Source organism: Bacillus cereus group sp. BfR-BA-01453 (assembly GCF_022662915.1).
Classification (GTDB): domain Bacteria; phylum Bacillota; class Bacilli; order Bacillales; family Bacillaceae_G; genus Bacillus_A; species Bacillus_A paranthracis.
Map to the genome: position 1 here is coordinate 115,343 of NZ_JAKUEN010000007.1, position 57,671 is coordinate 173,013.

A 57,671-nucleotide genomic window follows, 5' to 3' on the forward strand; every position below is an offset into this window, starting at 1 on the left:
CGCCTCCTGGAGCAAATAATGCTTTAAAGAAACTTTGACTCCAAATGACTACCATAACCGTTAACACGATAAATGGAGACCATGCTCTTACAACTTTTCCTATCGTTAATTTCGGCATCGATGCCGCTGTTGTTGCAGCTGCTTCTCTATTTGCTTGCCCTGATTGATAGATTTCTTTCGGTTGCCATACTTTTAAGAACAGCGCTAAACTAACTAAACTTACAAGTGCTGACGTAATATCCGGAAGTTCTGGCCCTAAGAATGTCGCTGTAATGAACTGCGTAATGGCAAACGAACTACCCGCTACAAGTAAAGCAGGCCATGTTTGTCTTACTCCTTTCAACCCGTCCATTAAAAATACGATAAAGAACGGAACAAATAATGATAAGAACGGTAATTGATGTCCAGCCATTTGTCCAATTTTATGTGGATCAATACCTGTTACTTGTCCAGCAACTGTAATCGGAATACCCATCGCTCCGAACGCTACTGGTGCTGTGTTTGCAATTAAACAAAGACCTGCTGCATATAAAGGATTTAGCCCAAGACCTGCAAGAAGCGCTGCCGTAATCGCTACTGGTGCACCGAATCCCGCTGCCCCTTCTAAAAATGCTCCGAATGAAAAACCGATTAAAATAACGAGTAAACGATGGTCATTCGTAATGGATAATACAGATGCACGAATGACATCGAATTGACCTGTCTTCACAGATATTTTATATAAAAATACCGACATAATGATAATCCAAGCAATTGGCCATAATCCGTATAAGAAACCATATCCGGTCGCTGCCATCGCCATCGTGAACGGCATCTTATAAGCGAATAACGCCACTAAAATTGTAAGTACAACTGTAATAAATCCTGCCACATACCCCTTCATGCGGAAAACTGCTAAAGCTAAGAAAAAAAAGATAATCGGAATAAGTGCGACCGCTGCCGAAATCCAAATGTTTCCGAACGGATCATAAACTTGTGTCCATGTGTTCACTGTTCTCTCCCCCTAAAAAATCCCCTTTTAAATAGAATAACCTCATCAATAGACTATCAGGTCATCATACCTTTCAGCCTAAAAATAAAAAAACGTTTAAGAAAACGTTTTCAACAACTTTCATTTATACTGTACCATAACAATTTCTATTTAAAAAGATTTTTTTGAAAATTTTATTATTTAACGAAAAAATCTTACAAAATCGTCATGTTCTTGTAATGTTCATCGATAGAAAGCTTGCCAAAACTATTGCATAATAATAGTATAACAACGGACATTATTTATGAGGTGATATATATGAACGGAAACAAAATATTAGCAGCTTTATCATACTTTAGTGTATTATTTGCCCCTATCTTATTCCCTATTATTGTGTGGATTGTGGGCGATGCGGAAACGAAACCACATGCAAAACGTGCTCTATGGACACACATTATCCCAACGATTGCTTCATTTATTGGGGCCATTGTTTTAGGAATTATGGGTATCGGATCTGAACAGCCGGATGTAACATTCGGAATTGGATCAATCATCGTTTTATGCATCTGTGGAATCATTAGCTTATACTACTTTATTTGGAACATTGTAAAAGGGATTAAAGTATTAAAAGCTTAATTTTAAACAAACGTTTGATTAAAAAAAGACACTTGCAATTGCAAGTGTCTTTTATCTTCTGCGTTTCTTCTTTTTTCTCATCATTTTCTTACGACGCGTATTCACTTTATCCGCTATAATGTGAAGCGTGCTTGCCACAACAATTCCCATTACGAACGTTACAATTTCAACCTCATGTTCCTTCGCCATTTCTATTAAATTCCCGTCAAGCGCGATTACATTTAATAGGAATAAAAACGGAGAAAACACAATTAACATGTATGCAATACGAATCACATCACCAAGTATAATTGTGTGTGTAAAGAAGGAGCGATGCGGCATCACCTTCTTATACGGATACCAAAATATACGCAGGAATCCCCATTTATTATACGCATTACTATACGTATCTAAATCCGGTGTTAAAAATGTAGTACCTACTAAAAAGCCAATTGCAAAAGTTAATAAAAAATCAAAATTTGTTAGTCCATACGAAAAGAGCATAAACAAAACAACCGGAAGGGATATTAAGTTTATTTTCGTATGCGTTCTTCCTGATGGCATAATGCACTTCCTCGCTTACGTTCGCCCTGTCACCATGTGACAGTTCTTACCTATTGATCTAATTTCTGATCGATAAAGGATGTGTCTATATCCGAACCAAACCATTCTGCCAACTTCACTCGCGCCTTATCTTTTACAGCATCATCGACGTATAGCGACGCTTGTAATAATGCAGCCATTAACGCCCCTAAATCATCCGTATAACCAATTCCAGCAACGAAATCTGGAATCGCATCAATCGGTGCAATAAAATAAGCAAGTGCTCCAATTACAATAATTTTCACTCGTTTTGGAACATCTGGTTTCTGCAAAACGTAAAACAACAGTAAACTTGCATAAATAACTGACTGCCCTGCCTGCTTTGCGACATGTTTTACTTTCTTCCAAAATGCTTCAACTGAAAATTTTTGCTCCATGTAAAGGCCTCCCTATTTTTTAAAAGAAATAAGCTACAATATGTTTTCAGTAAAAGTTCATCAAAATTACACATAATCTATCAATGAACTTTCATTGTAACAAACAAACTCAAAAAGAACAAGTGTTCGTTAATTTTTACATATTTCCCTTCATATAATAGGTTTCTAGATAACCACTTACCCATTGTCATTTCTTATTTCTCAACAAGAGATTTTTCACTTTCACTTAACATTCTGCTCTACCTTTGTTATATTTTCTAGTTGACGGACATATAAACGAATGTTAAAGTTTTCTCTGGTAGTGACAAATCTCATACAAAAAATGTAAAATGTTATAGTGTTTCTCAGAAATGAATTTTGTTGTATAATACAGAAATGACGTTATGCTTATGAGTAACACAAGAAACTAAAAGGGTATGCATAGTTATAGTCGTATATGGGTGAATATAGAACCTCTAATTATGGCCAAGAAAACTATGTATTTTTTATTTTAGCATTTTTCGCTCCAAAATCGACCAAGCCTGATAGAGAAAGGGTGGAAATGAATGAAAGAAACCTTGAAATCACAATTTCAAAATGTGCGTTTCACTGCATTCGTAGCTTTAGCCTTATGGTTGAAGACATATCTTATTACACGCACAAGCTTTGATTTAAAACTTGAATCTTTCATGCAAGAATTCATTTTATTCCTGAGCCCATTAGCAGCATCATTACTGCTTGTTGGTCTTGCATTATTTGCAAAAGGGAAAAAACGTAACTATATAGCACTTGGAATTAATTTTGTCTTAACAATCGTTCTTGTTGGTAACGTAATGTTCTACGGATTCTACAATGACTTCGTTACTTTACCAGTACTAGGACAAACATCTAACTTCGGAAGTTTAGGTTCTAGTGTAAAAGAATTGTTTAACTACAAAATTATCCTCGCATTTGCTGATATTATCGTATTCTTCATTTTATTGAAGAAGATGAAGAATTTTGCACCGACAGAACGTGTAGCACGCCCAATGCGTTCCCTATACTTCGTGTCAACAATTGCTATTTTCTTCGCAAACTTAGGATTGGCAGAAGCTGAGCGTCCAGAACTATTAACACGTTCATTCGACCGCGTTATGCTTGTTAAAAACTTAGGTTTATATGTACACCAAGTATATGATCTTGGCTTACAAGCAAAATCAAGTTCACAAAAAGCATTTGCTGACGGTAGTAAGTTACAGGAAACAGAGAACTACGTAAAAACAACGCAAAGCAAACCAGATCCAAATATGTTTGGTACTGCAAAAGGGAAGAACGTAATCGTTGTCTCTCTTGAGTCATTACAAACATTCTTAATTGGTGCAACAGTTAACGGACAAGAAGTTACACCATTCTTAAACCAATTTACGAAAGAAAGTTATTACTTTGATAACTTCTTCCATCAAACTGGGCAAGGAAAAACATCTGATGCTGAATTCTTAGTAGATACTTCCATGTATCCACTAGACCGTGGTGCTGTATTCTTCACACACGGTAACAACGAATACACAGCAACTCCAGAAATTTTACGTCAGCAAGGATACTACACTGCAGTATTCCACGCAAACAACGCAACATTCTGGAACCGTAACATTATGTATCCGGCACTTGGTTATGATCGTTACTACAACGAGCTTGACTATAAGATTACGCCAGAAACGAAATTAAACTGGGGATTAAAAGATATCGAGTACTTTGATCAATCTATCGATATGTTAAAACAAGTGAAGCAACCGTTCTATACTCGCTTCCTTACTTTAACAAACCATTACCCATTCACTTATGATGACAATACAAAATTAATTGATGAATACAATTCTGGCGATGGCGTATTTGACCGTTACATGGTAACAGCTCGCTACTTAGACGAAGCAATGAAACACTTTATTGAACGTCTAAAAGCAGAAGGTATTTACGACAACTCAGTTATCGTATTCTACGGTGACCACTACGGTATTTCTGAAAACCATAACCGTGCAATGGCACAGTTCTTAGGAAAAGAAGAAATTACTGCGTTTGACCATATGAACTTACAAAAAACACCGATGTTTATTCACGTTCCAGGTCAAAAAGAAGGTAAAACAATTTCAAAACCAACTGGTGAAATTGACATTAAACCAACTATTCTAAACTTACTTGGTGTAGATTCTACGAATGACGTTCGATTCGGTCATGACGTATTCTCACCTGATAATAAAGGATTCGTTGTTCTTCGTGATGGTAGCTTCGTTACAGATAAGTACATGTACACGAACAGTACATTCTACGACCGTGCTACTGGCGAAGTTGTACAACTACCAAAAGAAGAATCTCAACCACTTATTGATCGCGCCCAAAATGAATTGAGCATGTCTGACAAAATCATTGAGGGTGACTTACTTCGCTTCTCTGAAAGCAACAAGATCAAAACTGGTGAAGTAAAGACAGCTATTAAAGAAGAAAAGAAGAGCGCTGAGTAATCTCAGCCTCTTTTTTTATATTCCTCCATACAATTACTTATATTCATTAACTTTAACATTACATAACCTTTACCAAATATTCATATAAAATTAATGAAGTATCTCTATAATAAAATATGTAAACGAGGTTCTATATATTTCTTATCTCTCATCTGTAATAAGATCCCTTAAAGAAATATGTGAATCGTTTATTTCTACTTTCTTATAATTGTCTTTCAATATGTTTTGTTTCCATACACAAAACATTCAATAAGACGATGTCCCTATGAAAGATAGCTACCCTCCTTGTGCAGCATTCCATAAGAATGTTGCTTTTTTTTATTTAAAAGCAGGATTCTTATTTCTTATTTTCGAATTTGTATATACGAAATGCTGTAAATCACTACCACTTCTCTACCATTTACAAATACATATACGTCATATGTAAAGAATTACTCACATAAAAATTACTGTAGTGATTTTTATTCCAAATGAATGAAAACTTCACTTTACTTATGCACTTACGAAAGGATGGGACGAAAATTGGCATATGAAAGATTTGTACTTTGGAATGATGCAGTTATTGATACAACGAAACAAAAAACGTACATAGACCTTGAGGAAAGAGGCTTGCAGTTTGGGGATGGTGTCTACGAGGTTATTCGTCTATATAAAGGGAACTTTCACTTATTAGATCCGCATATCACAAGATTATATCGCTCCATGGAAGAAATAGAATTAACACTCCCTTTCTCAAAAGCGGAACTGATTACCCTACTTTATAAACTAATCGAAAATAATAATTTCCACGAAGATGGAACGATTTATTTGCAAGTATCTCGTGGTGTACAAGCTCGTACCCATACGTTCTCATATGACGTCCCTCCAACAATCTATGCCTATATTACAAAGAAAGAAAGACCAGCGTTATGGATTGAATATGGTGTACGTGCCATATCAGAACCGGATACGCGCTGGCTACGCTGTGATATTAAATCATTAAACTTATTACCGAATATATTAGCTACTACGAAAGCGGAACGAAAAGGTTGTAAAGAGGCCCTTTTCGTACGAAATGGTACTGTAACTGAGGGCAGCCACTCTAACTTCTTTCTCATTAAAAACGGAACTCTTTACACACATCCAGCTAATCACCTTATTTTAAATGGCATTATTCGTCAATATGTTCTTTCTTTAGCGAAAACCCTTCGTATTCCAGTACAAGAAGAGCTTTTCAGCGTTCGTGATGTTTATCAAGCGGATGAATGCTTTTTTACAGGAACGACAATTGAAATTTTGCCGATGACTCATCTTGATGGAACCGCAATCCGAGATGGTCAAGTTGGCCCTATCACGAAAATGCTGCAACGATCATTTTCTCAGAGTTTGTTACAATCCAATATGTCATCTTCTTAAACACGAATAATTTCTATCCTTTCTACATTCAATATATGTATTTAAATGGAAATCAAGGTATAGATTTATGCCTTGATTTTTTCTTGTAATCTTTTTGTCATATTCAGATTCCCGCATAAGTCTTGACAGTAATCGACATGCTCTTTAGAATTTTTAACAGTTGGTAAATATTTCTTCACTACATTACAGACAGAAAGGAATCGACAAATTATGAAAAAATACCTTGCCGGTCTTGCGGCAGTGTCTGTAGCAGGAGGAGCAGCACCTACACTTGATAGTGTTCAAGCTGCCCCTGAACAAAATACACAAAAAGCTGCTACAACTGTCCAAGCTTCTGCATCAAACAGCTCATCTTATACGGTAAACGCTAGCGTATTACATGTTCGTGCAGGATCAAGTACTTCTCACGACATCATCTCGCGCGTTTATAACGGTCAATCACTAAACGTGATTGGCGAAGAAAATGGTTGGTACAAAATTAACATGAATGGACAAACAGGCTTTGTTAGTGGCGAATTTGTATCAAAAAATGGTGCGAGCAATTCAAATGTAAGTACAACAGGTGGAAAAAATAAAGTTACTGCTGATGTATTACGTGTACGTACCGCTCCTAACACTTCTAGTTCTGTTTCAGGACGTGTATATGAAGGACAAACATTAAACGTAATTGGTCAAGAAAATGGTTGGATAAAAATCAATCATAATGGACAAGTTGGCTATGTAAGTGGCGAATTCGTATCTGGTGTTTCTTCTAATGCAGGTTCTTCAAACAACAATACGAATAATAACAACCAAGAATCTGTAAAACCAACAAGCGGAAACTATACAGTAAATGTATCTTCCCTTCGTGTTCGTACAGGTCCTAGCACTTCTCACACAACTGTAGGTTCTGTTACAAAAGGACAAGTCGTACAAGTTGTTGGTGAAGTTCAAGATTGGTTCAAAATCAATTATGCAGGCCAAACAGCTTACGTAAGTAAAGACTACGTAACAAAAGGCGGTTCTAGTGATAACGTTACACAAGGAAACAACCAAGATAACAAACAAGAACAAAATAATAATGTAACTGTTCAAACTGGCGGTACTTACGTTGTTAACGCAACATCTCTACGCGTACGTACAGGCCCTGCTACTTACCATAGCGTAATTGGTGGCGTATTAAATGGTACGACATTAAACGTAATTGGCTCTGAAGGTAGCTGGTTTAAAGTTAACTATCAAGGAAAAACAGGCTACGTTAGTAGCGAATTCATGAAATTCGTTAAAGGTGGCACTACTACTCCTGAGCAACCAAAACAACCTGAACAACCTAATCAAGGTGCAATTGGTGACTACTACATTAATGCTTCTGCCTTAAATGTACGTAGTGGTGAAGGTACAAATTATAGAATCATAGGCGCACTTCCACAAGGACAGAAGGTTCAAGTAATCTCTGAAAACTCTGGATGGAGCAAAATTAACTACAACGGCCAAACTGGTTATATCGGCACACGTTACCTTTCTAAAACACCAGTTGGTGGCGCAGTAGATAATAAACCTAACAACAACCAAAATAACAATCAAAACAACAACAATAATAATAACAATACAAGCAATAATAGCGGTGACAGTTCTTCCGTACTTGCATATGCAAAATCAATGCAAGGTGTACCTTACGTTTGGGGCGGAACTTCTGCTACTGGTGTTGACTGCAGTGGTTACATCTACCACGTATTTAAGAAATTTGGTCATAACATTAGCCGTCAAAGTGTTGCAGGATATTGGGGTAGCCTACCACAAACTTCAAATCCACAACCAGGTGACTTAATTTATTTCCAAAACACTTATAAATCAGGTCCTTCTCATATGGGTATTTACCTTGGGGGTGGATCATTTATCCAAGCTGGAGATAAAGGTGTAGCAATCGCTTCATTAAGCAACTCTTATTGGAGTAAGCACTTCTTAGGTTATACGAAAGCACCTTAAGTTATATTTTTAGAGCCTTCTAGATTACTAGAAGGCTCTTTTTAATGTGTATAACCTATTTCCTTAAAAAAATAATGTATCTATTTTCCTATTTCATACACTATATTCTACAATAATGATCCATAACGTTATCATAATGTATATTTTTACATAAAAAACATAACCTATTTCATGTCTAATCATTTCATATGTGTTTTTTTGAAGAATTTTCTTTTTATTTAAACTTTTCGTTAGACGTTTGACCTCTGATGTCCATTATGATAAGTTACTTAAGATGTTATATTTGCAGAAGTATAGACAACTGTTTTATACATTTTTTTACTATGAGGAAGGAGCATACACTGCATGAATCTTTTATGGGGAATTGGCGGCGTGATTGGAGTATTAGCAATCGCTTTCTTACTATCTTCCAACCGCAAAGCTATTAATTGGCGCACAATTTTAATCGCGCTAGCATTACAAATGTCATTTTCATTTATCGTATTACGCTGGGATGCCGGAAAAGCAGGTTTAAAACACGCTGCAGATGGCGTTCAAGGATTAATTAATTTTTCTTACGAGGGAATTAAGTTCGTTGCTGGGGATTTAGTCAACGCAAAAGGACCTTGGGGATTTGTATTCGTTATTCAAGCACTACTTCCAATCGTATTTATTAGTTCATTAGTAGCAATCTTATATCATTTCGGTATTATGCAGAAATTTGTTAGTATCATTGGTGGCGCATTAAGTAAACTTCTTGGAACTTCTAAAGCAGAAAGTTTAAACTCAGTAACAACTGTATTTTTAGGACAAACTGAAGCTCCAATCTTAATCAAACCTTACTTAGCACGTTTAACAAATAGTGAATTCTTCGCTATTATGGTAAGCGGTATGACAGCTGTTGCTGGATCAGTTCTTGTCGGCTATGCAGCAATGGGTATTCCGTTAGAACACTTATTAGCAGCAGCAATTATGGCAGCTCCATCAAGTCTATTAATTGCGAAACTAATTATGCCAGAAACAGAAAAAGTAGATAATAACGTTGAACTTTCTACAGAGCGTGAAGATGCAAACGTTATTGATGCAGCAGCACGTGGTGCATCAGAAGGTATGCAACTTGTTATTAACGTAGCAGCAATGTTAATGGCTTTCATCGCATTAATCGCTTTATTAAATGGCCTATTAGGATGGATTGGCTCTTGGTTCGATATTAAACTTAGCCTTGATTTAATCTTCGGTTACTTACTATCACCATTTGCAATTTTAATCGGGGTTTCTCCTGGTGAAGCCGTACAAGCAGCAAGCTTTATCGGTCAAAAACTTGCAATCAACGAATTCGTTGCATACGCAAACTTAGGACCACATATGGCAGAGTTCTCTGCAAAAACAAATCTAATTTTAACATTCGCAATCTGTGGATTCGCAAACTTCTCTTCTATCGCAATTCAATTAGGTGTAACAGGAACATTAGCTCCTACTCGTCGTAAACAAATTGCACAATTAGGGATTAAAGCAGTTATCGCTGGTACACTAGCTAACTTCTTAAACGCAGCAGTTGCAGGTATGATGTTCCTATAAAATAAAGCAAGTCCCCTCTTTCTAAAGAGGGGACTTTTTATTTTCTTAGTATATATTAAATACTTTATGCCGAAATATAAAAACATTATGATACAATAATTATCAAGTCTGTTTATTTTTTTCTTACAAAAGAGGGATACTACTTATTGTTGCTCTCTCAAAAAGAATATAGTCATCCGGTCTATTTCTTAATAATTGCGCATACTACAAGTATCCTTGTATGAATTATCTTTAAGGAGGAAAGTTTTGTGAAAGATAACTTCTATAAAGTCCTCTCTATGTGGATTTTACAAATTTTATTTTATTTTACAACTGTACATGTAACGCAATATGAGCATGCTCTCATTTTTACAATTATATATGTAATTGTTAATGTACTATTTCTATTTTTGCCTGATAAAACTGCATTTATTTTCTTCATATTAGGAACCATTATTTCGGTATTCTACCTATTCTACCAAGCATGGCTTTACTTATGGAGTACATCAGAACAATGGGAATACATTATTACTCACTTCCTAATGGCAGCAAATTTCTTCATTGTATATATCTCCACTCATCTATTAAAGAAGGTTATTCATGAAAATAAAGAATTAACCGAACGTGTGAGAACGTTAGAACAATACATCGGAGAATCGAAATTATTAACAAGACAAGAATTTGAGAGACGACAAGCATTATTAATCAATGCAATGAATCGTCGTAATGAAACAGGCGTTATGATTTATTTTGATTTCACTTCCTTTAGTAAATATACAAAGGAAAGTGTTATGGACCGTGTAGCTTCCTTATTAGTTGAAACGGTAAGAGCTGACTTTGACCTTGTTGCTGAGTATGATAACAACACATTAGTCATTTTATTACAAAATACAAATGAAGCGGGTGCCGATATTGTAATGAACCGTCTACAGCCTAAAATGGAAAAATGGCTTGCAGATGAGGCTATTCAAGACATCAAGATTAAACGAGAACAAATCGCTACAAAAGGACCGAAGTTATTATGATGACACTCGTTATACTTCTTTTATTCCTTCTATTTTGCGTACTCGTTTTTTGGATCAGCATCACATTTTCAATTAAGTATGTACTTATTTTTACAGCCTTTCTATTCTCTGGCTTACTCGTTTACTATTCTTTCTTAACACTCGCAGGTTTAGTTCACCGAAGTAGGAAACAAAAAGACCGTACGCTAGAACATTACCCAAGCGTCGATATTTTAATACCAGCTCACAATGAAGGCGTCGTGATTAAGGATACTTTAGAGGCGATGGCAAAGATTGAATATCCAGGCAAACTAACTGTTTATTTATTAAACGATAACTCGCAAGATGAGACACCTGAAATTGGTGACGATTTTGACAAAGCTTATGCTCATATTCGTCACATTCGTGTTCCACCTGGTGAACCAAAAGGAAAATCACGTGTATTAAACTATGGCCTTAGTATTTCAGATGGTGAATACTTCTGTGTTTATGATGCAGATAACCAGCCTGAACCACATGCACTGCGAATGCTTGTAGAACACGCTGAAACAACCGAGGATGCTGTTGGAGCTGTTGGGCATGTTCGTACTGTAAATGAAAAAAGAAACTGGCTAACACGAATGATTTCGTTAGAATTTCAAATCTTCCAGCTCCTTATGCAATCCGGACGCTGGTTACTATTCCAAACAGGTTCACTAACAGGAACAAACATGCTTCTTCGTCGCGCTGCATTAGAAGAGCTTGGCGGCTATGACCCTTATGCAATTGCTGAAGATGCTGAATTAACATTACGAATTACACAAAAAGGTTATCTCCTGCCAATCGTTCCAGAGTCAATTACATGGGAACAAGAACCTGAGCATTTAAAAATCCTTATTAAGCAGCGTACACGTTGGCTTCAAGGGAACTTGTACATTTTAGAAAAAATGTTTTCTTCATTAAGTTTCTTTAAAGGAAAACTGCTCGTCCATTCTTTACAACAAGTTTTAGTGTATGTTGTATTTTGGTTATTCTTAATCATTTCGAACGTTTGGTTTGTAATTGGGTTACTCGGGATATTCCAAATTCAATATAGCATTCCACTACTATTTATGTGGTATGTCGCATATGTTACATATGTTTCTCAATTATTTAGTGCCCAAAGTGTGGAACGAACCTTTACACCAACTAATATTTTTATTAGTGTTATCATGTACTTTACGTACGCACAGCTCTTTACGTACTTATTCATTCGTAGCTTAATTTTATACTTACGTGCAAAAAGCAAGAAACAAGTCATTGGCTGGGATAAAACTGTTCGATTCAAAAAAGATAAATAATAAAAATAAGCACAGAGCGCCGTATGCTCTGTGCTTATTTATTGCCGTATAAATTATATATCAGACAATACCCCTTAGCTGAAAGTAATTTCACGTCCATCCCCCAACGAACGATCGACCTTCATTTATATACGAAAAAGTGATTGCTATTTTTGTAGAACCAATTGCTTCTCTTGCTGCTCTTTGCGCGTTTCAGTCTTAGGTTCCGTGCTTTCTTGGACACTACGATGTGCCACACGTTTCAAACAAATATGCTTCCACTTTCTTTCGTAACGTTTCATTATTCTAGATGTCCCCCTTGAATGCGCTTTAAAACTATTTGAAATCGCTTACAGGAAATAATATAGCACATATATATAAACGTGACAACACATTTCCGACAATTTTTTGTCAAAAATACGAATAGAATTTGCAAAACATCGAACATTGTCGAAATATATCGATTTTCATTCATATAAAAGGCATACTACTAATATAGTAAAGTATTTTATTTCCCTTACTTGCAGTTCAAGTTCCTTCTATATAAAAAAAGAGCTGATACATAATCAACTCTTTTTCCTTCTATTATTTATGACGCTTCATACGCCCTTCTTTTTGTAACTCTTTAAATAATGCTGCCATCATAAAGAAAATAACGAAGACGAATGGGAATGCTGCAATGATAGCTGCCGTTTGTAAGGCTTCTAATCCACCTACATATAATAAGATAGAAGCTAGAGCAGCTAAAACGATACCCCAGATCATTTTAATGCGATTTGGTGGATTTAAACTACCATGTGTCGTTAACATCCCTAAAACGAATGTCGCTGAATCTGCAGATGTAATAAAGAATGTAGAAATAAGAAGAATAGCTAGAACAGATAACGCTGATCCAAAGCTTCCCATCTGATCAAACATGGCGAATAATCCTACTTCTGTTCCCATCTCTTTAATTTTTTCAAAGATATGTGCATCACCGAACAGTTCCATATGAATACCAGTCCCGCCGAAGACTGAGAACCAAAGAGCACCAATTATTGTCGGTACGAGTAACACACCGATAACAAATTCACGAATGGTACGCCCTCGTGAAACACGAGCAATAAATGTACCTACGAATGGTGACCATGCAATCCACCATGCCCAATAGAAAATTGTCCATGATTGAATCCATTGATTTCCGCCTTCATCTAATGGACTTAATCGGAAACTCATACTTGGCAATTCCTGAATATAAGAACCGATTGTCGAAGTGAAGTAATTCATAATAAAGTTTGTTGGACCTGCAAACAATACAATAATCATAAGTGCAAACGCAAAAATAATGTTTGTATTACTTAAATATTTAATTCCTTTATCAAGACCTGTTTGAGCAGATAACATAAATAACACTGTTACGATTGCAATAATGACTAACTGCGTCGTTAATGAGTTCGGGATAGATGTTAAATAACTAACACCACCGGCAATTTGTTTTGCGCCAAGACCTAATGATGTTGCCACACCAAACACAGTCGCGAAAACAGCTAACACATCAAATAAATGAGCAATACGTCCATGGTCCCCGCCTTTAAATAACGGCCCTACTGTCGCACTAATTGTACTTGCTTTTCCTTTTCTAAAAGTAAAGTAAGCAATACAAAGCGCTACAAATGCATATAGTCCCCACGGATGTAATCCCCAATGGAAAAATGAAAAACGCAGAGCAAGACGCGCACTTTCCTCAGTTGCACCTTCTCCAAACGGAGGCGCGTATAAATGGTTTAATGGTTCGGCAACGCCCCAGAAGACTAAGCCGATACCCATACCAGCACTAAATAACATAGCAAACCATGTCATATAACTATAATCAGGCTCGTCATCATCTTTACCTAAACGAATAGAACCGTATTTCGAAACAATTAAAAAGATAGACACACCTAAAATAATAGAAACAGAAATAATATAAAACCATCCAAACTTACTAACTAATGCAGTTTGAATTGCGGTTGTTACATTTCCTAAGCTACCTTTTCCGATAATAGATTCGGGAATAATCCCCCAAATTGTAAATGCAATACATAATGTTAATGAAACGATGAATGTTTTTGTCAGTTTCCTCATCAAATCCCCCTTCGTAGGTTTTACTTTTATAAATAACATTAATTCCGATATGTAAAATCGGATAGAAAACTATAATTTTGCGGTGATTTTTTTACTTTCACCTTCACCAACTAGAATTCTGATGGACAGCCTTACCTTCCGTATAATCTTTTCACTCTGCAAGAGCTATAAGATCGAAATACTGCTGTCAAATTGTGCGAGAAAAATGCGGATGGGAATGTATTTTCCCAAAAAAGGATGTGTTACAGATGTAAAAAAGGGCATTTTTCTTCCTTGCAACCCTTTCTCTTTGTAACAATTATGCGGTTTTTTTGCTAGTATATAGCACGTGTTTATAGTTTCACAAACGAAATGTTTATGTTTATATAACTATATTACCCATAAAACGGTAAAATACTCAAGGAATGTAATCGTTTAGTAAACATCATGTAACACTCCTGTAATATTTTTATTTACGCCGAAAACAATACGTTGTATTAAATATTTTGAATATAAGTAGAAACCTACTAATTATATAGAATGAAAAACGCTTTCCTATATTTTTTGTTATATTACAGCATGTTAACGACTTATTACGAATGGTTTGTAATTGTGTGTTTTCCCGAAATCCGAAAAAATCTGTTGCTATAATGAGGACACGAAAACAAACGCAATGGAGGCTATCATGAAAAAATTAATTGGAATAGCAACAGCAGCAGTTTTTGGTCTTGGGATTTTCACATCATCTGCTAATGCAGAAACTGTTGTAACAACAGACGTACTAAATGTACGCGAAAACCCTACTACTGAATCAAAAGTTGTCGGTAAATTACTAAACGGTAATAAAATAGATGTTCAAAATACAGAGAACGGATGGTCAAAAATCACTTTAGATGGTAAAGACGCATTCGTAAGTGCAGAGTTCACTAAAAGCATCTACTACGTAACAGCTAACGTATTAAACGTACGTGCTGAAGCGAACACAAACTCAGAAATTCTTGGAACGTTAAAGAAAGACGATATGATTGAAACAACGAACCAAGTACAAAATGAGTGGTTACAATTCGAATATAACGGGAAAACAGCTTATGTTCACGTTCCTTTCTTAACAGGTACAGCACCTGTTATCGAGAAACAAGAACAACCAGCTCCTGCTAAAACGCAAGCACCAGCTAAAGCACCTGCAGCACAAGCTGCTAAGCCTGCTGTAAAAGCTGCTGAAACTAGCACACCTTCTGGTGGTCGTGAGTTAACAGTTGTAGCTACAGCTTATACAGCTCATCCGAGCGAAAACGGTGGCACATATGGCGGCCGTGTATTAACTGCAATGGGTCATGACTTAACGGCGAACCCAAACATGAAAATGATCGCTGTTGACCCGAAAGTAATCCCATTAGGATCTAAAGTATGGGTAGAAGGTTACGGAGAAGCTATCGCTGGAGATACTGGCGGTGCAATTAAAGGTAACCGTATCGACATCCTACTTGGATCAGATAGCGCTGCTCAAAAATGGGGACGCAAAACTGTTAAAGTGAAAATTTTAAAATAACCAATGACTGCTAAGGCCAGTTCTCTTTGTTGAGAGCTGGCTTTTATTTTTTTATAATAGTTATAAGGAGGCTATACTCATGAATGTACAAGCAAAAGTAGACTGGATCGGTACACCAAAACCGTATATATATAAAGATGAAGTAACATATGACGCTACTTCTATTGATTTTTCACTCGCTGGCGACGACAATCGCTATAAATTAATTGTGCTCAAATCTGAAGAAAATACACATTACAAATTTGTCCAATATGGAATCAAACCCGGCTCACAAAAACCGTTCCCTATCGATATTCCATTTGAACAAAATATGTTACCAATGATTGAACAAATATTACGTGATCCATATGTACAAGCGATATTAAAAGAGACGCGCTCATAATTGTAAAAAAAATATCCACGGTTTGACACGAAATATTGAGTTAGCTACAAAATAAAAGAGGCTGTTCAAATATTGAACAACCTCTCTCATATTAACGAGTTGGACCAGATACTTCCTCTGACTTAAGCGTATTATTCGCTCCAAGAGAATGGTACAATATCTTTCCATTTCCATTCACAGTAACGATATGATCATTATTAAAGCTTTTGAACTTCACAGAGCCATCACCGTAACGAATATGATACTCTTCATATGTCGTTACTTTATATTTCGTAGCACTTTGACGCTCTACATTACGAATTTCCATTGTTAATAAATCTTCTGTAATTCCTTTTTTGTGTAAATACTGTATATAATCACGGTCTTCCTTGTACGATTTCCCGCTCTTATCATAATTATTTTCAATTAGGCTAAAATCATTTAATGAAATCGCACGCACATTATCATAAAGATGATTTCGTACAAAGTCGCCGACAGCCGAACTTGATGTTTCTTTCGGGAATTTTAAGTAATACGTGCTCTGGTCTCCGATTTTAACACTTTCAGATTTCATCACACCAAAATCAGTAGTTTTCTCTAAATGTACTTCTACTGTTTCATCTGTGGATACAGGACCAAGCTTATAACTTCCATAGCTTAATTTTCCACGTTTTTTTCCATTCACAAATACAGTTGCATCATTTTCATCAGAAGAAATGGTTACATACTTTCCTTCTAATGATAATGTCACATCCACTTTCGCCTCTTTTTCATCTGCCAAGTCCACTTCTTTTTCTGTTTCTAACTCAGTTAGTTCCGTCTTCGCTTTTGCCTTTACAACGTAAGAACCAGGGAAATATGGACCAACTTCTTTTGAAGTTTTATCACTCGATAACTCTGTCTCTTTCTTATCATTCACATATATTTCAGCGCTTTTCGCAGTTGTGCTTACATTCATATAATAAGATTTCATATTAAATTTATATTTCGGATATAAGAACCATTCTTTCCCGTCTTCTATAATTTGACCATCTTTAAATGATGCTTTATCACTTGCTAGTTTTTGATCTACTGTCTCTCTTTGTAAATAAGATAGCAGTTCTTTATTATAAGAAGGATTTTCTTTTAAATAACGGATATATCCTTTAATATCGTCAACTTTCACTTTCAAACTCGGATCATCTACTTTTACAAACTCATCAATTGCATTCGCATCTTTCTTTTGGAATGCTTCAATCATAGCATTGACCTGCTTTTCTTTTGAAAACTTACTTGCCCCAAATTTATACGCACCAAACAATATAGCAAAGATAACAACAAAGCCTATAAGTAACATTATATTTTTCTTACTTTTCACTGGCTTTATTTCTCGTTGTACTTCTGAACGAGAAGAAGCTGCCTGATCAGCAATTACATCTACCTTACTTCCACACTCGGAACAAAAGTTCAAATGATCCGCAACTTGTTTATTACATTTCCCACAAAACTTCAAATGGCTCTCCCCCTTATTTTTTTCCTAACTTCATACCTGCGAATGTTAATGCGTACGAAAGAAGAAAACTCCCTACCATTAAATACAGCGTGCTACTTTGAATAGAGAACAATGGTCCGGAAATCCCAGCAAATTCTTTCATAACTTCTTTACTCCCTGAGGCCTCAATATGAATTTTGGCCAACCCATTTACACAAAGCATCATCACAGTATACACCGCACTAAACACAGCAATAGTTACGTACATATTTTTCATTGGATATTGAGCCAATTTCATCCCCGCTCTAAATAGTAAAATGCATGGTAGTACAATTAATAACCCCCACCAGTGCATGTAGGAATTGAAATCATCAATTTCTTTTACTCGTTTAAGATTCGCTCCATTAGCGATTTCCAGATCTTTTAATGACGTACCATTTATTGATATTCCTGACGTATAAGATAGATGCAATGGGCCTTTTTCCATTGAGTATCTTCTCATTTCTCTATCCATATCTCCCCATTCAATTGCTGTTGGAGCAAAGTGAGCCATATTCCACATGTATGGTGTTGCTTCTAATGAAATGAATGTTTTATATGTTTTCTCTGGAAAATCAATTGGTCCCACTGACTTTGAACTGCTAAATAAAATTGTAATAAGTATAATACCAAATGTAATAAGCAATCCTTTTAATACAGTTACGACACTATAATAAATAGATGTTGCATATGGAATACTTCGACTTATAGAAGATAATAGACGGTGTGGCCCGGCTTGAATACACATACCAATAAAGGTAAATAATAAACCAAATACAATGCCATACAATAAACTACTAACATGTGAATAACCAATACTGATTGTCATCGTTTTATAGAATTGAGAAATTGTCGTAGAAGAACCTGCAATAAAGCTAACAATACACAAGAAAATTCCATATACGATACCGATAACACTCGATGTTAGTAACTTCTCACGCCAAATAGCAGAAGGGTTGCTTTTCTCTACAAAGAATCCAATTCCACCTAATATAAGTGCCGGAATTGCTAACAAGATGAACAATGGGAAATGAAGGATAAATGACATCGTATATGCCCCGCTCCCACTAACTTCAAGGCCTATTAAATGATACATTAAAATTAATGGTGCTATGCCAATGAAAGATTGATTAACAGTAGTCTCATTCAGCATACCGTCCATCTTTGTGAGCATCGTTCTCACTAGATCGTTAATCGCCGCATCGACAACTAAGCTACCAATCCAACCGGCTATAAACATACATATGATTGCAAGCCCACCACCAAGTAAACCTTTTTTCAAAGTGCTTCCAGAGGGACTTACATGCAATTGTAAACTTTCGTCTGGTAATCTCGTTTTCATTTCTTTTTTTATAATACCTAATAAGGAATCCCCGCATTTCTCACAATATGTAGCGGTCCCTTTACTTTCCACTCCACAAGTTCGGCAATACTTTGAGTCTTTCGGTGCTAACGTAACTTCACTTTCTACACTACCTGTACTTGATCCATCATGTGTACAATAATTCGCTACATCCGATTGTTCTAAACCACAAGTTTTACAATACATGTTCCTCACTCCTTACTTTGCTTCATACCACAAACTGGACAGAATGTAGCCTCTGTTGCAATTTGTTCACCACATGAAGTACATGATTCATTTTCATCATTTTTTGATTGAAGGAGTAACTCATTTTCTTTCCCACACTGTCCACAAAACTTATCATTTACTGATAATGGGCCGCCACAGCTACATTGCCCTTTCTGTCCTTGATTCTGTAAATTAGCTATTTGCTTACGCGTATTATAAATAGCTACATCCAGCTCTTGTACTGGTTCTATAATATTTTTTAACACATCTACTCGAACTTCATCATTGCGGAGTTGCATATAGGCCATTTGACCAAGTTCCAGCAAAATTTCCGTTTTCGCCTGTAGTTTCTCTTGCGTAATTTTCTTTAATTGCGCAACCTCTTGGGCTACTTGTAATTTCATCTTCCCTTGCTCTATTCCCTCTTGCAATTTGTTCATACCACTACCAAACTTCGATTGTAAATCTGACAAAACTTAATCCCTCCATAAATATATAGTAATATACGAAATTAACATTTTATATATTACCATGATTTTCAAGTAATGTAATCTAAATTTCATTTTTTCTGTTTTGAGCATTTTTTGTTTATAATGGTAAAGGAAAGAAATATGTGTACGGAGGAATATTATGCTGCAACACTCAATTACGAAAGATGAAATTATGATGATTGCGAATGAGTTCGTTCAAGGACTAGATCCACAGCAAACAGCTGATCAGGAACATGTCGCTACAGCTCGGCACCTATATCGTAGTGGTGTTGTCTACAACGTTGACTTTGATGGCTATACGCTATCAGGAACTGTAGATGCTGAAGGCAGCGTATATAGCGTCCATATCCCGATTCGTAACGTAGCTGAAAGCTATTGCGATTGCTTCGCACCAACGCAATGTGAGCATATGCTCGCTGTGTTACTATCGGCAGCGTCTAGTTTCGGGCAAGTAGGAGATGTATTAAATTTATTTAAAAATAATACGAAACCTTCTCTTCCTCCTATTCGAACTGCAAGACAAGTATTGCAATCATCAGCTTTTGAAGAAACGGATTATAAAAGTTGGCAATCATATTTTGATAACGAATATGAATCATTTAAAAAAGAACAAGCTCGGCTTACTTATAAACAAATGTATTTTCTTATGAGTATTTTTACGGACTTCTATACGAAACTTGAGCGGAAGGCTCCGCGTATCGTTGTGATACATGAATTGTTCAGGTTACATGCAGCGCTTTATTGCTTTCAAAAATTATTAGAAGAAATTCAGGACTTTGAAGCAAATAAAACGTATTCTTATCATCAGCCTGTTAACGTCGTTCGCCTATTTGTAGATAAGGTGGAATCCATCGTTCGGGACTTACAATCAGAATCGATTCCTTCAGAGTCTAAATCAATTCTGCAAGAAACAGCTCGTCTCGTTCACGAAGTATTTTTCTCCACCGATGCCTATACGCAAGAGAGGTTCTTTATTTATCGTCACATATGGAGTGAACTGTTACACAATAACGAGCAACTACAAGAAGAAGAAAAACGAATCGATACGAAAATGAATCCACTTTCCAAAGCATTAGCATCTTCTCATCTACTCTTTTTAAATGACGAAGATCGATTAGCGATGGACTTACTAAAGAAACAACCTGCTTCTGTTGTAAGTCTGTACTTCTATTGGTTAGAGGAATTATTAAATGCAATGAAATGGGATCGTGCGAAAAACTGGCTTTCCTTTACGTATAAACAAGTGAAGAAAACGATACATGAGCACGAAAATACAATTTTCATAAAAGATATCGTTCGCTTATTCGTCATCATGTATGAAACGTATGCAACTCATACAAATGAACAAGCTGGATTCGAAATGATTTTGCAAGAGCTATTACCATATAGTTTCGCAAACTATGAGCAATACGTACTCGCGAAAAAACAGTATCGAACATGGGCAGAACTTCAGCTCTTACACGGTTTTGAAGCAATTGAACTTTTGAAAGAGCCGCTGAAAGATATTGAAAAGGAAGCACCAGAAGCAGCCCTTCCTCTTTATCACCTTGCTGCTACCGAGGCCATTGAAGAGCGAAATCGTAAATCATATAGACGTGCAGTTCGTTACTTAAAAAAATTACGTACATTGTATAAACGAATAAAGCGCACCGATGAATTTGATGCGTTCATTATTCACATCGCAAACTTACATTCACGTCTGCGTGCACTACAAGAGGAATTACGGAAAGGAAAATTAATCGATGATCAATCAAACTGAAGTAACAATTAGGCTCCAGCACGTTAGTCACGGTTGGTTCCTTTGGGGAGAAGATGATAGCGGTACTCCATTATCCGTAACAAGTTGGAAACGAAATGCATTTACATGGCACTCCACTTCCTTCTACGGCACGTTTCTAAAAGAAGCAACCTTTGAAGGAAGACAAGGGGTTATGCTAACAAACGCACAAGCATTTGAATACATCGCGAATAAACCGATGAACTCCTTTGCCCGTATTCAAATGAACGGCCCTATTACAGCACTTACGGAAGATGCGAACGAATTGTGGGATGCCTTCACAAGCGGTAGCTTCGTACCTGATATGGAGCGCTGGCCTAAACAACCATCTTGGAAAGTTCAAAATACTCCAATCGAAGATGAAACATTGGCATCTCTTTTCTCGGCTGCAGTAAATGAAAGCATATTACAAGATAACCGTTCAAATGACGGATGGGAAGATGCAAAGAGACTTTATGAACATTACGACTTTACGAAAAGACAATTAGACGCAGCACTACATGAAGAAGATTGGCTTCGAAAAATTGGTTACATTGAAGATGACCTTCCCTTTACAATCGGACTACGACTACAAGAGCCGCAAGAAGAATTTGAAATGTGGAAGCTTGAAACAATTGTTACGCCAAAGCGCGGCGCACATCGCATATATGTATATGAAAGTATCGATTCTTTACCAAAACGATGGCACGATTATGAAGAACGTATTCTTGAAACACAAGAAGGATTCAGTAAGCTCGTACCGTGGTTAAAAGAAGGGGATACATTCCGAAGTGAACTCTTTGAAACAGAAGCGTGGAACTTCTTAACAGAAGCAAGTAACGAATTACTCGCCGCAGGTATTACAATCTTATTACCATCGTGGTGGCAAAATTTAAAAGCGACAAAACCAAAATTACGTGTACAACTGAAGCAAAATGCGACGCAAACACAATCTTTCTTCGGTATGAATACACTCGTTAATTTTGACTGGCGCATTTCAACGAACGGCATTGATTTATCAGAAAGCGAATTTTTCGAACTCGTTGAACAAAACAAACGATTATTCAATATAAATGGTCAATGGATGCGACTAGATCCAGCCTTTATTGAAGAAGTACGAAAGCTCATGAATCGTGCTGATAAGTATGGACTTGAAATGAAAGATGTCCTTCAGCAACATTTATCCAACACGGCTGAAACAGAAATTGTAGAAGAAGATAGTCCATTTAACGATATTGAAATTGAACTGGATGGATATTATGAAGAGCTATTCCAAAAACTATTGCACATTGGAGATATTCCGAAAGTAGATGTCCCTTCTTCACTAAACGCTACACTCCGCCCGTATCAACAACATGGCATTGAGTGGTTATTATATTTAAGAAAACTTGGATTCGGCGCATTGTTAGCTGACGACATGGGGCTTGGAAAGAGTATTCAAACGATTACGTACTTACTATATATAAAAGAAAACAATCTCCAAACAGGTCCTGCCTTAATCGTGGCACCGACATCTGTTCTTGGGAATTGGCAAAAAGAATTTGAGCGTTTCGCACCGAATTTACGCGTTCAGTTACATTATGGAAGTAATAGGGCGAAAGGCGAATCATTTAAAGACTTCCTTCAATCAGCAGATGTTGTATTAACGTCTTATGCATTAGCTCAACTTGATGAAGAAGAACTTAGTACATTATGCTGGGATGCTGTTATTTTGGATGAAGCACAAAATATTAAAAACCCACATACGAAACAGTCTAAAGCAGTGCGAAACTTACAAGCAAATCACAAAATCGCATTAACTGGGACACCGATGGAAAACCGCCTTGCCGAGCTTTGGTCTATTTTCGACTTCATTAATCATGGATATCTTGGCAGCTTAGGACAATTCCAGCGCCGCTTCGTCTCACCAATTGAAAAGGACCGTGACGAAGGAAAAATCCAACAAGTTCAACGTTTTATCTCACCGTTTTTACTGCGTCGTACGAAGAAAGATCAAACAGTCGCATTAAACTTACCAGATAAACAAGAACAGAAAGCTTACTGTCCGCTTACTGGTGAACAAGCTTCCTTATATGAACAACTTGTTCAAGATACGTTGCAAAATGTAGAAGGATTAAGCGGAATTGAGCGACGCGGATTTATATTACTCATGCTGAACAAACTTAAACAAATTTGTAATCACCCTGCTCTTTATTTAAAAGAAACAGAACCGAAAAACATTATCGAACGTTCCATGAAAACGAGCACGCTCATGGAACTCATTGAAAATATAAAAGATCAAAATGAAAGTTGTTTAATCTTCACGCAATACATCGGTATGGGGAACATGCTAAAAGATGTGTTAGAAAAACATTTCGGTCAGCGCGTCCTCTTCTTAAACGGTAGTGTACCAAAGAAAGAACGTGACAAAATGATCGAACAGTTCCAAAACGGAACGTATGACATCTTCATCTTATCGTTAAAAGCAGGTGGTACAGGGTTAAACTTAACAGCTGCCAACCATGTCATTCACTACGATCGTTGGTGGAATCCAGCGGTAGAAAACCAAGCAACAGACCGTGCATATCGTATTGGTCAAAAACGCTTCGTTCATGTTCATAAACTGATTACAACGGGGACACTCGAAGAAAAAATTGATGAAATGTTAGAAAGAAAACAGTCATTAAACAACGCCGTCATTACAAGTGATAGTTGGATGACAGAACTATCTACAGATGAACTAAAAGAATTACTTGGTGTATAAAGTGAAACTTTAATCAGTGGGGGTCTTACTGCCCATTAAAGCGGGATAAACAAAAGGAGCTAATCTTTTCGAGATTAGCTCCTTTTTCTATTCCAAAACCAATTACTTATTATAATACCTGTTAATCCGCCGCACGTATCTAGCAATGAATCTTGCCACATCGGTGTACGATCTCCCGTAAACCATTGATGAATTTCATCAAACGTTGCATATCCCGCAACGAAAAGGAGCGCGTATAGGAAACACCTTTTTCTCGAACAACCCGATCGATGAAATGCATAATACGTCAATGAACCGAGCATAAAGAACACCATAAAATGAGCACCTTTACGAAGGAAAAACTCAATAAATCCGCCTACACCTTTATTTGCAATACTAACAGGTGTACCACCGCCGTAATCGATAGATACCCATGAAAAATGCTCTTTCACAAACTCCACATTTACATATTGTTCAATATCCGAACGCATATCCTGCTTTTTATATGGTTGTGCCGAGGAATAGAAAATCAGCCCCATCCATAGTAAAACAGGAATCCAAAATAACCATTTACGATTCATTCTTCCGAAACCCCTCTCTTATTCTTTTAAGCGTACCAAAAAAAAGAATAAATTTCACGCCAAAACATGACATTTGCATCCTATTTATATAGTGAAAGGGGGTGATAAACATGGCAGTCGAAACAATCGTAATGGATTTAACTTTACGTCTCGTCTTAAACAATGGATTAGATAAGAATGGAAAAACAGTTTTTAAGAACAAACAATTTAAGCGCGTAAAAACAAACGCAAACTTAGACCAAGTACAAAACGTAGCACGTGCTCTTGCTTCTTTACAAGCATCACCACTTCACGCTGTACAACTTGTTAGCACATCAGATCTTTCTACCCTTTAAGGTGGCAATGTAATCAGTGGGGATGTCCCCACTGATTACAAAATAAATAAAAAGGAGGAAACAACGTATGCAAGTACTAGAATTAATTTTCGCGAAAGAAGATGGAAAAACAGTTGTCTTTTCTATCGAGAAGCCGATCACACCTATTGATGCACAAGTCGTAAATCAAGTAATGGATACGATTCTTGCCTCATCTGTATTTTCATCAATTAATGAAAATACCCGAAAAAAAGGAGCTCGTCTCGTAGAAAGGACTGTATCTGAAGTTCCCATTACCTTATAGACAAAAAGACGAATCTGCATCATTTTGCAGATTCGTCTTTTTTCTTCGGCATTTCAATTGGAATAAAGATTTTTGAAAAACCGACGCATACATATTTATAGTGTTCTCCGCCGATATCAAATTCCGTCTTATATGTTGAGAAGAATATATAATCATCTCGCTTCGTATAATGATCGATTAACAATCCAACTTGCGGCTCAACATATTTTTTCGCCAACTTCTTACCAGCCGATGCTAAATCACCAAGGAGCCCCTCTTCATTTTCCTTTTGAACTTCGTCTAGCTTCTTACTTACATCATTACGTTTCATAAACTGCTTCGCTGCCCAATCCGTATATTCACCTTTACTCGGATTACTATTTGCTAAATATACTAGAAGAACAACAACTAGAGCCATAATAATATACCTTTTCTTCATACTATCTCACCGCCTACTCTTTTCTATTTTCATATATATGTACAAGCGATGCAAATTAGAAAGACTATCATCTATTGATTGTAAACGAATAGCTAAAATTTACAATATGAAATAAAAGATTAACAATTAATTTACTTAATTCGTATATAATTATATTGAGAATTATTATCATTTATAAAGGGGGAATTAAATTTATGAATGAAGAAAATGCTATTATTATTTCTAATTCAACAATGATGTTAGAACCTTGCAAGCACCCTTCTTATTACACAAAAGTGATCGACAGTAGTGGGAACCATCTTTACTCCTGTCAAACCGCTCTCCAGCTCATAAAAAAATCTTGTTTAACCAATGTTCACTCTACTTATCAAGGCAGACGGAAAGCAGTTCAAACAAACTTTCATTTCAAACAAAATGTCCCGATTCCAATTAATCATCGAGAATATATTTGTGCTTTCCCAACAGAGTCTCCTTCTTCTCCAAACTGTATATGGCTGTTTTATAACCATATAGATGACATAGAGTTTTTCAAAAAAAGTAAAAAAGCTACCATTCATTTTTCAAATGGCACAACTACAACTATACATATCAGTCCCCATAAGTTAAAACAACAATTATTAAAAGCTGGATATGTATTATCACGTATGAACATGCAAGATTCACTACAATTTAAAAACCTCTTATTACATTTACTACCTTAACAAAATAAGTAGAATGGAAAGCAATATCCCTTGCCTTCCATTCTTATGATACTATTTATCCTCTTAAGCTATTTCGCATTTTCTCAAGTGCTCGCCGGTACAACCACCTCACTTGATAATAGGTCATCTCTGTCTCTAAAGCGATTTCCCCCATCGTCTTTCCTACAAAAAAACGTTCAAAAATAATATACTTCTCTTTCTCATCTAATACACTCATAAAATCCTTCACTTTCATTTCAATATCTTCAAAACGAAAGATATCCTCATACTCTCCTACACATACACACTTTTCTTGCACTGTGAATTCTTTTTTCAACCTCTCTAATATATAACCACGTACCGTTACAACTGCATATGCTGGGAAACTTCCTTTCTCCGGATCAAACTTTTCATACGCATGCCAAAGACCGATTAACCCACATTGATAATACTCTTCATAATCTTGATAGATCCCTAACTTCTTTATTTGATTTACAATCAATCCTTCATACAACAAAACTGCCTCTTTAAAAGTCGCTGGCTTCACACAGTACCCACTTCTAAAAGGTATACCTCTTTGTTATTCCGCCGGTACCTCCACAATATAAAAATAAAGAGGGGAATTCACTGTGAGTAATTTTAAATAGTATCGCTGAAATTTGAAATTACAATGGGTAGAATTTGAAATTTTGTTGGTGGCATTTGAAATAAGGGTAAAAATAAAAAAGGTGACTCCGAAGAGCCACCTTTTTTAACAAATATATTATGCACCAATGCCAGTTAATCCTTTTACAACACCTAATGCAACTGATAGAACGAAGAAAATTACGATTAATGTTGTAGCTTGTTTCTTACTTAAGCCAGCTACAATATGTAACCCTAGTCCCGTTAGAACTAAACTCCAAATATTGAAAATTTCAATTGAAGAGCCAATTCCATGTAACACTGTTCCTTTTTCAAATAAAGGAGCTAAACTTGTATAAACATCAACACCATTTCCATCAAATACAAAACCTAATGCTACATTTAACAATCCGCCGATATAATAAACAAGGTTAGCATATAAGTAAATAGATAATATCTTCATGTACGGAGTATCATTGCTCATAAACATCATAATAATTTTATAAAAACCAGCTGCAATAAATAGCCCTATAGGGGTACCTATTACACCAACAAGTGCTCCACCACCAAGTGCAAATCCTTTTATCATTGCACCCGCTTCACCGTTTAACTCTTTTGCCATCTCTGGCGTATTAATTAATGTTAAGTATGCTGCACCTGTTGCCATAATCGTTCCCAATAAAATAAATAAGACAAATGCGCCCCAGACCGGACTTTTCGTCTTCATTCTCTCAAACTGTTCACCTGGAGAAGTAATCATTCCAAATAATGATGGCTTTTTTGAACCTACATCTTGCGTATTAATATTTGCTTCCATTATAACGCCTCCTTCTATTTATATAACCCGTTCTAACGGGCGGTTCACTTCCTCATATAGAGGCTACGAACCGCCCACTAGAACGGTAATGTTTAGTTCTACTACACTAGTAATTACTCATAACGTAATGCTTCAATTGGATCTAATTTCGCAGCTTTATTCGCTGGAATTAATCCAAAGATAATACCGAGTGTCATCGAGAATAATACGCCGCCAACGACAACTTCCCATGAAACAAGAGGTGGCCATTTTGCAAACGTGGAGACGATATATGCTCCGCCATATCCAAGACCAATTCCGATCAAACCACCTAGAAGCGTTAACATAACTGCTTCAATTAAAAACTGTAATAAAATTTTACTACGCGTTGCTCCAAGTGCTTTACGTATCCCAATTTCGCGCGTACGCTCCGTTACAGATACGAGCATAATGTTCATAACGCCAATACCACCAACGACTAATGAAATACCCGCGATACCACCGATAATCATCGTCATAATATTAGTTACTTTAGAAACATTTTCTTGGAATTCTTTTAAATTCACCAGTTCATATTTACCTGGAATTTCACTTGGCTTACGACTATTTAATACATCCACAGCCTGTTTCCCAGCTGCTTCTAAATCATCTACATTTTTAGCTTGAATTGCGATATTTTGAATATTATCTGTTCCGAATAAAACAGGCCATAACGTAAGAGGGATTAATGCTTCTTCCATTTCAAATCCCATAAACTCATTATCAGATGTATACACACCGACAATTTGCATTGGCTGCCCCTTCATCTCAATAATTTGTCCAACTGGGTTTACGTCCTTAAATAACGTTTCTTCTGTTTTTGTACTAATCATCATAACGTTATTTGCATGAGTAATATCTGATTCACTTAAAGTACGTCCCTTTACGACCTTTACTTTATTAACGGCAAAATATTCATTATCCAGACCAATAACATTCAGATTTGCCTTTTTATCATTTACATCAAGTATCTCCATCCCCTGATTTGTTGTAATAACGTGGGATACATCCTTCACTTGTTTTACTTCCATAATATCTTCTTCCGTTAACTTCGGTATTTCATGCCCGCCCATATTAAACTCATCATTAATATCTGCTTTAAATTGAATTGGCATAAGATTATTACCGCCAGAACCTGCGAATTTCGACTTCAGCATCGCTTCCCCGCCTTGCCCAATTGCAACGACAGTAATAATCGAACCAACGCCGATAATAATACCGAGCATCGTAAGAGCTGAACGCAGTTTATGAGCTAAAATAGAAGAGAGGGCAATTTTTATACTATCTAGTAAACTCATACCGCACACCTTCTATCTTCTGTAATTTTCCCGTCTCGCAGTACGATGCGGCGGGAAGAATACGCTGCTACTTCCTCTTCATGCGTAACCATAACAATCGTCGTGCCTTCTGCATTTAACTTCGTGAAAATATCCATAACTTGCTCACCAGACTTCGTATCAAGCGCACCAGTCGGCTCATCGGCCATAATGAACGTTGGATTATTCGCGATTGCTCTTGCAATTGCGACACGCTGCTTCTGTCCACCTGACAATTCGTTCGGTAAATGATGCACGCGATCTGCTAATCCGACTTTGCCAAGCGCCTCTAAAGCACGCTTGCGACGCTCTGCCTTCTTTATGCCGCCATATACAAGCGGAAGCTCAACATTTTCGACTGCCGAAAGACGCGGAAGCAAATTAAAGTGCTGAAACACAAAACCGATATATTCATTACGAATTAAAGCAAGCTTTGACTCGTCTGCTGTTAAGATATTCACATCATTCAGCATATATTCGCCTTCTGTTGGACGATCTAAACAACCGATAATATTCATAAGCGTTGATTTACCAGAACCAGACGGTCCCATAATCGAAACGAACTCGCCGCTCTGAATCGTTAAACTAATACCATGCAAAATCGGCACTGCCAATTTTCCTTGATAATACGTTTTAGCAATATGATTTAGCGTAATCATTTCTCTTTCACTTCCATTCCGTCATACACATCGTCGGAAGGATTTTTAACCACCTTTTGCCCCACTGTTACGCCTTCAGTAATCTCTGTCCAGTCCCCATCAGTAGAACCTTTTTTCACATTTTGTTTACGAAGCTTTCCTTTATCCTCAACATAAACAAATGCATCATCATCTTTTTCTACAATGCTCTTAGTCGGAACAGCAACCATCTTCTTATTCTCTAAATTTACTTGCAGAGAAACGTGATAACCTGGAGATAAACCATCTTGACTATCAAGACTTGCTTTATATGTATATTGAGACATATTTTGAGTCGCTTCACCCATACCGCCAGCTTGCGCCATCTCTGCACTTGTTGGGAATTCACTTACTTCTGTAATCTTACCTGTCCACTTCTTCTTATTATTTGCTTTCGCAGTTACAGTAAATGTTTGATCCTTTTGAATTTGCGACTTTTGAAGCTCCGTTAACGTACCTTGAATTTGGAATGGATCTTTAGAAGCCACTTGTAAAAATGCTTTCCCTTGACCACCTAACGCTTGAGATGAACTTTGTGCTGCATCTTTATCTAACTTTTGAACAACGCCAGCAAAGTTACTATAAATCGTAAGCTCTTTCTGCTTTTTACTTAACTCTTCTTTCTGCAACTTCCCTTTCTCTTTCTCAAGATCCGTTGTCTTTTGCGCTATCTCCAACTCACTTACTTGCTCTTCCATCGGATCTGTTACTTCTTTCCCAGCTCCGCTATCTTTCGCTTTCTTAATTTCTTTCTTCAGCGAATCAATTTTCTTCTTCCCTTGATCATAACGCATATCTGCCATCTTCTGATCCAGCTCAGCTTGCTTCATTTGAAGATTAATCTCTTCATTATCATAAGAGAATAACTTCGCACCTTTCTCTACCTCTTGCCCTTCTTTTACCTCAATATCTTTCACTTTTCCTTTGGCCGGATCCGCATAAAAACTTTCAATATTCCCAGGCTTCACCTGACCAGAAATTAACTTCGTATTATTCAGCTTTCGCTCTGTTACCTTCTCGAAACTTACAGCATCAGCAGATGTTGATGCCCCCTTCTTCTTCCCTTGCATTACAAAAATATTAATTGCTGCTACAATGACAATTAGTGCAATAACCCCGATAATAATCCATTTCTTCTTCTTGTTTGGAGTACGAACCGTATTTGGTACCATATTCTCTCTCCTTTTTATAACTTAATAGTTTAATATAAAATTGTATAAAACTTTCTGAAAATGAATTACATATTATTACATTCTTTTTACAAAGTTTTACACATCCATTTATATTGTAACAAAAATTCCAATGATTAGAAATATGACATTATGTCTTTTAAGATAGATTTAAGGAAAGATTATAGTAATATAAGAAAAGCTATCGTTTATTAATAAACTTCTCACAAAGATAAATTATTAAAATTATTTTCCTAATTGCATCACTATCATTTTTGTCATATATATTTGACTTTTCATTTATTCAACTATAAAATGTCACATATACATGACATTCTGGTGCACAAGGTCTACAACTATTAACTAGGAGGCTTATATTTGAATAACGTTAAACAATATCGAAAATCTGAAGGTCTCTCGCAGCTAGAATTAGCTAAAAGAGTTAAAGTGGCGAGACAGACAATAAACTTAATTGAAAACAATAAATATAATCCCTCTTTAGCCTTATGTATCGAATTAGCAAAAGCACTAAAAACAGATTTAAACAGTCTATTTTGGGAGGGAGATTAAATGATGAAAATTGAATGGAAAGAAAGAGTTTATAATAGTTTTGTTGGAACAATGAGTGAGCGAGATGAATATCAAAAACAAGAAATCAATAAAGAATTATCTGTGGCTGGAATTGGTTTATGGTGGTTAAATATGTTGGTCATGCTTATTATGTTACTTGTTGATACTATGAACCATACAATATCTATAGGAACTATATTAGTTTTTCTATCTAATATGATTTACGCTAATTATTTAGCCTTTAAATTCAAGAAAAAAGGTTTAAGTGATACTGAATGCGCAACAAAAGAAGAATACTTACAACACAAGAAAAAATTAAGAAAAGCTGGCTTAAAAGCAGGTTTGCTTTGGGGCTTTCAAATGTTTGTTTTTATGAATTATATCCTTCCCTATGTAGGTTCGGAGGAAATCTCTATTTCTTTATTTAAAGTTGTAATTTTCATCTGTGGCGGCGGATTTTTTGGTCTAACTATGTACGTAATTGGTTTATTAAATCTAAAAAAATTATATTAATTAATAAAAATCATTTACATATTAAACTGCAATTTTACATACTGATTTTCCTCGTATAAAAATATAAAAGCTATCCAGTATATAAACTGGATAGCTTTTTAAAATGAAATATTATGCTACTTTAGAAGCTTTTCTCTCATGTCCTATTTGAACAATCAATAAGAATATTGTTGATAAAATACCACCTGCTAACAGTAACATGAAGCAACCATCCCAGCCAGAACGATCAACAATAATACCAATTGCGGCGTTTGCTATGAAACTTCCTCCAACATAACCGAACAGACCACACATACCAACTGTCGTACCTACTGCAAATTTCGGTACTAATTCCATTGCACTTAAACCGATTAAGAATTGTGGTACATAAATTAAACAACCGATAATAGAAACTGCAATACTCACAACTATAATATTAGTTGCTTGCCAATACACGATTGTTCCAACAACAACCCCAGCCATACTTATAACACATAACGGCATACGTTTCCCTTTGAATAATTTATCACTTAAAAAACCGACAATTAAAGAACTTGGAATCGCTGCTGTTTCAAATATTGAATACGCAAAATGCGCCTCTGTTTTTGTAAAACCTTTAACTGTTGTTAAATAAATTGGTACCCAGTTAATAACACCGAAACGAATTAAGTAAACAAATGCATTCGCAATACATAAGAACCATACAAATTTATTTTTCACTACATACTTCATTAAGATTTCTTTTGGTGACATCTTGTTAGCGTTATCTACTTTTTCAAGCTCTTCATAGTCATTACGATATTCATCAATTGGCGGAAGACCTTCTGATTCTGGTGTATCTTTCGCATTAATCCAAACAAGAACTGCAATTACCATTGCGATAATCGCTGGGAAAATAAATACGCCACCTTGCCAATGACTTTCCCCAAAAATACCTACACCAATTCCAATGAATGGCGGAACAAGTAGTGCTCCAACGTTATGTGAAATATTCCAAAGACCTGTTTTCGTACCGCGTTCTTTCTTTGAAAACCATTTCGTCATAACGATACTACAAGGTGGTGCACCCATACCTTGCACAATACCGTTTAGAACAAGTAATGTTAAAATCATCCCAAAGGAAGATGCATAGCCGAAACAAATATTAACAAGTCCAGATAAAAATAAACCTACTGCAATAAATCGTTGAGCAAATGCCTTATCAGATAAATTACCCATAAAGAATTTACTAAGTCCGTAAACAACAGCCATTACTGCACCCAATAACCCAATTTGTGTAGTGCTAAATCCGAACTCATCAACTAAATATGTAGTAGATAAATTAAAATTACTACGAACTAAATAATAAGCAGCATATCCAACTGAAATTCCGATTAACACACGAATACGTAGTAATCGATATACACGGTCGATCATATCCGCAGGCAATCTTTCAATTGCAGGTGCTGGCTTGAGCCATTTAAACATATTCTTTCGTCTCCTTTTCTCACTTCTGAGAGAGACGTTGTCTATTCCATATCTCGATTATTCCGCTATTTGATATATGTTGATTCGTTCTCCTAACCGGCTGTCCTTCTATTTCTTTCTCGTTCTTCGCAAACATCGTTGGCACGCCAAACGAAACCTTTTCTAAAATGTGACCCGCTTCTTCTGATAAACAATAATCAATAAATAAATCCGCAATAATACCATTCGGTGCACGCTTTAGTTTCGAAATCGCATTAACAGATAGACCTGTTTGCTCAGGTACGATACTTACAACTGGAAAGCCTTGTTTTTGAAGCATTCTTTGATCTCCCATGAAATTGATGCCTATCATATACTCACCACTGGCAACAAGCTCTACTGGCATGTAACCATTCACTGTTACTTCACCAACTTGCCCTGCAAAGTTCTTAACATATTCTTTCGCTTCCTCTTCACCTACAGTATCAATAAGTGATTGAAAAAACGTATAGGCTGTTCCTGAAACATTTGGATCTGGCATAACAATCTTTCCCTTATATACTGGATTTAATAAATCTTGCCACCTTGATGGATAAGGAAGTCCGAGCGGGGCTAATTCTTCGTTCCACCGCTCTTTATTGATCGCAATTGCCAGCTTCTCTACTTCATAACCGTACCAATAACCATCTTTATCTTTCACAGTTTTTGAAATACGGTTCGCATGCTGACTCGTAACAGGAATAGATAGATTTTTTTGCTTCATCATTTGATGCGCGTCTACCGTACCGCCAATAATAATATCCGCTTTCGGATTTCCAGCTTCCTCTTCTACCCTCCGAAGAAGCTCTTCTGTCGAAAGACGAATAAATTCATACGTACAGCCGCGTGGTTTACAAAATGATGAAAGCAACGCTTCCCCAACTTCCTCACGAGCCGCTACATACGCAACTAGATGACGATCATTCAAAATAGGGAGACCACTTTTATTATATTTAATAGAGGTCGTATCTCGAGAGCAACTAGACATCGCTCCTCCAATTACTAGCAAAAAGAAGAAAAAGGCTATCTTTCTCATGACACATTCTCCTTTACAAATACATTTGCGAGGGAGCTTTTCATATACATGACATTCCCATTATTATCACCGAGATATTGTACAACAAAATACGATGGATACACAGAAATCGTAAGAATGTCTTCACGCTCATTCTTTATACGCTTACCAGTTTTATAAGCAGTAATATAAGCAATCGGTTCATTCTGTGATTGTAATAACTTCTGAATTTCTCCGTAATCTGTAATTTGCTTTGCATACCGAATCGAATCAAGTATGTGCGTAACATTCACCGCACGTTCTACATCACCTTGGCGTACTATGACATCCTGTGCTGACGCAAAAAAATCATGAATACGTTCTGGTGTGTAATACAGGCTTAACAAATACGTTTGCAATGCTGAAATCATTGGATCCGTACCATTTTTTCCGTACATATCAGCCCCGTACTGGAACAAGTCACCTACTGCAAAAGTACGTTTCTGTCCATTCAAGTACGTTACTTCTCCAGTAAATACTTGTTCTTGATTCTTAGCTTCACTCGGATTGATTTGAATTCGGTCAAAGAATGAAACAATCGTATGCAAACGAACTTCATCCGTTATAACAATTTCTCCCCACTTTTCATGCCTAACCTTCATTTCAGTAGGCAGGGATTCATTCACTCTTTGTAAAACAGCTTGTTTGTCATTCACGATTGTGATCCGATTATATATTTGCTTCTCCATCACATAAAACAAAATAAGAGAAACAATTATACAAAAGACAAATATAAGAATTTGAAATGATAGCCTTTTCATTTCTGCCTACCTCCAAGATAAAAAAACGTTGTTTCGAAAATACCGCATAATTGTTTCATAAATGTATCATTTAACCGCTTTCAAGTTTTTTATGTCTTCCATCCGTCTCGGAAGTAAGAATGTAATAAATATGGTAGTACCAACCTCTTCACTACTCTCAATTCGCATACTTCCGCCCTGCTTATTCATAATCTCCTGACAAATATACAAACCGTAACCATTCCCGTAACTAGAAGAAAGTACCTTCCCTTCTGGCGATTCATTCCACTCTGCCAGCACCCCTTCATCGATACCAATGCCATCATCATGAACAAACACCTTCGCCTCACGTTCATTTACAATGACATTCATACGAATTTGCGCAGCGTCGCTATATTTTATCGCATTATCCAGCACATTTAAGAAGATCTGTTTCGTCTTATCGAAATCGGCAACAACATGTACATCTGTTAACTCATTAATAACTTCAATCTCAAACTTCTGCAGACGAGGTTTCACGATTGAAACTGCTTCTTCGGCTAACTCCTTTATATTCACAACTGTAGGTGATATTTCAAACGTACTCGTCCCGTACTTTGAAGACTTAAGTAATTCCTCTACAAGTGATAATAAACGCTCACTTTCTACAGCTACATAGCGCAAGCTCTCCTGTACATCTTCCTTCGCCTTTAACTTCGGAATTAAATCCACATAGCCAATAATCGCCGTTAGCGGTGTTTTTAGCTCATGCGTAATACGGTCTAAGAAATCTTTCTGCTTCTCTTTCTCTTCCTTCAATTGCTTAATATGTAGTTCAATCCCATCAGCCATCGCATTAAAAGACGCTGAAAGCTGCGCAATTTCTACATATTCATTTAGCTCAATCTTACTTTTATAATCACCATTCGCAAGCCGGTGCGCCATTTGTCTTAACTGATCAATCGGCTTATGAAGAGACTTTGCCAAACGAATTGCAAAGAAAATACCTGCAGCTACGAGGCAAAGAGACGTCATTAAAAACGTCCAACCGACATTTGTTAACACTTCCTTCTCACCCGTTAACTCATTTATAAAACGAACACTGCCAATGACATCGTTTCCATAATAAACCGGGCTTGAAAACAAAAGAATTGGAGCTGGGTCTCCCTCTTCAAACACATAAGATTTCTTCCCCTTCAAGGAACTCTCAATATCAATATTCCGGTGAAGAAGTGCTCCCTTTTGCGTATCCGCCACAACATCCCCATTCTTCCCGATCATCTGTACACGGACATCCATGCGCTTCGCTAAATACGAAGCAATTAAAAGTGAATTAGGACCGAGCGTCTCCACCTCTGCTTCCTTCTCTAAATAGTTCATCGTGTAAATTTGTGCTTCTACACTTAACTTTTCTAAAGAATTTGCTGCATTATGATACATATTCTTTTCTAACGTAATATAAACAACTGCGTACAAAAGAACGAATATCGGGATTAACAGTCCAACGATTCCAAACACCATATTTCTTTTCAAAGACATACCATCACCACTTAACAATCTAGTTTATAGCCAACGCCATAAATTGTCTTAATATATTCCCCGCTATTCCCGAGCTTCTTCCGCAATCTTTGTACCATAATATCAACCGCTCTCGTATTTCCGATATACTCAAATCCCCATACTTTCTCAAGTAACTCATCTCTCATAAATACACGCTGCGGATTGGAAACAAACAACTGACATAAATTAAACTCTCGGTACGTTAACTGAATCTCTTGTCCACTCACATGCACTTTTCTTTCCTTAGGACAGATCGTTATCTCTCCCGCCCCGATTACTTCATGGCTTACCGTTACCTCTTTCTTCTTCACGCGCCGCGCCATATTCTTAACCCGAAGAATAAGCTCCGCATAATTAAATGGCTTCGTCACATAATCATCTGCACCAAGCTGCAAACCAAGCAATTTATCATTCATCTGACTCTTCGCAGTTAACATGAGCACTGGAATATCCCGATCCTTCTCACGGAACAAACGAAGCAACTCATACCCATCTGTATCAGGAAGCATAACATCCAAAATCAAAACATCCGGTCCTTCATTCCATCTCTCTAAAGCTTCTCTCCCGTCAGCCGCCGTAAGCACTTCATACCCTTCCATCTCAAGCTGCATTCGAATCAAATTACGAATACTCGACTCATCATCCACTACAAGTATTTTCATTGTTCTCCTCCTTCCACCCTGTATTATAAGTACAGTTTAGTATAGCAAAAATCTTATAAAAAAAGAGAGGGTATTGTCGAACATATGTTGAACGACAATACCCTCTCCTTCACTTATTAATCTTACTTATCATACCCATTAGGTTTCTTCTGATGCCAATTCCAAGCATGCTCAATGATTGTCTTCACATTTACATACTGTGGATCCCAACCTAACTTCTCTTTTGCTTTCTGAGAAGAAGCAACTAAACGTGCTGGATCTCCCGCACGACGCGGCGCTACTTCAGCAGGAATTTCATGATTTGTAACTTCACGAACTGCATCAACGATTTCTTTTACACTGAAACCATTACCATTTCCTAAGTTATAGAAATCACTCTCTCCGCCGTTCTGCAAGTCTTTAAGACCTAAGAAGTGAGCCGCGACTAAATCTTCAACATGAATATAATCACGGATACAAGTACCATCTGGTGTATGATAGTCATCACCAAACATCATAATCTTCTCACGTTGACCTAACGCCACTTGCAATACAAGAGGAATTAAATGCGTCTCTGGACGGTGATCTTCCCCAATAATACCATTTGGAGTTGCACCCGCCACGTTAAAGTATCTGAAAATCTTATAACGTAAATTAGAAGCTTGGCTATACCAATGAAGCATCTTCTCGATTGCTAACTTCGTTTCTCCATACGTATTCGTTGGATTTGTCATCGTTTCCTCAGTAATAAGGTCTACATCTACCTCACCATACGTCGCCGCAGTAGAAGAGAAAATAAACTTATCTACCTTAAACTCATCCATTACCTCTAATAAACAAAGTGCACCATACACGTTATTATTATAATATTGCAAAGGCTTCTCCATACTAACTCCAACTAAAGAATCAGCTGCAAAGTGCATAACCGCCTCAATATTTTCTTGTGTAAACACATCTCTTAAAAATGCTTTATCACGAAGGTCGCCATTATAAAACTTCGCACCTTCCGTAATTGCATCCTCATGACCCGTTTGTAAGTTATCTACTACTACTACAGATAACCCTTCGTCTACTAACCTTTTCACAGCGTGCGAACCGATGTATCCAGCTCCGCCGCAAATTAGGATTGAACTCATTGTCTTCCTCCTACTATATATTAGGATTTCTTATTCACTCTCTTATTATAAAAGGTATACGATTGCTCGTATACCTTTTGTGTACCTTTATTACTTAGCAACGAAATAATCCGTTACATATTGTGCCCAAACTTCGTGACCTTTAGCACTTGGGAAACCGAACTCTTCTGTTAAGTACGGCAAGATAGCTTTCGTTGATGCATCAGGCCATGCTCCCCAATGATCCACATATGTATAACCATTTTGCGTCGCAAATTGCTTTAACGCCTCAATTGCTTTTGGATAATTCTTCGCACCATACACTGGGTTTGGTGGTTGAATCATAATTGTAGCACCCTTTGCGCTAGTAGAAAGTGCTTGTACAAATTTTTGCGTACTTGCTACAGAGTTTCCATTACCAGTTTTACCATTGTCAGTAATAAACGGTGGTTCGAATAGAATCACATCTGGCTTTTCTTTCGCAATCTCTTTATCACGTTTATTCGCAATCAACTCGTCTGTACTTTCACCCTTATATTCTTTTACCGTCACATTCCATAAACCTTTACCATAAGAAGCATCTAGGTTAGCCGTTAACTTAGCTGCCCAAGCATCTTTTGCAGATGAAGAAGCTTCATCACCAACAATAACAAGGTTTACTGCCTTTTTATCTTCAGCAGCTTTCTTTAGCTTCTCTTTCACTTCATCTGGTAAATTCTTCGCATATGCTTCATTAAAAGATGACTTCGCATCTTGTTTCTTCTCTGATTTCTTCGCTCCGCTATCTTTCACTTCAGACTTCGTTTTCGTTACTTCACTCGTCTGTCCCGTCGCATTCGCAATCTTCTTATTCCAGTATAATTTACCACTCACAACCGAAGCGACAAACAATACAAAAATAACTAGGACAAGTACTGCTTTCTTATTCATCGATTCACCTCATCTATTATTCTCACAACATATAATACTAATATAAATTCACGCAAAAATAAACCCAAATCCTACCAAAGGAGTTGGGTTATTACATATTACTTAGTCACTTCAAGATGCGTTCTTAACTTATTCGTAATATCTTGTTTCGCTGCATCTGGAACGTAGTAGTACCAAATACCATCAGCGGCTTTGTGACCGTCACCTGGGATTTGGATATCCTCACTATTTTTCAAACAATCTTTATAGTTCTTTTGCATATCAAACATTTGATCTTGCGTTAAGTTTGTTTTCACGTTCTTTTGGATTGCTGTTAACACATCACCGTAACTTGTTAAAGAAGAGAAGGTTGCGCCTTTCTTAATAACAGCCTGCATTACTTGACGTTGACGCATTTGACGACCAAAGTCACCGCGTGGGTCTTCTTTACGCATACGTGTATATGCTAAGGCTTGGTCACCTGTTAAATGGATATTCCCTTTTTGGAAATGCTTTCCTTCTAAAGAAAACTCTAAATCATTATTAACATCTACACCGCCTACTGCGTCGACTATATCTTTAAAGCCTTCCATGTTCACTTCAATATAATAGTTAATAGGAACGTTCAAGAATTTTTCCACTGTCGCTACAGACATGTCTACACCACCGAATGCATACGCATGGTTAATTTTATCACTTTTCCCTTTTCCAACGATTTCTGTATATGTATCACGAGGGATACTTACTGTTTTCATTGAATTATTTTTAGGGTTTAATGTAATAACCATTAAAGAATCTGAACGTCCTTTATCACTACCGCGTTCATCAGCACCTAATAATAAAATTGAAACTGGTTCAGATTTATTAATTTTTTCTTCTTGCTTATTACCTTCGTCACGCTTTAATGGTTTATGAACCTCTTCTAATGTTTTTGAGACTTTTGAATATACATTATAGGCATATACTCCACCACCTATAATTAGTACTCCTATAATTCCTAATATCCAAAATAAGATTTTCTTTTTCATGCTTTTAACCTTCTTTCCTCAGGTACCGCTATCAAATTATTATGACTATAAAATATAAAATACATTATACATGTAATTCGATTTTTAAGCCAAATTATATTGATAATTTAATGAAAGTTTTAGCACCCTATAACCAATTCCTTATTTACTAATTTTTTGATATCCATTCTTATTTTCAGACTGCCATCTCCAAGAATCTGCACACATGTCTTCTAACCCACGTGTTGCCTCCCAGCCTAATTCACGCTTTGCTTTCGATGCATCAGCAAAGCATACTGCCACATCACCCGGGCGACGATCTGTGATTTTATAAGGAACTTTCTTTCCCGAAACTTTTTCGAATGTCCCAACCATCTCTAGCACACTATAACCCGTACCTGTGCCCAGATTATAAGCATCTACCCCTGTTGTACTCAGTACTTTCTCAAGCGCCTTTACGTGACCATTTGCTAAATCTACAACATGAATATAATCACGGACTCCCGTTCCATCTTTCGTTGGGTAGTCATTTCCAAATACACTTAATTCTTTTAATTTACCTACTGCTACTTGTGTTACATATGGCATTAAGTTATTTGGAATTCCATTTGGGTCTTCTCCAATACGTCCACTTTTGTGTGCACCAAATGGATTGAAGTAGCGTAGTAATGCGATACTCCATTCTGTATCTGCAAATGCTACATCTCGCATAATTTGTTCAATCATTAATTTCGTTTGACCGTATGGATTTGTTGCACTTAATGGAAACTCCTCCGTAATCGGTGACGTTTCCGGAATACCATATACTGTTGCAGATGAACTGAAGATCATCTTCTTCACATTATGCTTCTGCATTACTTCACATAGCACTAATGTACTTGTAATGTTGTTATGATAATATGTTAACGGAATCGCTACTGACTCTCCTACAGCCTTAAAGCCCGCAAAGTGAATGACAGCTTCAATCATATTTTCTTCAAAAATCGTATCAAGTGCTTCACGATTTAAAACATCTTCTTTATAAAACTTAAATTGTTTTCCTGTTATCTCTTTCACTCGATTGATAGATTCTACCGAGCTATTTGAAAGATTATCCACTACTATAATTTCGTAACCGTTATTTAGTAATTCTACACATGTATGACTACCAATATATCCTGCTCCACCTGTTACAAGTATTTCCATAATCTCAAACCTCCCAGTTACTTACTACATATACCTATAATAGGCATATAAAAATTAACCTAGCTACAATTTAAAATAACTAGGTTAATAAAGCCACTTCTTAATTTATGCAAATAATTTTATAACTATAAAGTAACTTTTTCACGAACTACAGCTGGTCTTCCTACCGAATAATAGTCTACATTAAATTTCTTCACATATTCTAAACCATGGCAATTACGGCCATCAAAAATAATAGGTTGTTTCATCAAATCGATATACTGTTCTATAGGGAATTCCTTTATATCATCCCATTCAGTTACAATAAGTGCTACATCTGCATTTTTAACTGCTTCTTCAACAGAATATACATATTGAACTTCATTAGGCAATATTCTCTTTGCGTTTTCAGTAGCAATTGGATCATATGCTACGACCTTCGCACCCATCTTTACTAAATCATTTGCAATAACAATAGATGCCGCTTCTCTCATATCATCAGTATTTGGTTTAAAAGCTAAACCAAGCATAGCCACTTGTTTTCCTTCCATATCGCCTAATACATTTTTTATTTTTCCAACCAGTGATGCCTGTTGATTATTATTTACTGTAATAACTGATTTTAACAGGTCAAAATCATGCTCAACATTACCAGCAATTTGTATTAGGGCATGTGTATCTTTAGGGAAACAAGAACCCCCATATCCAATACCCGCTTTTAAAAATTGTGTACCAATCCTTTTATCTAATCCCATTCCATTTGCTACATGCTCTACATCCGCACCTAACTTTTCACAAATATTAGCAATTTCATTAATAAAGCTAATTTTTGTAGCCAAGAAAGCATTTGCTGCATATTTAATCATTTCTGAACTTCTAATTGTTGTTTTAAAAACAGGAACATTAAAAGGTTTATTCACTTCTTCCATAATATCAGCAGTTTTAACATCATCAGTTCCAATAACAATACGATCTCCATAGAAACTATCGTGAATTGCAGAACCCTCTCTTAAAAATTCAGGATTTGATACCATGCTAATTTTCACATCTGCTTTTAAGTTTTTCTGAATTAAATTTTTCACATGATCATTTGTGCCAACTGGAACTGTACTTTTAATTACTACAATCGAATCTTTTTCAAGATTATTAGCAATATCCAAAGCGGCTTGCTCAATATATTGTAAATTAGCTGAACCATCTGCTTGCTGCGGTGTACCTACTGCTATATAAATAACATCTGCTTCTTCAATCCCTTGACGACAATCTGTTGTAAATAACAATCTATTTTCTTTAATATTTTTACTCATTAAATCATCTAAACCTGGTTCATATATTGGTGAAATACCTTTTTTCATTCTTGCAACTTTATTTTCATCAATATCAATACAAGTCACGCGATGCCCAATATCCGATAAACAAACCCCTGTCACTAGTCCCACATAACCTGTACCAAAAATAGCAATATTCATCTTATATCCTCCTTAATTATTAACAATAAAAAAAGCCCTTTGAAGAAAAAGGCTTTTTTTTGCTTATTTAACAAAATGTTTTACTACTCCATTTAGAGCATAATTTATAAAACACCATGCAGATTTCAGGATACTTAATCCCTCAATTTCTCTATATAATTTCCAATTCATTTTAGCCATTTTGAATTTTTTACTAGAAATAGAGTTTTCAACTTTTCTATAATTAGATAAAACTTCATCTAAGCCATAAGCATAATGACCTTGTCTTAATATTTTCAGCCATGTTGCAGTATCTTGACGTGTTCTAATATTTGGCATTTGTACTTTACCCAACTTCTCAATATCTAACATAACTGTTAAACAGCCGATTATCGTATTTTTTAATAATTCATTATAATTAATTTTCCCTGGAACATGCACTACCTTATCAGTGAGAATACCATCTTGATTCATAATTTGATAACTCGTAAATGAAAAAGCTATATCATTATTCTGCATAAATTCTAATTGCTTTTCTAGTTTTTCCGGTAGCCATAAGTCATCACTATCTAGGAAAGCTACATACTTTCCTTTTGCATTATTAATGCCAGTATTTCTCGCTATTGCTGCTCCACAATTTTCCTGCAATTCAATTAATCGTATACGATTATCTTTCTTAATCTCTTCTTTTATTAATTCACAAGTATTATCTTTTGAAACATCATCTATAATAATCATTTCCCAATTTGTATAAGTTTGAGATTGGACAGATTGGATTGTTTCTTTAATAAAAGAACTTGCATTATATGATGGGGTAATAATTGACACAAGTGATTGATTCCCTATTTCAATCTCACTTAGATTTATTTCCATTTCAATACTACTCCTTCAGATCTTCTTTGATATTTTCATCAAAATTTTAACAGCTCTTTAAAACTTTTGATGAATGAGCGAATTGGTTTTTCAGTTAAATGAAATTTTTTTACAAAGAAAATTGTTAGCATACATATAGCTGGAATAGTTCCTCTCATCCTTTTAAATAATGGTCCTTTTCCTGTAAAAGTATTAGAATCAATTAGTTTATTTTCTGATGTTTTCTTTTTATGAAAAACAATAATTTGATTAACATAAGATATACTATATTTCTGTTTCAATAAATCTGCGAGCAAGATATTTTCTTCCCCAGATGGATATTTTGCCCCAAGACCAAATCTCTCATCAAACTTCAAATCTCCAATATCAATTTTATTTAAATTAATAAAGAACTCTATTGATGAAATTTTTAAAACCCCGCGAATACCTAATTTTTCTATAGAAGCTTGTGGATATTCTTTATAATATTGTTGAATTTCGGGGTCAAATATCTGAAAACTTAGCGCGTCGATATCCCTATATTTAAATCCTTCAACAACCGTTTCAAATGCGTTTTTAGGATACCAGCAGTCATCATCTGAGAACGTAACAATACCATTATCCACATATTCTAAACCTTTATTTCTTGCATGAGATAACCCTTTTTTGCTTAATATAACATGATGGTAATTAAAATTGTATTTCATTAATAAACTGCTAATTCTATCATGATTTTCTTGAGACACAATAATAACTTTAATATTATTAATAGTTTGCTCTTCTAAACTATTAAATAAGCGTTTAATATACTCAATTCTATTTCCTAATGTGGGTACTATAACATTAACTAGATATTCATTGCCCAATTTTTTCACCATACTTTTATCACTTAATTAATAACGCTCCATAATTCTTTATATTGCTGACGTATATCCTGCCAAGTATTATTTTGAGCTATTTTCTTAGCACTGATACTTAAATCCTCTTTAACATTAGGATTATCTAATATTAAATTAATCCTTTCAGACAGTTCCTCATCATTATTTATAATAAAGTGTTCTAATCTTGTATTTTTAAGCAAATAATTCATCTGAACATCTTTACTTACTACAACTGGTGTACCAACAGCTAATGCCTCTAATGGCGCTAAGCCAAAAGTTTCATATAAGCTATTTTGGATATAAAGATTTGAATAATAATAAGCACTTATCAATTCACTTTGATTTAAATTACCTATATATATAACCTTTTTAGGATCCATCATATTCATTACCTTGTCATGAACATTTCCCTTTGGCCCAGCGATTACTAAGATAAAATCATCCCTTTTTATATCATTCACAACTTTAACTAATTGTTCAATTCCTTTGTACTTAAAAGTTCCGCAAGCAGTAAATATAATCTTTTTTCCTTTTTCTAAAGGAAGAAGTTCGTTAAATATATTTTTGTCTGGCTTTATAGTCAGAAATTTTTCGGAAACGCCATTTGGAATAACTTTCAATTTCTTTTTTGGTATTTTATAATCACTTATAATCATTTCCTTTAACCCTTCTGACACGCATATAATACTATCTGCAAGCTTCAAAGTAATAAATTCCGCCATTTTACAAGAAATTCTCAGATTAGAGAAGTGCAAATTTTCCCGCGATACTAGGCCATTTGCGGTATAAAGAATATTCTTTCTGAATATTTTCCCTATTATAACTAACAATGCATTTGATCGTGTAAAACCAAATATATGCAAATTACTTATATCTCTGGAAAATATCCCTTTTATACATGCTCTTATATCCCTTCCTAAAACAATTATATCCTCATTATCTATATCATTAACAATACTATTGAACACCTTTTGTGGACCAGACATTTCTTTTTCTATGTTCTCTACTTTAACCCCTATTACTAAAGTTTTTTGCAATAGGATCTCCTCCGTTCTCTCTTTTAATTAAATCACTACCTAACTTTATTGTAGTAAATATAAAGAAAAACCATAAAAAGTTCAGATAATTATTTCTTAATAAAGAGAATTCTGTACCCTGATGGAATAAAATAGCCACTATTATTGCAATATTTCCAGAATACATGAGCCACTGATTTTTATACTCTAAGTTGTTCTTGTATTTTTGAAACTGTTGAATTAAAATCCCTAATGTACAACAGACAAAAAATAGAAATAATCCTAAACCGATAACCCCTATCTCAGCTGTAATACCTAAATATAGACTATGCGCATGATTTACTCCAACATTCATTTCTCTTAAAAACTCTTGACTAGAATTGAATCCTATCCCCAAAAAGAAATGGTTTGAAATAACATCGGCTAATAAATCCCATGCTTTTCCTCTTCCTGCCAAATCTAAGCTTAATCGCTGGTTACTTCCCTGTAATAAAAGGACTATTATTCCCCCTGCAAAAACACTTAGAATCAAAGATATTCTCATTATTTTCCAAATATTTTTTCTTAAACGGTTCATTCCCCTACTATTATTTAACCAAAAGAACAGAAATAAGAAGATTCCAAATGCCAATATCCCTGTCCTTGAATATGTTAAAAACAAGGCATAACATTGAATTAAAAATGATATTATAAAATAGAAAGTTTTTATTGACTGTCTTAAAAACAAAATCAGAGTAGTCGCTAATGATATTAATAGTATGTATGATAATATGTTAGGATTTCCTGTAATAGATGAAAATCTCAGTGTCGCTCCTGAATAATATACTGCCTGTTCTATTCTTATAGGACCTAAGGTAATATAATTTAGTGAATATTCGTCATTAAACCACATCATTAATCCAAAAATTTTAATAAATATCATTAAGGTAGCTAAAAATAAACCTACTAACATTTGAATTTTATAACTAGCAATCAATGTTTTTTCAATCATTCGATCTACATTAACAATGTATGCCATTGCGAAAATAGGACCAAAAATTATAAATGTTCTCCATAAAGTTTCAAATTGTATTTCACTCCAAAAACTTGAAATAGCACAGTAAAGACCTAAGACATATAAACAGCCCATTGATTGCAAATATTCTTTAGTAAAATTAGCACTTTTACTATTTAAAAAATTAAATACCCACAGCACAAAAATAATTAAAAAATTAACATAATAACTATATGGTGCTTTTATTAATGGTTGCATGCTATTTACTACCGGCACATATAAAATGAATAGTGAAATTAACATTATGAAAATAGAGTTATAAACATAAGAATTCTTACTATCCATCTTTTGAAGTACAAAACTTTTGTCTTTCATATTTTAACCTCTACTTTTAATAAATTTCCCTAATCTGTATTTTAAGACCTTTGGTAAACGGCTTATTAATATTAAAATCACCTTAGGATTTAAATATATATTTTTCACTATACCCTTAATATCTTTTTCTTTTATTTTTTCAATGAAGCTATAATATAAATTTAGATTTGAGAGTCTTACCATCCTACCCTGCAATTGATTAATTAGCTTTTTATTAACTTGAAATTTTTCATGCTTTAATAGTTCCCTATTTGCTTGTATTAACTGTTGGATTCTCTTTGTCTTTTGTCTTGTAAGAGAATCTCCCCTCTGCCTATAAAAATATAACGGTTTATTATAAAAATAACATTTATTAGACTCGCATAGTACCTCAAGATAAAAAACATAATCTTCCCCAAATATCAATTGATCATTAAATCTTATATTTTTTTTCTCCAATAGATTTCTTTTTATTATCGGTTGCATTCCTAAATCTAACTCTACTAATAACTCCGGGGTAATATTAAGGCTAGATTCAAGTTTTTCTTTGTAATTTTGACATTGTGTTGCATACGGACTTACATGCCCATCATATATTAGGAAAATATCATCAAATATCATGTCAGCTTCTTTGATTCTAGCAAAATTAAGCAACTCTTTTATTCTTTCTTGATCCCACCAGTCATCTCCATCTAAAAAGGCTATCCAATTACCTTTTGCTTTAGAAATCCCAAAGTTTCTCGAATAAGCCGGACCTTGGTTAGACCCATTTTCATATAGCTTTATCCGCTCATCTTGTAAAGATTGAATGATTTCAACTGTTTTATCCCGTGATCCATCATCAATTACTATAACCTCTAATTGCTTAAAACTCTGATTAAGTACTGAATTTAATGCTTCCTCTATATATTCTTCTACATTATAAGTGGGAATTATTATAGATATCTCAGGAACAGACATTTATAGCCTCCTCTACATAATAGATTTCTTTTTTTGAATCATATTTTTTATTAAATCTTTTTCTGATAGAATAACAATTAAAACAATGAGATAACTTATTACTAATGAGATAAATATATTAATATTTCCTAAAAATAATTTATTTATGACATACAAAAAAATTAAACTTAATAAACTTTTAGAACTACCCCTAAACACGGTAAATATTCCCTGCTTATTAAAAATTATTAAACCCAGTAATAGTACAATCTCTATTAAAACAGCTGTGATTGCTGCTCCTAAACTACCGTATAACTTTCCAAAATACGAGTACGCAAAAATACCTGTCCCAAAACTAATTAATAATGCAATAGATCTATATTTTTGCAAACCTTTAGTTGTTAAACTATCCGCTAAAGGAAAGTTAATTGATTGAATAAAAACAATAATAGATAAAATAGAAAGAGTTTCGGCAATTCCTATCCAGTTTTTCCCTAACAGGAAAACTGAAATTTCTTCTGGAAATAGTATTATGGGTAGAACCATAATTAAAGACAATAAAGTCATTAACTTAATTTCGATAACTATTACCTCTCCATGTTTTTTTAGCTCACTTCTATCAATAAGCTTAAACAAAACTGGATAAAAAGCTGCTGCTACAATACCTGGAATTTGATATAGAACAGAGGGGATACGTAATGCAGCGTTAAAATAGCCAACCTGTTCTAAACTAGATACCTTTTCTAAAGCAATAGGTCCCATTAAAGGCATAAGTATCGTTAAAAAAGCAGTTAACGTAAAAGCACTTAACCCATTTAAAATAGAATTATCTAATCCTTTATGCAATTTAATTTTATTAATGACAAAAGAGATACTTATAATACCCCCTAAAATACTACATAACCCATAAGTGAAAGCTACCATTAAAAGACTATATCCAAAATAAACTCCAATAAGAAGACCTATTACAGAAATTAAGCCTGCCATGATTCGAATAATTGCAGTATATTTCATTTTTTCGATAATTTGATAATATACCGCTCCTACATTTTGTAGTGCTGCACCAAATATTGTAGGGATTACCATCAAGAAAATTACTTGTTTCATTTCTTTCTGACTATACATAAAATTCACTAGAATAAATACAATTACAGAGGAGAATATACAAATGAATAATCTTGTTACCAAATAGCTATTTAAAAGTTTAGATATATCTTTATTAGCTTTGGTACCCTCCCTAATAAATGTATGAGTTAATCCTAGATCTGTCATTGAACTTGCAAAAGTGGAAAATACTAATGCAATACTTAAAATACCATATTGTTCTGCCCCAAGATATCTAGCTATAACAATTGCTGAAATGGCGGTTAACATTCGTACCATCACATTTCCTACAAATAAAAATGAAGCATTTTTAAGAATTAATTGTAAGTTCATACTAATACCATCCTGTATTTATAAGATACATTATCTAGCTCCGTCACCTGTGCATACTACCTTAATAGTCTTTAATATAATTTTAAAATCCAACAATAAACTGGAGTTGTTAATATAATATATATCTAGCCTCAACTTTTCTCTCGGTGTAATTTCATAACCACCATTTACTTGCGCCCATCCTGTCAGTCCTGGTTTTACCTCTAGTCTCTTTTTAAAACCTGGAATTTCACGCTCAAATTTCTCAGTAAACATAGGTCTTTCCGGCCTTGGTCCTACAAGAGACATTTCACCTTTTAAAATATTAAATAATTGCGGTAGCTCATCAATCCTCGTCTTACGAATAAATAATCCTATCTTTGTAATACGTGGGTCATTCTTCTCTGCCCATTTTGCACCATTTTTTTCTGCATCATTTCTCATAGAACGCAATTTAATAACATTAAATCTCTTCCCATTTATACCCAACCTTTCCTGCAAATAGAAAGGGGACCCTGGAGATTCTAAAATAATTAGTAAACTAAATATCAACATAACAGGTGCCAATATAATCAAGCCTAGTAAAGCGAATATAACATCTAATATGTACTTACTCCCTAAATATAACTTGGATTGTCTATTTTCAACTTGAACGATTTGATCATCTGATGTAACTTGATATTCTCTCGCTATATTTTCACCAGTCTTCATATTCCCTCTCCCTTGTAATCTTATTCATTGATTTCTTTATGTACTAAATCATTCATATATTTTATTAATTGCTTTTTTAATTCCTTATGCTGTAATGCCACCTCAATTGTCGTCTTAATAAACCCCAATTTCTCACCAACATCATAACGCTTTCCTTCAAAATCATATGCAAATACCCGTTGAATTTCATTTAATCGTTGGATTGCATCTGTCAACTGAATTTCCCCACCAGCACCTGTTTGTTGATCTTCAAGGAGCATAAAGATTTCTGGTGTTAATACGTAACGTCCCATAATTGCTAAATTTGATGGCGCAGTTCCTTGAGTTGGTTTTTCAACAAATTGACGTACTTGATAACGACGATTGTTTTGTTCCACTGGATCGATAATACCGTAACGATGTGTTTCATTTTCAGGTACTGTTTGTACACCAATAACTGATGACTGTGTACCTTCGTATTGATCCATTAATTGGCGCAAACATGGCGTTTCTGCTTGTACAATATCATCACCAAGCAATACTGCAAATGGTTCATTTCCAATAAACTTACGTGCACACCATACTGCATGCCCTAGACCTTTTGGTTCTTTCTGTCTTATGTAATGAATATTAATTTTTGAGGAAGCTTGTACTTTTTCTAGCATCTCATGCTTCCCTTTTTCTAGTAAGCTTTGCTCTAATTCAAAGGAATGATCAAAATGATCTTCAATAGCACGTTTACCTTTTCCAGTAACAATAATAATATCTTCAATTCCTGATTCTATCGCTTCTTCTACTATGTATTGAATTGTTGGTTTATCAACAATTGGTAACATTTCTTTAGGCATTGCCTTTGTTACCGGTAAAAACCTTGTCCCCAGTCCCGCAGCTGGAATAATTGCTTTTCTTACTTTTTTCAAGTCTAGTACCCCCCAGATGTATTATTATATCCATATGTAACAATAACAAAAACCCTACTTATAGGGTCGTCTTTACAACTCCATAGGTAGAGTTTCTATCATAAATAAATTATGGGCATCCAACCCATCCTCACGTCATACTCCCGACGACAAGCGTCTAAGGTAGGTTCGAAATAAAAATTTCTACCCACAGCACGACCGAGTGCCTCCGTTGATAACGGTTAGGAGACATCACCAGTTCTTTATTTAAAAAATACCGAACAATTTTTTACGACGAATTTGTTCCGGATCTTCTTTATAAATTGCTTTCCCGCTAATGATTAAGTACGGATTCTCTCTTAAATCATTCATAACACTTGCACCGAATTCTTTCTCTATTAGTTCATAGCTTTCTGCTAAATGGAATCCTCTTGATGTTGTGTTATGCGCATCTGATGCAACCATATGTGTTAAATTATGTTCTACAAGTTGAAGCGAAAACTTTTTGATTTTTTTACCAAACTTACCTAGTAAACTGCCTGCCGTTACTTGCGTTAATGCCCCTTTATTGACGAGGTTATATAACTTATCTGGCCGCTCGATTAACTCGGCATTGCGTTCGGGATGAACGATAATTGGAATCATTCCTTTTACACGTAGTTCATAAAATATTTGTTCTGCATAACGAGGTACATGATTAGATGGAAATTCAATAAATATGTATTTATTTGTTTCATTTAAAGTAACGATTTTACCAGCTTCATAGTCTTCTAATAAATCACCATATAATCTGATCTCTTGCCCCGGTAAAATGGTAAGCGGGATATTATGTTGTTGTAGTTCATCATTTAGTTGTTTTACTCCATGAATAATTGAGGTATGTTCATTTATATATTTCCCATTTTGATGGTGTGGTGTTGCGACAATTGTATGTATTCCTTCTGACACAGCTTGTTGTGCCATCGCTAAACTATCTGTTTCTGTCTGCGCACCGTCATCGATACCAGGTAAAATGTGACAATGTAAATCTATCATTTGTTTCATCCTCCCTCTCTCCTATAAAGATCTCTTTTCCCTTGAATATGAGATGTATCTCATATTCAAGGGAAAAAAGGAGATATGTTCTTCCCATATCTCACTCTTTTAATTAATTTGCACCGTAGTAATAATATAAGCCCTGTTCACGTTCACGATCGTTCAGAACAACACCTAATAATTTCCCTTTAGCTGATTCTAATAATCCCTTTGCTTTTACTGCCGTTTCTTTTTCTGTCGATTCACTACGAACGACAAGAATAGAAGCATCACATACATTTGCCATAATTTGTGCATCCGTTACTGCTAAAATTGGTGGTAGATCAAAAATAACTAAGTCGTACATACTATACGCTTGCGCAAGAAGCTCTTGCATTGATTTTGAGCCTAACAATTCTGCTGGATTAGGCGGGATTGGGCCACAAGCTAAAAAGTGTAAATTATCTACAGCTGTCGGTTGTACACATTTCTCCAAACGTTCACTATGTGTTAATACATTCGTTAATCCGAAAATATTATCTACTTGAAACATTTGGTGCATCGCTGGTTTACGCATATCTGCATCAATTAATAATACTTTCTTTCCTTGCTGAGCAAACACGACTGCCATATTCGCTGTTGTTGTTGTTTTTCCTTCACTTGGGTTTGCAGACGTTACCATTAATGAATGTAAATTCGTATCAACAGCTGCAAATTCGACATTCGTTCGAATATTACGATATTGTTCTGAAATTGGTGATTTCGGTTGTTGATGAGCAATTAATTGACGGCGTTGACGATGATTTTTTTTCTTTTTAAATAAATTAAGAGCCAATTGTTTGTCCCCTCACTTTTCTTGATGATGGAGCGTGTGATTTCACGTTCATTGTTTCTTCATCCATGCGAGCTACAATACCTAACACTGGTAAACCAAGTAAGTTCTCTACATCTTCTTCTTTTTTCACTGTGTTATCTAAGTATTCTAGTAAGAATGCAAGACCAACTGCAGCCATTAGACCAACAACGAAGGCAATTGCTACATTTAACATTGGACGTGGTTTAACTGGAGATTGATTTTCTGCAACTTCCGCTTTTGATAATACTGTTACGTTGTCCACGTTCATAATTTTTGCAACTTCACCTTTAAATACATCTGCAGTTGCATTTGCAATATCACGAGCTAATTTTGGATCTTTATCCTCAGCTGTTACAGAAATGACTTGTGAATCTTTTTCATTCGCAACATTAATCTTCCCTGTTAATGCTTGCGCTGTCATATTTAAATTTAATTTTTCATTCACTTGATCTAAGATTACTGGACTTTTAATAATAACCTTATATGTATTCGTTAATTGAATATTCGTTTGAACTTCACCAGCTTGAAACATCGATCCCTCTTGCTTCTTCTGATTAACAAGAATTTGTGTCGAAGACTGATAGATTGGTGTCATAAAGAAGAAGCTAATGATAGCACTTACAATGGCGGCACCAAAGGCGATTACGAGGATCATTGCTAAACGTTTTTTTAAAATATGAAATAACTCTTTCAAACTAATTGTTTCTTCCATAAGTTCCTCCAACTTTCTAAAATTTGCACATAAGAAAAATTATAACATATAATCTTACATTTTTTTATTTTAGTAATATCTATGTACGATTGTTATTTAAAAACATATATAATCTTACAAAATAATCTTAAATATGACAACACATTCCATCAATTTGCCAAAAATTCCATTATATCATTTTTTTCGCATAATACGATACTAAATTTTAAAACAATTCAAAAAAGCTAGTAAAAAAATTACTAGCCTTAAAAATTACTATTTCATACATTATTTTCTAATAATATCCATATTGTTCTTGTTCTTCTCTTTTATCGTTTAATATAACACCAAGTAGTTTTCCAGATGCTTTATCTAATATTTGTTTTGCTTTTATTAGTTTATCTTTTTCTGTTTTTTCACTGCGTGCTACTAATACAACTCCATCACATTTATTAGCAAGTATTTGTGCATCTGTAACGGCCAATACAGGTGGTGTATCAATCAAAACGATATCAAACATGTTATATGCCTCTAGAAGTAATTCGTCCATTTTACGATAACCTAGTAACTCTGCTGGGTTTGGTGGGATTGGACCCGCTGACATCACATATACGTTCTCTATATCTGTTTTTTGAATACATTGCACAAATGATGCTTGCCCTGATAATAAATTCGTTAATCCATTTGGATTGTGTGCAGCGAATAGATTTTGCAATGTTGGCTTACGTAAGTCAGCTCCAATTAACAATACCTTCTTCCCTTGTTGTCCAAAAACAACTGCTAGATTAGAAATAGTTGTTGTTTTCCCATCACCTGGGTCTGCTGAAGTGACAATGATAGAACGAATATGATTATCTACAGATGTAAATTCAATATTTGTACGGATGTTACGATATTGTTCCGCAACACGTGACTTAGGCTCTTTATGTGTAATTAATTGTCGTAATGGTTTTCTTTTTTTTCTCCCGAACATGTTATGATCTCCTCTTTTCAAAATGTGACACTTTCCCCTTTATCTCTCTATGTTCGATATGCTACGCCCATTCTTCATTTACTTATACCGTTAGATTTTCCCATCACTTTCCTCTAAAATTCATCATAACCAATCATAATAAGCTTTGTCCTATCTCATAACCTTTATAATGTGACAACCGCGTCTCTATTTTTATCGCGCTATCGTTTATCTTAATTCCAAGATATTTATAGCGTCATTACATACGAATTTCCATTCATTTACAATAATTTTTCTGATTACTCAGTATTTTAATATTTTGAATAGGAAATACATGAATGAAAAAAATTCTTCTGTAATATGCAGAAGAATTTTTTTCATTCACATCTATTCTTTTTTATCACCAATCGCAAATGTAATTTCAGCTTCACATGCAACTTCACCATCTACTGTTGCGATTGCTTTTCCTTTTCCGATTGGACCACGTACACGCGTCATTTCTACTTCTAGACGAAGTTGATCACCTGGACGTACTTGTTTTTTGAAACGACAATTGTCGATACCTGCGAAGAAAGCAAGTCTTCCGCGGTTTTCTTCTTTCTTTAATACAGCAACTGCTCCAACTTGTGCTAATGCTTCTACAATAAGTACACCAGGCATAACTGCGTAGTCAGGAAAGTGCCCGTTAAAGAATTCTTCATTTGCGGATACATTTTTAATTCCAACCGCTCTTTTTCCTTCATCTACTTCTAATATTTTATCAACAAGTAAAAATGGATAGCGGTGAGGAATGATTTCTTTAATTTGTTCTATATTTAGCATATAACAATCGCCCCTTTTGTAATATTGGTCTTACCACTTGGACATATTGTTTATTATCCCATTTTGTTTATTGTTTGTCATTATAAAGTGAAACTTTACTTCCTATTTATAAAAAATGCATACACTCTATTCTCTTAAAATAGTTGCACATCCTTGCAACTGACACGGAGGTAGAAAAGAGTGTATGCCCAGATTAGGGAAAGGCAATATGTATTAACACATGATTTGCCTTAATGTCGTATTCGACTCATTATATTATAAACGTTTTCAAATACGGAAATATTAAATTTAACCATATATATGAATATTTTACCTATATTCTTCGTTTTTCTTTATTTTTCTTCTATTTTCTCAAAAAATCGAAATAAAAAAATAAAAATACAAAAAAAGAACTAAGGTTTACACCTTAGTTCCTCTCATTTTATCGTAAAGCACGCTTTGGTAATCTATCGATATTCTCTAACATAATACCTGTACCAACCGCAACGCAGTGCATTGGGTTTTCAGCAATTAATACTGGTACTTTTAGTTCTTCTGCTAGAAGCATGTCGATACCGTGTAGTAAAGCTCCACCGCCTGTTAGAATGACACCGCGGTCGATGATGTCCGCTGATAGTTCTGGTGGTGTGCGCTCTAGTACGCCTTTTGCAGCTTGTACAATAACAGCCGCATTTTCTTTTAATGCTTCTGTAATTTCTTCTGAGCATACTGTAATTGTACGTGGTAAACCTGTTACCATGTCACGTCCGCGAATTTCAAGTTCTTCGCTACGTGCACCTGGGAATACTGTACCAACTTTAATTTTAATATCTTCTGAAGTACGTTCTCCAATTAATAGCTTATACTTACGTTTAATGTAGTTTAAGATCTCCATATCAAACTTATCGCCAGCCATTTTGATAGAGGAAGAGGTAACAATATCACCCATAGATAGTACAGCGATATCTGTTGTACCTCCACCAATATCAACAACCATGTTACCGCTTGGTTGGAAGATTTCCATACCAGCACCAACTGCGGCTACTTTTGGTTCTTCTTCTAAAAATACTGTTTTACCACCTGAACGTTCAGCAGCCTCACGAATTGCTTTTTGTTCTACTGATGTTATATTTGTTGGACAACAAATTAAAATGCGAGGTTTTGAAAAGAAGCTCTTTACGTCCAATTTGTTAATGAAATACTTTAACATTGCTTCTGTAATTTCGAAATCTGCGATTACACCATCTTTTAGTGGACGAATGGCTACAATATTACCAGGCGTACGTCCCACCATACTTCTTGCTTCTTCACCTACTGCTAATACTTTACCTGTGTTACGATCAATAGCAACAACAGATGGCTCATTTAATACAATACCCTTACCTTTAACATGGATTAATACGTTAGCCGTACCTAGGTCAATTCCGATATCTCGCGCAAACATTCCCGTTTTTTCCTCCTCGATATTCAAAATCAGGTTACACCCGAATTCTTTTACACCTAATTTCTGATTTTATCATAAATTTAACAGAAACGTAATATTCGCAAAAAGAATTCTTCTGAAAAATATTACCGAATTGAAACGGAATGTTTGCGATTGCATATTTATTGACGTACCGGCTTTTCTACATCTTCTTTTCTATACTTTTGTTTTGTTGCTTCTCCGCCTCTTAAATGACGAATAGACTTATGATAATCAAGAATTTCTTTCACTTCATTTGCGAGCTCTGGATTAATTTCTGGTAGACGTTCTGTTAAATCTTTATGGACTGTACTCTTTGATACCCCAAATTCCTTTGCAATGACACGCACTGTCTTTCTTGTCTCCACGATATACTTACCAATCTTGATAGTTCTCTCTTTGATGTAATCGTGCACACCACTCGCCTCCCTAAATTGGATGTGAGAAGGGTGAAATGAGCCTCGCTGCATACGACTTAGAAGTAAGTGTGAGTG

Annotated in this window: 55 protein-coding genes (1 of these 55 cut by a window edge); 16 read left to right on the forward strand and 39 right to left on the reverse strand. The window is 35.4% G+C overall.

The features are described from left to right. Positions 1-991 carry the 5' portion of an L-lactate permease gene (gene lldP, locus MR070_RS15965; RefSeq protein WP_242261610.1) on the reverse strand. 668 nt of this gene lie to the left of the window's left edge, so the window shows 991 of its 1,659 coding nt (coding positions 1-991); its start codon is at positions 989-991; its stop codon lies off the left edge, out of view. A gap of 297 nt (positions 992-1,288) precedes the next feature. Here lldP and MR070_RS15970 point away from each other — a divergent pair, with 297 nt between their 5' ends. Continuing rightward, entirely contained in the window at positions 1,289-1,606 is a 318-nt protein-coding gene (locus MR070_RS15970) for a magnetosome magnetite crystal formation protein family (RefSeq protein ID WP_001014102.1), read from the forward strand. A gap of 51 nt (positions 1,607-1,657) precedes the next feature. Here MR070_RS15970 and MR070_RS15975 read toward each other — a convergent pair whose 3' ends face one another. Together MR070_RS15975 and MR070_RS15980 are read right to left on the reverse strand one after the other, a co-directional pair. After that, entirely contained in the window at positions 1,658-2,149 is a 492-nt protein-coding gene (locus MR070_RS15975; RefSeq protein ID WP_001139083.1) for a metal-binding protein, read from the reverse strand. A 50-nt stretch (positions 2,150-2,199) separates the two neighbouring features. Next, on the reverse strand, positions 2,200-2,565 hold the full coding sequence (locus MR070_RS15980) for a YkvA family protein (RefSeq protein WP_000435501.1): 366 nt from the start codon (positions 2,563-2,565) through the stop codon (positions 2,200-2,202). Positions 2,566-3,110: 545 nt separating this feature from the next. Here MR070_RS15980 and MR070_RS15985 point away from each other — a divergent pair. The 6 genes from MR070_RS15985 to MR070_RS16010 all read left to right on the forward strand — a co-directional run bounded on the left by MR070_RS15985 (position 3,111) and on the right by MR070_RS16010 (position 12,258). After that, positions 3,111-5,039 (forward strand): LTA synthase family protein, encoded by a 1,929-nt coding sequence (locus tag MR070_RS15985; RefSeq protein ID WP_000665331.1) that lies wholly within the window; start codon positions 3,111-3,113, stop codon positions 5,037-5,039. Between the two features lie 510 nt (positions 5,040-5,549). Next, positions 5,550-6,434: a D-amino-acid transaminase gene (locus MR070_RS15990; RefSeq protein ID WP_001998631.1), complete on the forward strand. Its 885-nt coding sequence runs from the start codon at positions 5,550-5,552 to the stop codon at positions 6,432-6,434. 210 nt (positions 6,435-6,644) lie between these two features. Further along, the gene (locus MR070_RS15995; RefSeq protein ID WP_242261611.1) at positions 6,645-8,399 is read left to right on the forward strand and encodes a C40 family peptidase; all 1,755 of its coding nucleotides are present in this window, start codon (positions 6,645-6,647) and stop codon (positions 8,397-8,399) included. A 345-nt stretch (positions 8,400-8,744) separates the two neighbouring features. Continuing rightward, on the forward strand, positions 8,745-9,956 hold the full coding sequence (locus MR070_RS16000) for a NupC/NupG family nucleoside CNT transporter (RefSeq protein WP_242261612.1): 1,212 nt from the start codon (positions 8,745-8,747) through the stop codon (positions 9,954-9,956). Positions 9,957-10,204: 248 nt separating this feature from the next. After that, a complete protein-coding gene (locus MR070_RS16005) occupies positions 10,205-10,960 on the forward strand; it encodes a GGDEF domain-containing protein (RefSeq protein WP_242261613.1) in 756 nt (251 codons plus the stop codon). Beyond that, positions 10,957-12,258, forward strand: a complete 1,302-nt coding sequence (locus tag MR070_RS16010; protein WP_000988770.1) for a glycosyltransferase family 2 protein — start codon at positions 10,957-10,959, stop codon at positions 12,256-12,258. The genes MR070_RS16005 and MR070_RS16010 overlap by 4 nt, the downstream gene beginning before the upstream one ends. Before the next feature lie 564 nt (positions 12,259-12,822). Here MR070_RS16010 and opuD read toward each other — a convergent pair. Continuing rightward, the gene (gene opuD, locus MR070_RS16015; protein WP_001229108.1) at positions 12,823-14,340 is read right to left on the reverse strand and encodes a glycine betaine transporter OpuD; all 1,518 of its coding nucleotides are present in this window, start codon (positions 14,338-14,340) and stop codon (positions 12,823-12,825) included. A gap of 664 nt (positions 14,341-15,004) precedes the next feature. Here opuD and MR070_RS16020 point away from each other — a divergent pair. Further along, on the forward strand, positions 15,005-15,868 hold the full coding sequence (locus tag MR070_RS16020) for a cell wall-binding protein EntA (protein WP_242261614.1): 864 nt from the start codon (positions 15,005-15,007) through the stop codon (positions 15,866-15,868). 79 nt (positions 15,869-15,947) lie between these two features. Further along, positions 15,948-16,250 carry a DUF3910 family protein gene (locus MR070_RS16025; protein WP_001102522.1) on the forward strand — a complete coding sequence of 101 codons (303 nt, stop codon included), beginning with the start codon at positions 15,948-15,950 and terminating at the stop codon, positions 16,248-16,250. A gap of 91 nt (positions 16,251-16,341) precedes the next feature. Here the strand turns inward: MR070_RS16025 and MR070_RS16030 are convergent, their stop codons facing one another. The 3 genes from MR070_RS16030 to MR070_RS16040 are packed head-to-tail and all read right to left on the reverse strand — an operon-like array spanning position 16,342 to position 19,782. Then, positions 16,342-17,721, reverse strand: a complete 1,380-nt coding sequence (locus tag MR070_RS16030; protein WP_000666871.1) for a zinc ribbon domain-containing protein — start codon at positions 17,719-17,721, stop codon at positions 16,342-16,344. A 13-nt stretch (positions 17,722-17,734) separates the two neighbouring features. Then, a complete protein-coding gene (locus MR070_RS16035; RefSeq protein WP_242261615.1) occupies positions 17,735-19,288 on the reverse strand; it encodes a hypothetical protein in 1,554 nt (517 codons plus the stop codon). Between the two features lie 5 nt (positions 19,289-19,293). Further along, positions 19,294-19,782 carry a zinc ribbon domain-containing protein gene (locus MR070_RS16040; RefSeq protein ID WP_001281743.1) on the reverse strand — a complete coding sequence of 163 codons (489 nt, stop codon included), beginning with the start codon at positions 19,780-19,782 and terminating at the stop codon, positions 19,294-19,296. A gap of 157 nt (positions 19,783-19,939) precedes the next feature. Between MR070_RS16040 and MR070_RS16045 the strand changes: the two genes are divergently transcribed. Then, a complete protein-coding gene (locus tag MR070_RS16045; protein ID WP_242261616.1) occupies positions 19,940-21,559 on the forward strand; it encodes an SWIM zinc finger family protein in 1,620 nt (539 codons plus the stop codon). After that, positions 21,543-24,299, forward strand: a complete 2,757-nt coding sequence (locus tag MR070_RS16050; protein WP_044791989.1) for a DEAD/DEAH box helicase — start codon at positions 21,543-21,545, stop codon at positions 24,297-24,299. The genes MR070_RS16045 and MR070_RS16050 overlap by 17 nt, the downstream gene beginning before the upstream one ends. Positions 24,300-24,373: 74 nt before the next feature. On the opposite strand, the gene MR070_RS16055 is transcribed toward MR070_RS16050, so the two are convergent. Next, positions 24,374-24,859: a VanZ family protein gene (locus MR070_RS16055; protein ID WP_001080716.1), complete on the reverse strand. Its 486-nt coding sequence runs from the start codon at positions 24,857-24,859 to the stop codon at positions 24,374-24,376. A 110-nt stretch (positions 24,860-24,969) separates the two neighbouring features. On the opposite strand from MR070_RS16055, the gene MR070_RS16060 reads away from it, so the two are divergent. Then, positions 24,970-25,194, forward strand: coding sequence for a DUF1659 domain-containing protein (locus tag MR070_RS16060; RefSeq protein WP_000257700.1), 225 nt, complete (start codon positions 24,970-24,972; stop codon positions 25,192-25,194). 67 nt (positions 25,195-25,261) lie between these two features. Beyond that, a complete protein-coding gene (locus MR070_RS16065) occupies positions 25,262-25,477 on the forward strand; it encodes a DUF2922 domain-containing protein (protein ID WP_001197597.1) in 216 nt (71 codons plus the stop codon). A gap of 19 nt (positions 25,478-25,496) precedes the next feature. Here MR070_RS16065 and MR070_RS16070 read toward each other — a convergent pair whose 3' ends face one another. Beyond that, entirely contained in the window at positions 25,497-25,895 is a 399-nt protein-coding gene (locus MR070_RS16070; protein ID WP_000747726.1) for a DUF4359 domain-containing protein, read from the reverse strand. A gap of 194 nt (positions 25,896-26,089) precedes the next feature. On the opposite strand from MR070_RS16070, the gene MR070_RS16075 reads away from it, so the two are divergent. Further along, positions 26,090-26,596, forward strand: a complete 507-nt coding sequence (locus MR070_RS16075) for a competence protein ComK (protein WP_001001397.1) — start codon at positions 26,090-26,092, stop codon at positions 26,594-26,596. A 55-nt stretch (positions 26,597-26,651) separates the two neighbouring features. Here MR070_RS16075 and MR070_RS16080 read toward each other — a convergent pair whose 3' ends face one another. From MR070_RS16080 to MR070_RS16100, 5 genes are all read right to left on the reverse strand, one after another. Then, entirely contained in the window at positions 26,652-27,122 is a 471-nt protein-coding gene (locus MR070_RS16080; protein ID WP_000801281.1) for a sigma-70 family RNA polymerase sigma factor, read from the reverse strand. Between the two features lie 216 nt (positions 27,123-27,338). Beyond that, positions 27,339-28,016, reverse strand: a complete 678-nt coding sequence (gene yknW, locus MR070_RS16085) for a YknW family membrane protein (protein ID WP_044791983.1) — start codon at positions 28,014-28,016, stop codon at positions 27,339-27,341. A gap of 113 nt (positions 28,017-28,129) precedes the next feature. Next, positions 28,130-29,332, reverse strand: coding sequence for an ABC transporter permease (locus MR070_RS16090; RefSeq protein ID WP_000054360.1), 1,203 nt, complete (start codon positions 29,330-29,332; stop codon positions 28,130-28,132). Beyond that, on the reverse strand, positions 29,329-30,009 hold the full coding sequence (locus MR070_RS16095) for an ABC transporter ATP-binding protein (protein WP_000631600.1): 681 nt from the start codon (positions 30,007-30,009) through the stop codon (positions 29,329-29,331). The genes MR070_RS16090 and MR070_RS16095 overlap by 4 nt, the downstream gene beginning before the upstream one ends. Further along, the gene (locus MR070_RS16100; RefSeq protein WP_000249028.1) at positions 30,006-31,199 is read right to left on the reverse strand and encodes an efflux RND transporter periplasmic adaptor subunit; all 1,194 of its coding nucleotides are present in this window, start codon (positions 31,197-31,199) and stop codon (positions 30,006-30,008) included. Before MR070_RS16100 ends, MR070_RS16095 begins: the two co-directional genes overlap by 4 nt. Before the next feature lie 375 nt (positions 31,200-31,574). Between MR070_RS16100 and MR070_RS16105 the strand changes: the two genes are divergently transcribed. Further along, entirely contained in the window at positions 31,575-31,766 is a 192-nt protein-coding gene (locus MR070_RS16105) for a helix-turn-helix transcriptional regulator (protein WP_001067018.1), read from the forward strand. Continuing rightward, positions 31,767-32,279: a DUF3278 domain-containing protein gene (locus tag MR070_RS16110; RefSeq protein ID WP_098270281.1), complete on the forward strand. Its 513-nt coding sequence runs from the start codon at positions 31,767-31,769 to the stop codon at positions 32,277-32,279. A gap of 111 nt (positions 32,280-32,390) precedes the next feature. On the opposite strand, the gene pgtP is transcribed toward MR070_RS16110, so the two are convergent. The 25 genes from pgtP to spoIIID all read right to left on the reverse strand — a co-directional run bounded on the left by pgtP (position 32,391) and on the right by spoIIID (position 57,593). Further along, complete coding sequence (pgtP, locus tag MR070_RS16115; protein WP_000477581.1) at positions 32,391-33,725, reverse strand: MFS transporter; 1,335 nt, start codon at positions 33,723-33,725, stop codon at positions 32,391-32,393. A 19-nt stretch (positions 33,726-33,744) separates the two neighbouring features. Further along, positions 33,745-34,779 carry an ABC transporter substrate-binding protein gene (locus MR070_RS16120; RefSeq protein WP_001225632.1) on the reverse strand — a complete coding sequence of 345 codons (1,035 nt, stop codon included), beginning with the start codon at positions 34,777-34,779 and terminating at the stop codon, positions 33,745-33,747. Then, the gene (locus MR070_RS16125) at positions 34,776-35,558 is read right to left on the reverse strand and encodes a DUF3919 family protein (protein WP_242261617.1); all 783 of its coding nucleotides are present in this window, start codon (positions 35,556-35,558) and stop codon (positions 34,776-34,778) included. Before MR070_RS16125 ends, MR070_RS16120 begins: the two co-directional genes overlap by 4 nt. Positions 35,559-35,624: 66 nt before the next feature. Further along, the gene (locus MR070_RS16130) at positions 35,625-37,055 is read right to left on the reverse strand and encodes a HAMP domain-containing sensor histidine kinase (protein ID WP_098270280.1); all 1,431 of its coding nucleotides are present in this window, start codon (positions 37,053-37,055) and stop codon (positions 35,625-35,627) included. 11 nt (positions 37,056-37,066) lie between these two features. Continuing rightward, positions 37,067-37,738: a response regulator transcription factor gene (locus tag MR070_RS16135; protein ID WP_242261618.1), complete on the reverse strand. Its 672-nt coding sequence runs from the start codon at positions 37,736-37,738 to the stop codon at positions 37,067-37,069. 122 nt (positions 37,739-37,860) lie between these two features. Then, positions 37,861-38,853 carry a UDP-glucose 4-epimerase GalE gene (gene galE, locus MR070_RS16140; protein WP_242261619.1) on the reverse strand — a complete coding sequence of 331 codons (993 nt, stop codon included), beginning with the start codon at positions 38,851-38,853 and terminating at the stop codon, positions 37,861-37,863. A gap of 90 nt (positions 38,854-38,943) precedes the next feature. Further along, positions 38,944-39,762: an SGNH/GDSL hydrolase family protein gene (locus MR070_RS16145; protein ID WP_242261620.1), complete on the reverse strand. Its 819-nt coding sequence runs from the start codon at positions 39,760-39,762 to the stop codon at positions 38,944-38,946. A 98-nt stretch (positions 39,763-39,860) separates the two neighbouring features. Next, positions 39,861-40,769, reverse strand: a complete 909-nt coding sequence (gene tagU / locus MR070_RS16150) for a polyisoprenyl-teichoic acid--peptidoglycan teichoic acid transferase TagU (protein WP_242261621.1) — start codon at positions 40,767-40,769, stop codon at positions 39,861-39,863. 141 nt (positions 40,770-40,910) lie between these two features. Then, positions 40,911-41,933, reverse strand: a complete 1,023-nt coding sequence (gene galE / locus MR070_RS16155) for a UDP-glucose 4-epimerase GalE (RefSeq protein ID WP_242261622.1) — start codon at positions 41,931-41,933, stop codon at positions 40,911-40,913. 125 nt (positions 41,934-42,058) lie between these two features. Further along, complete coding sequence (locus tag MR070_RS16160; RefSeq protein ID WP_242261623.1) at positions 42,059-43,381, reverse strand: UDP-glucose dehydrogenase family protein; 1,323 nt, start codon at positions 43,379-43,381, stop codon at positions 42,059-42,061. Between the two features lie 63 nt (positions 43,382-43,444). Further along, on the reverse strand, positions 43,445-44,233 hold the full coding sequence (locus MR070_RS16165) for a glycosyltransferase family 2 protein (protein WP_242261624.1): 789 nt from the start codon (positions 44,231-44,233) through the stop codon (positions 43,445-43,447). A gap of 38 nt (positions 44,234-44,271) precedes the next feature. Beyond that, the gene (locus MR070_RS16170; RefSeq protein ID WP_242261625.1) at positions 44,272-45,090 is read right to left on the reverse strand and encodes a glycosyltransferase family A protein; all 819 of its coding nucleotides are present in this window, start codon (positions 45,088-45,090) and stop codon (positions 44,272-44,274) included. Between the two features lie 11 nt (positions 45,091-45,101). After that, positions 45,102-46,130: a glycosyltransferase family 4 protein gene (locus MR070_RS16175; protein WP_242261626.1), complete on the reverse strand. Its 1,029-nt coding sequence runs from the start codon at positions 46,128-46,130 to the stop codon at positions 45,102-45,104. Then, the gene (locus MR070_RS16180; protein WP_242261627.1) at positions 46,102-47,478 is read right to left on the reverse strand and encodes an O-antigen ligase family protein; all 1,377 of its coding nucleotides are present in this window, start codon (positions 47,476-47,478) and stop codon (positions 46,102-46,104) included. Before MR070_RS16180 ends, MR070_RS16175 begins: the two co-directional genes overlap by 29 nt. Positions 47,479-47,481: 3 nt before the next feature. Next, positions 47,482-48,417 carry a glycosyltransferase family 2 protein gene (locus MR070_RS16185; RefSeq protein ID WP_242261628.1) on the reverse strand — a complete coding sequence of 312 codons (936 nt, stop codon included), beginning with the start codon at positions 48,415-48,417 and terminating at the stop codon, positions 47,482-47,484. A 12-nt stretch (positions 48,418-48,429) separates the two neighbouring features. Further along, a complete protein-coding gene (locus MR070_RS16190; protein ID WP_242261629.1) occupies positions 48,430-49,833 on the reverse strand; it encodes an oligosaccharide flippase family protein in 1,404 nt (467 codons plus the stop codon). A gap of 30 nt (positions 49,834-49,863) precedes the next feature. Next, on the reverse strand, positions 49,864-50,523 hold the full coding sequence (locus MR070_RS16195; RefSeq protein ID WP_242261630.1) for a sugar transferase: 660 nt from the start codon (positions 50,521-50,523) through the stop codon (positions 49,864-49,866). Positions 50,524-50,543: 20 nt separating this feature from the next. Beyond that, positions 50,544-51,422, reverse strand: a complete 879-nt coding sequence (galU, locus tag MR070_RS16200) for a UTP--glucose-1-phosphate uridylyltransferase GalU (RefSeq protein WP_242261631.1) — start codon at positions 51,420-51,422, stop codon at positions 50,544-50,546. 246 nt (positions 51,423-51,668) lie between these two features. Continuing rightward, positions 51,669-52,436 (reverse strand): tyrosine-protein phosphatase, encoded by a 768-nt coding sequence (locus MR070_RS16205; protein WP_242261644.1) that lies wholly within the window; start codon positions 52,434-52,436, stop codon positions 51,669-51,671. A gap of 112 nt (positions 52,437-52,548) precedes the next feature. Further along, positions 52,549-53,250, reverse strand: coding sequence for a CpsD/CapB family tyrosine-protein kinase (locus MR070_RS16210; RefSeq protein WP_071742087.1), 702 nt, complete (start codon positions 53,248-53,250; stop codon positions 52,549-52,551). Then, the gene (locus MR070_RS16215; RefSeq protein WP_071742086.1) at positions 53,240-53,983 is read right to left on the reverse strand and encodes a YveK family protein; all 744 of its coding nucleotides are present in this window, start codon (positions 53,981-53,983) and stop codon (positions 53,240-53,242) included. The genes MR070_RS16210 and MR070_RS16215 overlap by 11 nt, the downstream gene beginning before the upstream one ends. A gap of 274 nt (positions 53,984-54,257) precedes the next feature. Beyond that, positions 54,258-54,935, reverse strand: coding sequence for a CpsD/CapB family tyrosine-protein kinase (locus MR070_RS16220; protein ID WP_074540246.1), 678 nt, complete (start codon positions 54,933-54,935; stop codon positions 54,258-54,260). Between the two features lie 366 nt (positions 54,936-55,301). After that, the gene (gene fabZ / locus MR070_RS16225) at positions 55,302-55,736 is read right to left on the reverse strand and encodes a 3-hydroxyacyl-ACP dehydratase FabZ (RefSeq protein WP_000931959.1); all 435 of its coding nucleotides are present in this window, start codon (positions 55,734-55,736) and stop codon (positions 55,302-55,304) included. A gap of 421 nt (positions 55,737-56,157) precedes the next feature. Further along, positions 56,158-57,159, reverse strand: a complete 1,002-nt coding sequence (gene mreB / locus MR070_RS16230; protein ID WP_000457987.1) for a rod shape-determining protein — start codon at positions 57,157-57,159, stop codon at positions 56,158-56,160. A 161-nt stretch (positions 57,160-57,320) separates the two neighbouring features. After that, positions 57,321-57,593: a sporulation transcriptional regulator SpoIIID gene (spoIIID, locus tag MR070_RS16235; RefSeq protein ID WP_000544012.1), complete on the reverse strand. Its 273-nt coding sequence runs from the start codon at positions 57,591-57,593 to the stop codon at positions 57,321-57,323. Positions 57,594-57,671: the final 78 nt, after the last annotated feature.

Coding starts and splice junctions, on each gene's coding strand:
- galE (WP_242261622.1), bottom strand. CDS start 41,933: ATGGAAATACTTGTAACAGGTGGAGCAGGATATATTGGTAGTCATACA.
- MR070_RS16060 (WP_000257700.1), top strand. CDS start 24,970: ATGGCAGTCGAAACAATCGTAATGGATTTAACTTTACGTCTCGTCTTA.
- MR070_RS16195 (WP_242261630.1), bottom strand. CDS start 50,523: ATGAAGACTGGTGAAAATATAGCGAGAGAATATCAAGTTACATCAGAT.
- MR070_RS15995 (WP_242261611.1), top strand. CDS start 6,645: ATGAAAAAATACCTTGCCGGTCTTGCGGCAGTGTCTGTAGCAGGAGGA.
- MR070_RS16110 (WP_098270281.1), top strand. CDS start 31,767: ATGATGAAAATTGAATGGAAAGAAAGAGTTTATAATAGTTTTGTTGGA.
- mreB (WP_000457987.1), bottom strand. CDS start 57,159: ATGTTTGCGCGAGATATCGGAATTGACCTAGGTACGGCTAACGTATTA.
- MR070_RS16215 (WP_071742086.1), bottom strand. CDS start 53,983: ATGGAAGAAACAATTAGTTTGAAAGAGTTATTTCATATTTTAAAAAAA.
- MR070_RS15990 (WP_001998631.1), top strand. CDS start 5,550: ATGGGACGAAAATTGGCATATGAAAGATTTGTACTTTGGAATGATGCA.
- tagU (WP_242261621.1), bottom strand. CDS start 40,769: ATGAAAAAGAAAATCTTATTTTGGATATTAGGAATTATAGGAGTACTA.
- MR070_RS16130 (WP_098270280.1), bottom strand. CDS start 37,055: ATGTCTTTGAAAAGAAATATGGTGTTTGGAATCGTTGGACTGTTAATC.
- fabZ (WP_000931959.1), bottom strand. CDS start 55,736: ATGCTAAATATAGAACAAATTAAAGAAATCATTCCTCACCGCTATCCA.
- MR070_RS16035 (WP_242261615.1), bottom strand. CDS start 19,288: ATGTATTGTAAAACTTGTGGTTTAGAACAATCGGATGTAGCGAATTAT.
- MR070_RS16170 (WP_242261625.1), bottom strand. CDS start 45,090: ATGGTGAAAAAATTGGGCAATGAATATCTAGTTAATGTTATAGTACCC.
- pgtP (WP_000477581.1), bottom strand. CDS start 33,725: ATGTTTAAATGGCTCAAGCCAGCACCTGCAATTGAAAGATTGCCTGCG.
- MR070_RS16070 (WP_000747726.1), bottom strand. CDS start 25,895: ATGAAGAAAAGGTATATTATTATGGCTCTAGTTGTTGTTCTTCTAGTA.
- MR070_RS16045 (WP_242261616.1), top strand. CDS start 19,940: ATGCTGCAACACTCAATTACGAAAGATGAAATTATGATGATTGCGAAT.
- MR070_RS16220 (WP_074540246.1), bottom strand. CDS start 54,935: ATGTTCGGGAGAAAAAAAAGAAAACCATTACGACAATTAATTACACAT.
- MR070_RS16145 (WP_242261620.1), bottom strand. CDS start 39,762: ATGAATAAGAAAGCAGTACTTGTCCTAGTTATTTTTGTATTGTTTGTC.
- MR070_RS16135 (WP_242261618.1), bottom strand. CDS start 37,738: ATGAAAATACTTGTAGTGGATGATGAGTCGAGTATTCGTAATTTGATT.
- MR070_RS16185 (WP_242261628.1), bottom strand. CDS start 48,417: ATGTCTGTTCCTGAGATATCTATAATAATTCCCACTTATAATGTAGAA.
- MR070_RS16125 (WP_242261617.1), bottom strand. CDS start 35,558: ATGAAAAGGCTATCATTTCAAATTCTTATATTTGTCTTTTGTATAATT.
- MR070_RS16090 (WP_000054360.1), bottom strand. CDS start 29,332: ATGAGTTTACTAGATAGTATAAAAATTGCCCTCTCTTCTATTTTAGCT.
- opuD (WP_001229108.1), bottom strand. CDS start 14,340: ATGAGGAAACTGACAAAAACATTCATCGTTTCATTAACATTATGTATT.
- galE (WP_242261619.1), bottom strand. CDS start 38,853: ATGAGTTCAATCCTAATTTGCGGCGGAGCTGGATACATCGGTTCGCAC.
- MR070_RS15970 (WP_001014102.1), top strand. CDS start 1,289: ATGAACGGAAACAAAATATTAGCAGCTTTATCATACTTTAGTGTATTA.
- MR070_RS16095 (WP_000631600.1), bottom strand. CDS start 30,009: ATGATTACGCTAAATCATATTGCTAAAACGTATTATCAAGGAAAATTG.
- yknW (WP_044791983.1), bottom strand. CDS start 28,016: ATGGAAGCAAATATTAATACGCAAGATGTAGGTTCAAAAAAGCCATCA.
- MR070_RS16010 (WP_000988770.1), top strand. CDS start 10,957: ATGATGACACTCGTTATACTTCTTTTATTCCTTCTATTTTGCGTACTC.
- MR070_RS16160 (WP_242261623.1), bottom strand. CDS start 43,381: ATGAATATTGCTATTTTTGGTACAGGTTATGTGGGACTAGTGACAGGG.
- MR070_RS15985 (WP_000665331.1), top strand. CDS start 3,111: ATGAAAGAAACCTTGAAATCACAATTTCAAAATGTGCGTTTCACTGCA.
- MR070_RS16020 (WP_242261614.1), top strand. CDS start 15,005: ATGAAAAAATTAATTGGAATAGCAACAGCAGCAGTTTTTGGTCTTGGG.
- MR070_RS16190 (WP_242261629.1), bottom strand. CDS start 49,833: ATGAACTTACAATTAATTCTTAAAAATGCTTCATTTTTATTTGTAGGA.
- MR070_RS16050 (WP_044791989.1), top strand. CDS start 21,543: ATGATCAATCAAACTGAAGTAACAATTAGGCTCCAGCACGTTAGTCAC.
- MR070_RS16000 (WP_242261612.1), top strand. CDS start 8,745: ATGAATCTTTTATGGGGAATTGGCGGCGTGATTGGAGTATTAGCAATC.
- MR070_RS16100 (WP_000249028.1), bottom strand. CDS start 31,199: ATGGTACCAAATACGGTTCGTACTCCAAACAAGAAGAAGAAATGGATT.
- MR070_RS16055 (WP_001080716.1), bottom strand. CDS start 24,859: ATGAATCGTAAATGGTTATTTTGGATTCCTGTTTTACTATGGATGGGG.
- MR070_RS16120 (WP_001225632.1), bottom strand. CDS start 34,779: ATGAGAAAGATAGCCTTTTTCTTCTTTTTGCTAGTAATTGGAGGAGCG.
- MR070_RS16205 (WP_242261644.1), bottom strand. CDS start 52,436: ATGATAGATTTACATTGTCACATTTTACCTGGTATCGATGACGGTGCG.
- MR070_RS15980 (WP_000435501.1), bottom strand. CDS start 2,565: ATGGAGCAAAAATTTTCAGTTGAAGCATTTTGGAAGAAAGTAAAACAT.
- MR070_RS15975 (WP_001139083.1), bottom strand. CDS start 2,149: ATGCCATCAGGAAGAACGCATACGAAAATAAACTTAATATCCCTTCCG.
- MR070_RS16180 (WP_242261627.1), bottom strand. CDS start 47,478: ATGAAAGACAAAAGTTTTGTACTTCAAAAGATGGATAGTAAGAATTCT.
- MR070_RS16165 (WP_242261624.1), bottom strand. CDS start 44,233: ATGGAAATAAATCTAAGTGAGATTGAAATAGGGAATCAATCACTTGTG.
- MR070_RS16065 (WP_001197597.1), top strand. CDS start 25,262: ATGCAAGTACTAGAATTAATTTTCGCGAAAGAAGATGGAAAAACAGTT.
- MR070_RS16075 (WP_001001397.1), top strand. CDS start 26,090: ATGAATGAAGAAAATGCTATTATTATTTCTAATTCAACAATGATGTTA.
- MR070_RS16025 (WP_001102522.1), top strand. CDS start 15,948: ATGAATGTACAAGCAAAAGTAGACTGGATCGGTACACCAAAACCGTAT.